This is a genomic window from Lysinibacillus sphaericus OT4b.31 (genome assembly GCF_000392615.1).
GTDB classification, from domain to species: domain Bacteria; phylum Bacillota; class Bacilli; order Bacillales_A; family Planococcaceae; genus Lysinibacillus; species Lysinibacillus sphaericus_B.
The window spans coordinates 2490637-2548307 of record NZ_KB933398.1; the positions used below are offsets into that span (position 1 = coordinate 2490637).

General features: G+C 37.3%; 58 protein-coding genes and 3 pseudogenes (2 of these 61 only partly in view). 52 read left to right on the top strand and 9 right to left on the bottom strand.

The genetic code is table 11. From position 1 onward, the window contains the following. From H131_RS11420 to H131_RS25370, 21 genes and pseudogenes are all read left to right on the top strand, one after another. Nucleotides 1-520 carry the 3' portion of a phage scaffolding protein gene (locus H131_RS11420; protein ID WP_010859291.1) on the top strand. Its footprint begins 77 nt before the window's first position, so the window shows 520 of its 597 coding nt (coding positions 78-597); the start codon falls outside the window, past its left edge; its stop codon occupies nt 518-520. A 13-nt stretch (nt 521-533) separates the two neighbouring features. Beyond that, nucleotides 534-1499, top strand: a complete 966-nt coding sequence (locus H131_RS11425; protein WP_010859292.1) for a major capsid protein — start codon at nt 534-536, stop codon at nt 1497-1499. 47 nt (nt 1500-1546) lie between these two features. Beyond that, a complete protein-coding gene (locus H131_RS25865) occupies nt 1547-1678 on the top strand; it encodes a hypothetical protein (protein WP_268891032.1) in 132 nt (43 codons plus the stop codon). Further along, nucleotides 1659-1991 carry a head-tail connector protein gene (locus H131_RS23135; RefSeq protein ID WP_010859293.1) on the top strand — a complete coding sequence of 111 codons (333 nt, stop codon included), beginning with the start codon at nt 1659-1661 and terminating at the stop codon, nt 1989-1991. Before H131_RS25865 ends, H131_RS23135 begins: the two co-directional genes overlap by 20 nt. A 1-nt stretch (nt 1992) precedes the next feature. Beyond that, nucleotides 1993-2313, top strand: a complete 321-nt coding sequence (locus tag H131_RS11435) for a phage head closure protein (RefSeq protein WP_010859294.1) — start codon at nt 1993-1995, stop codon at nt 2311-2313. Next, complete coding sequence (locus H131_RS11440; RefSeq protein WP_010859295.1) at nt 2313-2729, top strand: HK97-gp10 family putative phage morphogenesis protein; 417 nt, start codon at nt 2313-2315, stop codon at nt 2727-2729. The genes H131_RS11435 and H131_RS11440 overlap by 1 nt, the downstream gene beginning before the upstream one ends. After that, nucleotides 2726-3169 (top strand): DUF3168 domain-containing protein, encoded by a 444-nt coding sequence (locus H131_RS11445; protein WP_010859296.1) that lies wholly within the window; start codon nt 2726-2728, stop codon nt 3167-3169. The genes H131_RS11440 and H131_RS11445 overlap by 4 nt, the downstream gene beginning before the upstream one ends. A 50-nt stretch (nt 3170-3219) precedes the next feature. Further along, the gene (locus H131_RS25365) at nt 3220-3999 is read left to right on the top strand and encodes a phage major tail protein, TP901-1 family (RefSeq protein ID WP_010859297.1); all 780 of its coding nucleotides are present in this window, start codon (nt 3220-3222) and stop codon (nt 3997-3999) included. A 63-nt stretch (nt 4000-4062) separates the two neighbouring features. Next, complete coding sequence (locus H131_RS11460) at nt 4063-4533, top strand: tail assembly chaperone (protein WP_010859298.1); 471 nt, start codon at nt 4063-4065, stop codon at nt 4531-4533. 50 nt (nt 4534-4583) lie between these two features. Continuing rightward, nucleotides 4584-4871: a hypothetical protein gene (locus H131_RS11465; RefSeq protein WP_196228885.1), complete on the top strand. Its 288-nt coding sequence runs from the start codon at nt 4584-4586 to the stop codon at nt 4869-4871. A 13-nt stretch (nt 4872-4884) separates the two neighbouring features. Beyond that, nucleotides 4885-9549, top strand: a complete 4665-nt coding sequence (locus tag H131_RS11470; protein WP_010859300.1) for a phage SPP1 structural protein — start codon at nt 4885-4887, stop codon at nt 9547-9549. 4 nt (nt 9550-9553) lie between these two features. Next, complete coding sequence (locus tag H131_RS11475) at nt 9554-10462, top strand: phage tail domain-containing protein (protein ID WP_010859301.1); 909 nt, start codon at nt 9554-9556, stop codon at nt 10460-10462. Between the two features lie 15 nt (nt 10463-10477). Further along, nucleotides 10478-11788, top strand: a complete 1311-nt coding sequence (locus tag H131_RS11480) for a collagen-like protein (RefSeq protein ID WP_010859302.1) — start codon at nt 10478-10480, stop codon at nt 11786-11788. A 15-nt stretch (nt 11789-11803) separates the two neighbouring features. Further along, nucleotides 11804-12202 carry a hypothetical protein gene (locus H131_RS11485; protein WP_010859303.1) on the top strand — a complete coding sequence of 133 codons (399 nt, stop codon included), beginning with the start codon at nt 11804-11806 and terminating at the stop codon, nt 12200-12202. After that, a complete protein-coding gene (locus H131_RS24410) occupies nt 12202-12369 on the top strand; it encodes a hypothetical protein (protein WP_155242415.1) in 168 nt (55 codons plus the stop codon). Before H131_RS11485 ends, H131_RS24410 begins: the two co-directional genes overlap by 1 nt. Before the next feature lie 120 nt (nt 12370-12489). Beyond that, on the top strand, nt 12490-14304 hold the full coding sequence (locus H131_RS11490) for a phage tail protein (protein WP_196228886.1): 1815 nt from the start codon (nt 12490-12492) through the stop codon (nt 14302-14304). A 19-nt stretch (nt 14305-14323) separates the two neighbouring features. Next, nucleotides 14324-14524, top strand: a complete 201-nt coding sequence (locus H131_RS11495) for a hypothetical protein (RefSeq protein WP_010859305.1) — start codon at nt 14324-14326, stop codon at nt 14522-14524. Between the two features lie 84 nt (nt 14525-14608). Beyond that, complete coding sequence (locus H131_RS11500; protein ID WP_155242416.1) at nt 14609-14839, top strand: hypothetical protein; 231 nt, start codon at nt 14609-14611, stop codon at nt 14837-14839. Between the two features lie 205 nt (nt 14840-15044). Continuing rightward, the gene (locus tag H131_RS11505) at nt 15045-15275 is read left to right on the top strand and encodes a hemolysin XhlA family protein (protein ID WP_010859307.1); all 231 of its coding nucleotides are present in this window, start codon (nt 15045-15047) and stop codon (nt 15273-15275) included. A gap of 14 nt (nt 15276-15289) precedes the next feature. Continuing rightward, the gene (locus tag H131_RS11510; protein ID WP_010859308.1) at nt 15290-15550 is read left to right on the top strand and encodes a phage holin; all 261 of its coding nucleotides are present in this window, start codon (nt 15290-15292) and stop codon (nt 15548-15550) included. Beyond that, nucleotides 15550-15996 (top strand): annotated as a pseudogene (locus H131_RS25370) (peptidoglycan recognition protein family protein); the annotation flags it as partial. The gene H131_RS11510 and the pseudogene H131_RS25370, both read left to right, overlap by 1 nt. A 303-nt stretch (nt 15997-16299) precedes the next feature. Here the strand turns inward: H131_RS25370 and H131_RS11520 are convergent. Continuing rightward, nucleotides 16300-16803 (bottom strand): hypothetical protein, encoded by a 504-nt coding sequence (locus tag H131_RS11520; RefSeq protein ID WP_010859310.1) that lies wholly within the window; start codon nt 16801-16803, stop codon nt 16300-16302. Nucleotides 16804-16928: 125 nt separating this feature from the next. Here H131_RS11520 and H131_RS11525 point away from each other — a divergent pair, with 125 nt between their 5' ends. The 14 genes and pseudogenes from H131_RS11525 (at nt 16929) to recQ (ending at nt 30970) form a co-directional block, all read left to right on the top strand. Then, nucleotides 16929-17663, top strand: coding sequence for a hypothetical protein (locus tag H131_RS11525; RefSeq protein WP_010859311.1), 735 nt, complete (start codon nt 16929-16931; stop codon nt 17661-17663). A 122-nt stretch (nt 17664-17785) separates the two neighbouring features. Beyond that, nucleotides 17786-17983, top strand: coding sequence for an S-layer homology domain-containing protein (locus H131_RS11530; RefSeq protein ID WP_010859312.1), 198 nt, complete (start codon nt 17786-17788; stop codon nt 17981-17983). 320 nt (nt 17984-18303) lie between these two features. Beyond that, the gene (locus H131_RS24415) at nt 18304-18462 is read left to right on the top strand and encodes a hypothetical protein (RefSeq protein WP_196228887.1); all 159 of its coding nucleotides are present in this window, start codon (nt 18304-18306) and stop codon (nt 18460-18462) included. Between the two features lie 2 nt (nt 18463-18464). After that, complete coding sequence (locus H131_RS24420) at nt 18465-18629, top strand: hypothetical protein (protein ID WP_010859313.1); 165 nt, start codon at nt 18465-18467, stop codon at nt 18627-18629. Between the two features lie 152 nt (nt 18630-18781). Continuing rightward, nucleotides 18782-19042, top strand: coding sequence for a hypothetical protein (locus tag H131_RS11535; RefSeq protein ID WP_010859314.1), 261 nt, complete (start codon nt 18782-18784; stop codon nt 19040-19042). Nucleotides 19043-20053: 1011 nt separating this feature from the next. Beyond that, complete coding sequence (locus H131_RS11545) at nt 20054-20635, top strand: hypothetical protein (protein WP_010859317.1); 582 nt, start codon at nt 20054-20056, stop codon at nt 20633-20635. A 105-nt stretch (nt 20636-20740) separates the two neighbouring features. Continuing rightward, nucleotides 20741-20950, top strand: coding sequence for a hypothetical protein (locus H131_RS11550; protein WP_010859318.1), 210 nt, complete (start codon nt 20741-20743; stop codon nt 20948-20950). 507 nt (nt 20951-21457) lie between these two features. Then, nucleotides 21458-21586 carry a hypothetical protein gene (locus H131_RS25870; RefSeq protein WP_010859319.1) on the top strand — a complete coding sequence of 43 codons (129 nt, stop codon included), beginning with the start codon at nt 21458-21460 and terminating at the stop codon, nt 21584-21586. Between the two features lie 140 nt (nt 21587-21726). Continuing rightward, nucleotides 21727-22123, top strand: a pseudogene (locus H131_RS25375) (IS3 family transposase); the annotation flags it as partial. A gap of 1400 nt (nt 22124-23523) precedes the next feature. Then, complete coding sequence (locus tag H131_RS11555) at nt 23524-25062, top strand: DHA2 family efflux MFS transporter permease subunit (protein ID WP_010859321.1); 1539 nt, start codon at nt 23524-23526, stop codon at nt 25060-25062. 462 nt (nt 25063-25524) lie between these two features. After that, the gene (locus H131_RS11560) at nt 25525-26304 is read left to right on the top strand and encodes a GNAT family N-acetyltransferase (RefSeq protein ID WP_010859322.1); all 780 of its coding nucleotides are present in this window, start codon (nt 25525-25527) and stop codon (nt 26302-26304) included. 376 nt (nt 26305-26680) lie between these two features. Next, nucleotides 26681-27862, top strand: a complete 1182-nt coding sequence (locus H131_RS11565) for an MFS transporter (RefSeq protein WP_010859323.1) — start codon at nt 26681-26683, stop codon at nt 27860-27862. Nucleotides 27863-28097: 235 nt separating this feature from the next. Beyond that, a complete protein-coding gene (locus H131_RS11570) occupies nt 28098-29201 on the top strand; it encodes a TcaA NTF2-like domain-containing protein (RefSeq protein ID WP_010859324.1) in 1104 nt (367 codons plus the stop codon). Nucleotides 29202-29209: 8 nt separating this feature from the next. Then, nucleotides 29210-30970: a DNA helicase RecQ gene (recQ, locus tag H131_RS11575; RefSeq protein WP_010859325.1), complete on the top strand. Its 1761-nt coding sequence runs from the start codon at nt 29210-29212 to the stop codon at nt 30968-30970. A 410-nt stretch (nt 30971-31380) separates the two neighbouring features. Here recQ and msrA read toward each other — a convergent pair whose 3' ends face one another. After that, a complete protein-coding gene (gene msrA / locus H131_RS11580) occupies nt 31381-31902 on the bottom strand; it encodes a peptide-methionine (S)-S-oxide reductase MsrA (protein ID WP_010859326.1) in 522 nt (173 codons plus the stop codon). A gap of 172 nt (nt 31903-32074) precedes the next feature. Here msrA and H131_RS11585 point away from each other — a divergent pair, with 172 nt between their 5' ends. Then, complete coding sequence (locus H131_RS11585) at nt 32075-33025, top strand: LCP family protein (RefSeq protein WP_010859327.1); 951 nt, start codon at nt 32075-32077, stop codon at nt 33023-33025. Between the two features lie 64 nt (nt 33026-33089). Next, on the top strand, nt 33090-34289 hold the full coding sequence (locus H131_RS11590) for an AI-2E family transporter (protein WP_036130177.1): 1200 nt from the start codon (nt 33090-33092) through the stop codon (nt 34287-34289). A 147-nt stretch (nt 34290-34436) separates the two neighbouring features. On the opposite strand, the gene H131_RS11595 is transcribed toward H131_RS11590, so the two are convergent. Together H131_RS11595 and H131_RS11600 are read right to left on the bottom strand one after the other, a co-directional pair. Continuing rightward, nucleotides 34437-35153 (bottom strand): MBL fold metallo-hydrolase, encoded by a 717-nt coding sequence (locus H131_RS11595; RefSeq protein ID WP_051112194.1) that lies wholly within the window; start codon nt 35151-35153, stop codon nt 34437-34439. A 189-nt stretch (nt 35154-35342) separates the two neighbouring features. Further along, the gene (locus tag H131_RS11600; RefSeq protein ID WP_010859330.1) at nt 35343-36518 is read right to left on the bottom strand and encodes an aminotransferase class I/II-fold pyridoxal phosphate-dependent enzyme; all 1176 of its coding nucleotides are present in this window, start codon (nt 36516-36518) and stop codon (nt 35343-35345) included. A gap of 216 nt (nt 36519-36734) precedes the next feature. Here H131_RS11600 and H131_RS11605 point away from each other — a divergent pair, with 216 nt between their 5' ends. Further along, nucleotides 36735-37547 (top strand): nucleoside/nucleotide kinase family protein, encoded by an 813-nt coding sequence (locus tag H131_RS11605; RefSeq protein WP_010859331.1) that lies wholly within the window; start codon nt 36735-36737, stop codon nt 37545-37547. Between the two features lie 45 nt (nt 37548-37592). Here H131_RS11605 and H131_RS11610 read toward each other — a convergent pair whose 3' ends face one another. Then, nucleotides 37593-38387 carry an enoyl-CoA hydratase/isomerase family protein gene (locus H131_RS11610; protein ID WP_010859332.1) on the bottom strand — a complete coding sequence of 265 codons (795 nt, stop codon included), beginning with the start codon at nt 38385-38387 and terminating at the stop codon, nt 37593-37595. A gap of 365 nt (nt 38388-38752) precedes the next feature. On the opposite strand from H131_RS11610, the gene H131_RS11615 reads away from it, so the two are divergent. Further along, nucleotides 38753-39628 carry a tyrosine-type recombinase/integrase gene (locus tag H131_RS11615; RefSeq protein ID WP_010859333.1) on the top strand — a complete coding sequence of 292 codons (876 nt, stop codon included), beginning with the start codon at nt 38753-38755 and terminating at the stop codon, nt 39626-39628. 142 nt (nt 39629-39770) lie between these two features. On the opposite strand, the gene H131_RS11620 is transcribed toward H131_RS11615, so the two are convergent. The 3 genes from H131_RS11620 to H131_RS11630 all read right to left on the bottom strand — a co-directional run bounded on the left by H131_RS11620 (nt 39771) and on the right by H131_RS11630 (nt 43093). Next, nucleotides 39771-40625 carry a transglutaminase family protein gene (locus tag H131_RS11620; protein ID WP_010859334.1) on the bottom strand — a complete coding sequence of 285 codons (855 nt, stop codon included), beginning with the start codon at nt 40623-40625 and terminating at the stop codon, nt 39771-39773. Nucleotides 40626-40686: 61 nt separating this feature from the next. After that, nucleotides 40687-41652 (bottom strand): alpha-E domain-containing protein, encoded by a 966-nt coding sequence (locus tag H131_RS11625; protein WP_010859335.1) that lies wholly within the window; start codon nt 41650-41652, stop codon nt 40687-40689. Then, on the bottom strand, nt 41606-43093 hold the full coding sequence (locus H131_RS11630) for a circularly permuted type 2 ATP-grasp protein (RefSeq protein WP_010859336.1): 1488 nt from the start codon (nt 43091-43093) through the stop codon (nt 41606-41608). Before H131_RS11630 ends, H131_RS11625 begins: the two co-directional genes overlap by 47 nt. Before the next feature lie 78 nt (nt 43094-43171). On the opposite strand from H131_RS11630, the gene H131_RS11635 reads away from it, so the two are divergent. The 12 genes from H131_RS11635 (at nt 43172) to H131_RS11690 (ending at nt 56166) form a co-directional block, all read left to right on the top strand. Then, nucleotides 43172-43594: a hypothetical protein gene (locus tag H131_RS11635; RefSeq protein ID WP_010859337.1), complete on the top strand. Its 423-nt coding sequence runs from the start codon at nt 43172-43174 to the stop codon at nt 43592-43594. Nucleotides 43595-43918: 324 nt separating this feature from the next. After that, nucleotides 43919-44893, top strand: coding sequence for a tyrosine recombinase XerC (locus H131_RS11640; protein ID WP_010859338.1), 975 nt, complete (start codon nt 43919-43921; stop codon nt 44891-44893). A 121-nt stretch (nt 44894-45014) separates the two neighbouring features. Next, nucleotides 45015-45164: a hypothetical protein gene (locus H131_RS11645; protein ID WP_010859339.1), complete on the top strand. Its 150-nt coding sequence runs from the start codon at nt 45015-45017 to the stop codon at nt 45162-45164. 322 nt (nt 45165-45486) lie between these two features. Then, nucleotides 45487-45660 carry a hypothetical protein gene (locus tag H131_RS11650; RefSeq protein ID WP_010859340.1) on the top strand — a complete coding sequence of 58 codons (174 nt, stop codon included), beginning with the start codon at nt 45487-45489 and terminating at the stop codon, nt 45658-45660. Nucleotides 45661-45994: 334 nt separating this feature from the next. Beyond that, nucleotides 45995-47701, top strand: a complete 1707-nt coding sequence (locus H131_RS11655) for a putative bifunctional diguanylate cyclase/phosphodiesterase (RefSeq protein ID WP_036130181.1) — start codon at nt 45995-45997, stop codon at nt 47699-47701. Nucleotides 47702-48082: 381 nt separating this feature from the next. After that, nucleotides 48083-48403: an ArsR/SmtB family transcription factor gene (locus H131_RS11660; protein ID WP_010859342.1), complete on the top strand. Its 321-nt coding sequence runs from the start codon at nt 48083-48085 to the stop codon at nt 48401-48403. After that, nucleotides 48403-49452: an ACR3 family arsenite efflux transporter gene (gene arsB, locus H131_RS11665; RefSeq protein WP_036130184.1), complete on the top strand. Its 1050-nt coding sequence runs from the start codon at nt 48403-48405 to the stop codon at nt 49450-49452. Before H131_RS11660 ends, arsB begins: the two co-directional genes overlap by 1 nt. Nucleotides 49453-49464: 12 nt before the next feature. Continuing rightward, entirely contained in the window at nt 49465-49875 is a 411-nt protein-coding gene (gene arsC / locus H131_RS11670; RefSeq protein ID WP_010859344.1) for an arsenate reductase (thioredoxin), read from the top strand. A gap of 234 nt (nt 49876-50109) precedes the next feature. Further along, nucleotides 50110-51456: an FAD-dependent oxidoreductase gene (locus tag H131_RS11675; RefSeq protein WP_010859345.1), complete on the top strand. Its 1347-nt coding sequence runs from the start codon at nt 50110-50112 to the stop codon at nt 51454-51456. Between the two features lie 321 nt (nt 51457-51777). Continuing rightward, nucleotides 51778-52104 (top strand): ArsR/SmtB family transcription factor, encoded by a 327-nt coding sequence (locus H131_RS11680; protein WP_010859346.1) that lies wholly within the window; start codon nt 51778-51780, stop codon nt 52102-52104. After that, nucleotides 52101-52514, top strand: coding sequence for an SRPBCC family protein (locus tag H131_RS11685; protein WP_010859347.1), 414 nt, complete (start codon nt 52101-52103; stop codon nt 52512-52514). The genes H131_RS11680 and H131_RS11685 overlap by 4 nt, the downstream gene beginning before the upstream one ends. Before the next feature lie 481 nt (nt 52515-52995). Then, nucleotides 52996-56166 (top strand): ATP-binding cassette domain-containing protein, encoded by a 3171-nt coding sequence (locus tag H131_RS11690; protein WP_010859348.1) that lies wholly within the window; start codon nt 52996-52998, stop codon nt 56164-56166. A 198-nt stretch (nt 56167-56364) separates the two neighbouring features. Here the strand turns inward: H131_RS11690 and H131_RS24435 are convergent. Continuing rightward, nucleotides 56365-56540, bottom strand: a pseudogene (locus H131_RS24435) (transposase); the annotation flags it as partial. A 324-nt stretch (nt 56541-56864) separates the two neighbouring features. Here H131_RS24435 and H131_RS11695 point away from each other — a divergent pair. After that, a protein-coding gene (locus tag H131_RS11695) for an NtaA/DmoA family FMN-dependent monooxygenase (RefSeq protein ID WP_010859349.1) crosses the window boundary here: on the top strand, nt 56865-57671 show its 5' portion. The gene runs 468 nt beyond the window's last position; 807 of the gene's 1275 nt are visible here — the first part of the coding sequence; the start codon lies at nt 56865-56867; its stop codon lies off the right edge, out of view.

A 57671-nucleotide genomic window follows, 5' to 3' on the forward strand; every position in this document is an offset into this window, starting at 1 on the left:
GGTTCCTAAGAGTCGTTTGGATGACAAAATCACCGAGGTAAATGATTACAAACAACAAATTGCTGATCGTGATACACAACTTGAAAAACTAAAGAAAGTTGATGCTAAAGGGATGCAAGACGAAATCGATCGTTTACAACAAGAAAACCAACAAACTAAAGCCGATTTTGAAAGCCAACTTTCTCAAAAGGATTACGACTTTGCATTAACGGAAGCGCTACGCACTGCAAAAGCTAAGAATCCGATTGCTGTGAAAGCTTTGTTAAACGTTGAAGCTATCAAGTTAGTAAATGGCCAATTAGTTGGGCTTGATGAACAGATTACAGCACTGAAAGCTTCGGACGATTACTTATTTGTTGCTGATGGTCTGAAAGGCAAAACACATCCAAATCCAGAAGGTGGGGGTAAACCGGATAAAAACCCATTCAGTAAAGACAATTGGAATCTTACAGAGCAAGGTCGTTTACTTCGAGAAGAGCCGGAGAAAGCAAAACAATTACAAGCCTCAGCAGGGCAGTAGGAGGAATTAATTTATGACAACACGTATTGCAGATGTTATCGTACCAGAGGTTTTTAACCCGTACACGGTACAACATACAAACGAATTATCAGCGCTATACCAATCAGGCATTGTGGCACCAGTAGCAGAATTGAAGAACAGTTTAGGTAAAGGGAATCGCTACTTCAATATGCCGTTTTGGAATGATTTAGGTGGTGATGATGAATCACTAGAAGATACGTCAGGATGGGCATTAACGCCAGACAAGATTACTTCAAATCAAGATATGGCAACACAATTGTTTCGTGGTAAAGCATGGTCCGCAACTGACCTGTCACGTACATTATCGGGTGACGATCCAATGAAAGCTATTGGTGATTTAGTAGCTGGCTACTGGAATCGTCGTATGCAAGCAGCGTTAATTTCGACGTTAAAAGGTTCATTCACTACTATTACTGATACTCATGTTAATGATATTTCAGGTGGTACAGGTGATGCAGCGAAGATTTCAGGTCCATCTATTGTTGATACGATGTCCAAATTAGGGGATGCACACGAAGTTTTAACAGGTTTAGTAATGCATAGTGTTCCTTACTTCAACCTTGTAAAACAAGGGTTATTAGAAGATGTACGTGATGCAAATGGTAATGTTCTCTATAAAGCTTACTTAGGTAAGCGAATCATCATTGATGATGGCGTACCGACAGAAACAAGTGATGGTGTAACAAAATACACTACTTATTTATTTGGTGCTGGTGCTATTGGGTATGCAGAAGGTTCGCCAGAAGTACCAACAGAAACAGATCGCGACAAATTAGCTGGTGAAGATATTCTTATCAACCGTAAGCATTTTGTATTACACCCTCGTGGTATTAAGTTTACGAATGCTACCGTTGCTAAGACAGCCCCTACAAACGCTGAATTAGAGTTAGCAGCTAACTGGGGTAAAGTTTACGAAGATAAAGATATTCGTATGGTTGCTTTAATTACATTGGGTTAATCAGAGAGGGGAATCCCCTCTTATTTTTATTTAAAAGGGGTGATGGTATGAGTGCTACAGCTTATCAAAGACGTAGACGCGAGCTTGCAAAAGCAAAACAGTTAGAAGAAGAAAAGGCAAAGGCTCAAACAAAACGAGCACCTAAGAGGGTGAAAGACGATGTGGAACCCGACAAGTGATGAAATCAATGGAATCATTGTACTAAACGGTGATAAACCTACGGCAAAACTTGTAGACCATTACACAGCACTAGCACCTGTTTTATACGACGTTGGATGTTCATGGACCAATAACGCGTTTGACATGTCAGAGGGGTCAGACAGGCAAAAACAAAGTGCAATGAAGCTATTTATCGCAAAGGCATGTCAGTACTTTGAATTAAAAATAGGGCTTGTAAGTCGGTCGATGGGTTCAGTCGCTTATTCTTTTTCAGATGAGATACCATCTACAGTTTATAAACCACTAAAGCCTTATCGGAAATTGAGGTGGTAGTATGTACGAAGAATTCCCGCATGAAGTTGAAGTAGTCAAGAAAAAACGCATTTCTGTTGGTGCAGGAGATCATAAAACAGATTGGTTTCCTGTTGATACTATTGAAGCGTTTGTAGACACGCCAACAAGTAAAGAGCAGTATTACGCACAGCAGTTAGGTAATCCATTACAACGCTACATGTACTACCCATATCGAACCGACTTAACATCAAGTATGCGATTGCGCTACGAAGGTGAAATATACGCCTTTGCAGGCAGGTCTGAAGATCAAGGCGGTCAACACGAAATCATGCGTATGGCATTAAAGTTGGTAACTGGATAATGGCTAGGATTACTTACTCAGGTCGCCAACTGATGAGGGCAGCACAAAGGTTTGAAGAGGGTTTACTAGATAAAATATCAGACATCGTTTATGAAACAGCTCGACTTATCCAGACGCAAGCAAAGGCTCTTGCCCCTGTTGATGATGGGAGTTTAAGAGACTCTATCGAAATGCAAATGCTTGGTAAGTACAATGCAGTTGTTTCAGTTGGGGTTCATTACGCAATTTACGTTGAACATGGGACTGGCATTTACGCAGAGAATGGAAATGGTAGAAGGACACCTTGGACGTACTACAGCGCAAAGCTAGGTCGCTATGTAACAACTGATGGTATGAGAGCTCAACCATTTTGGGGGCCTGCTGTAGATGCTGGTCAGGATTATTTTAAATCAGAAATGAGGCGATTAGGCTTATGACAGATTATTATGCCCTGCCTTTCTTTGAACTACAGAAAGTCATTTATCAAAAGTTAACTGCTTGTGAAATACTAACCAACATCACACGTAAGGATGATGAAGATCTTGGTGTATATGATGCAGTAGATGAAAATACACCTTATCCATACGTGACAATCTCAGAGCCTTATTCATCACCTTTTGACACTAAGACAAGTAATATTGAAACACTAACTTTTACGATACATGCATGGTGGAAAGATAATGATGATTACAGTGGTAAACGTAAAACATATGAAATGTTATCAGCTTGTCAGCAGGCTCTAATGGCTCGAAATTACATGATTCAAAATGCTACGGTATTAAGTGTCACAAGACGTGAATCACGCGTTATAGACGATAATAGCCCTGGTGTAAAGCATGGCATTTTAGTTGTGCAATATAAAATACAAAACATTTAAACCGTTTCCCCATATAGGGAGGCGGTTTTTATACTGGAGGGAATACACAAATGCAGAATGGTAAAGACACAGTTTTGCTTGTACAGCTTGCTACAAATGCATTAGGTGAAGATGGTTATTTAATTGGCCATTTAACAGAAAACAGTCACTCTATGGAGAATGAACTAGTTGATGAACAGACGAAATTTGGTCGTATAGTAGCCTATGGTTTATCAAGTGAATCATTTGAAGTAACCATGTTTGGTGACAAAACAGATCCAGGTCAAAAATCAATTTTGGATGCAATTCGAAAAAAAGTGCAGTTAAAAGTTTGGGAAGTTGATTTAAACACAGTGAAAAATGAGGCAGGCGAGGATGTGCATGATGCAATCTTTGCTTACACGTTAGTCGAATCTGTAGAGAAATCGAATCCAGGAGATAACTTCCAAGAAATTTCGGGAACATTACAAGTCATTGGTGAATCTAAAGAAGGTCAATTGCCTAAATTACCTGACTCAGTGATTGAGTTTGCAACATACGGCTTCGAAGCACCAGGAGAAAAAACAGGTGAATTCGGTAAAGGCCAAGATGATTCTGTGCCTGTAACGGGTGTTACAGCAACACCAGCTACTACATCAATCGCTGTTAGTGCAACAAAACAGTTAAGCGTCATTGTCGCTCCTGACAATGCTTCAAATCAAAATGTGACCTTTGCTTCAAGTGATGTTGCAGTGGCTAAAGTATCGCCAACGGGACTTGTGACAGGCTTAGCGGCAGGGACAGCTACAATCACTGTAACTTCACTAAGTGGGGCTAAAACAGCAACAGTTGCCGTAACAGTTACAGTTTAATCTAGAGGGCGCTAATATAGCGCTCTTTTCTTTTTAATTAAATTACTAGGAGGGCTATATAACATGGCTACATTATCAATTGGTAAGGTTCAACAAGATGCGAAATTTGGTTTTGCGTTTAAAAATTTGGCAGATAAAAACTACAACTCAACAGACAAAGAAGGCAATGAAGTGGGTGGTTTTAATGGCATTTATACAAGTCTTTTGCAGTACGATTTAGATGCACTAAAAGCATTTTGGGACTGTGGTTTAGCACATCTGAAAAAACGTCCATCTATGGCGGAAATCGAGGCAGGATTAGAGGCGCGAATTGAAGAAGATGGGGACACTGAAAAGCTGTTTAAAGAAGCATTCCGTGAAATTAACGATTCGGGTTTTTTCAAAAAAGATGCGAAGACATTCTGGAAGAACTTGAACATGTTCATAGAAATGGGCAAAACAGACGAAGAGAAGGCAGAGAACGCGAAGGGCGCTCAGATGATGCTAGAAGCGAAAGCCGAGCTATTGGACGAGGAAATCGAGTCGACGGATTAGAATGGCTAGAAGTCATTTCCAACGCCGCTGAGTACCTCAAGGTGCATGATGTGAGTTTAATTATGTCATGGACACCAAACGAGTATAAAGCACTCTTACAAGGCGCACAGTTGGGCATGGTTAGTGATTATGAAAATTTAGCAATTCAAGCAATGTACATCCGTAAAGCTGATAATGAGAAACGTCTGAAATTGACGGATTTATTTGACGCGGATAAGGCACGTAAACGGATTCTAGAAGGTGATAAGGACTGGAAGGAATCTAAAAAGATGGATACAACACTTTACAAAAAGGCGCAGGCAGATATGAAAGCTTGGGCTTCTAATTTGAGACAGTAAAGAGGTGAAATAGATGAACGGGAATTTTTCGGCACGTATTGGTGCTCGTATAACTGAGTTTATGGCACGTATGCGCCAGGTACAGAACACTATACGTACAACTGCAAATGATGTACGTGTTGATATTGGGGCTGATGTCAGTGAATTCAACCGTCGCATGGCTATGATTCGTGCACGAATTGCCGCGCTTGTTCGTGAACGGGTCGTTATTAAGATTGAAGCGAGAATAAAAGAGTTTCAGAATAGTATTAATCGTATTGCTACAAACATTAGAGCTTTTGGTGAGTTAGCACAACACACGATACAAGGTGCTCTGATTGCGTTACTTCCAGCAGTAGTTCCTCTAATTTCTAATATCGGTGTAGCTATTGCAAATTTAGGACCTATGATTGGTACAGTTGCAGGTTCTACATTTGCATTAGTTGGAGCATTTGCGGCAGCAGGTGCAGCAGCAGTGGCATTTGGTGCTGTTGCAATTCCTACTATCAAAGATCTATTTACTGAAACAGGCCCCCCATTCACAGCATTACAAAAGAAAGCTTGGAACTCTTTTGAAAGTGTAAAGAAAACATATCAATCTCTTGTAAAAGAGACTGAAAAGCCAGTCTTGGAAGCATTTACAAGTGCTATGCAAGCAACAAATACCATACTCAATAAATTACGTCCTTTATTCCTATCTAGTGCACAAGCAGTAGCCAATCTAATGAAGCAACTTAATACAGCAATAGGTACGCCGCCTGTACAGAAGTTTTTAGAATATCTAAACACTACCGGGGCCCCAATGCTAGAGACATTTGGACGATCATTTGGAAACGTATTTAAAGGTTTAGGCTCAATGCTTGTCGCATTTGCACCATTAAGTGCAAGTACAGCAAAAGGTTTCGAAGAAATGACCGCGCGTTTTGCGGAATGGGCGAATGGGTTAAGTGGTAGTGCGAAATTCCAAGCATTCATGGATTATGTGAGTACGAACATGCCGAAAGTTAGGGCTATTTTCCGTGATGCAATAGCAGGGGTCGTTTATTTCTTTAGTGCGTTTGCAAGTTCTTCATCAGGCATGATGGACGGGCTAGTAGATATGATGGCCCGATTCAAGGAGTGGTCAGCTTCTCTAAGCCAAAACCAAGGATTTCAACAATTTTTAAGCTATGTAAGTCAGTCGGCTCCGAGCGTTATGAAGCTAATAGGTAATTTAGTTACGTTTCTTGTTAACTTAGGTATTGGTATGGCTCCTTTAGGAGCAGCTATTGTTAACATTGCAAATAAATTTTTAGAGTTTACGAATAACATGATGGAGAACCATAGAATCATTGGTATTCTAATTGCTGCCTTTATCTCATTTGGTGGTATCATGCTTGCTGTGTTGCCGAACATTATCGCTTTTAGCAAGCTATTCAAAGGATTGGGTCCTTCGATTATAGGTGGAATTGGTAAGGCCTTTAAATTTATTAAGCCTCTGTTTACTAATTTTAGTGTTACAGTTGGGCGCATTGCTACAACTATTTTACCAAAGCTCGGCGCGGCTCTAGGCTTTATTATAAGTCCTGTGGGATTAATAATAGCAGCTATTGTGAGCTTAATTGCTATATTCGTAGGTCTTTATAAAACAAATGAAACTTTCCGTAATCAAGTTCAAATTGTTTGGGAAGCTATCAAAACAGGTATTTCTGTCGCTGTAACAGCAGTTAAAGACTTGATTATGTCAGTCTGGACACAGATAACAACTTTCTGGAATGAAAATCAAGAGAACATTAAGTCAACTGCATCAACTATCTGGAATGTCATTGGAACAGTCGTTACAACAGTGATGTCAGCAATCGGGGCAATCATGCAGTTTGTGTGGCCAGTTGTAAAAGCCTTAATTGTATCCACATGGAATGCAATTAAGAATGTTATTCAAGGTGCTATAGATGTAATTCTAGGGATAATCAAAACGTTCTCATCTTTATTCCAAGGTGACTGGCAAGGTGTATGGGATGGCATTAAACAAATCTTAAGTGGTGCGTTACAACTTGTCTGGGGTGTAGTTAACCTTTACTTTGTTGGAAAGTTACTTGGTCCATTAAAATCATTTGGTAGTTCGGCTAAATCAATACTACAAAGTGTTTGGACAGCCATTAAAGGTATCTTCACTAACACACTAAATGCGATAAAAACTCTTGTGACGAATATTTTTAATGGAATAAAATCAACGATTCAAAGCGTTTCAAATACTATAAAGTCCACAATTTCTAGTGTCTGGAATGGTATCAAATCTGTTATTACGACTGTCTTAAATGCTATCAAGTCAGTTGTCACAACTATTTGGAATGGTATCAAAAGTGTTATAACTTCGGTCCTTAACAAAATTAGAAGTACTGTTTCAACGGTTTGGAATGGTATCAAAAGTGTGATATCTAGCGTGTTAAATGGCATTAAAAGCGTCGTTACTTCTATTTGGAATGCGATTAAATCAGTTATATCATCTGTTTTAAATGGTATTAAAACTATTGTTTCTAACATGTGGAATGGCATTAAAACAACTGTAGAAACAGCTATGAATGGTGTTAAAACAGCGATTGAAACAGGTTGGAATGCTGCTAAATCATTCTTGCAAAATATCAATCTTTTACAGATTGGTAAAGACATCATAAATGGTTTAATCAAGGGTATTACAGACTCATTCGGTGCTGTTGCCTCTGCTCTAAGCTCATTAACAGATAAAATTCCGTCTTGGGTAAAATCAGCTTTGGGTATTCATTCACCATCAAGGGTCATGATTGCTATTGCAAAATGGATCCCGATTGGTGTTGCTAAAGGGATTGAAAGTACGACCAATGTTGTGAAAAATGCTGTTAATGCAATGACTAAAAAAGCTATTCCTGATTTTAGTAAGAATGTTTCTGTCACAAAAGAAATGATGCAGCAGACGCAAAAAGTAGTAAGTAATTCGCTAAAAGAGTCTAATAGTGAAGTATTAGCAATCCAAAAAGATTACGATGCGAAACGTGCAGAGCTTACAAAAAAATCAGATGCTCAGATTAAAGAAATTAAAGCTAAAGCTGCTGATAAAGGTAAGAAGCTTACTGCAGCACAACAACGACAAATCACAAAGATACAAGCAGATGAGAAAGCTAATCGTGAGAAAATAGCAAAAGATGAAGCGAAAGCAATCGAGAAGATTAAATCTAAATCGCAAAAAGAAACGTTTGATGCACTGAAAGACTTCGCAGATAAACAGATTGGTTTAGAAAAGTGGACGACTAAACAACAAGCTGAGTACTGGCAATATGCTGCTACAGCGTTCAAAGAAGGTACAGACGAACGTATTGAAGCGCAAATCAACTACAACAAAGCAATGTCTGATTTGACTAAAGAAAAATTCGATAAAGAGAAAGATTATATTGATCGCAAAAAGAAATATAATCAAATGTCTCTCACTCAAGAGCTTGCAGCTTATAACAAATACATGAAACAATATAAGGTTGGCAGTGAAGAGCGTATTTTCTATGAGGACAAGATTGCTGAAACTAAACAGGCTATTCATGAAAAGTTAACGTCACTTAATGATGAATACATCTCTAAAATGAAAGAGACTCAACAGAAGGAAATTGACGGAATCAAAGAGCTAGAAAAAGCTTATGAAGAGGCTGTTAATAACCGAGCTAGTAGTATTTATTCCTTTAAGAATCTGTTTGATGAAATTGGTGAAAAAGCACAAGTCACTAGCCAGCAAATGATTAAGAACTTACAAGATCAAGTTTCTGTCATGAGTAGTTGGGCGAGTGATATTCATGCACTTGCAGGTAAAGGTATCGAAAAAGGGTTACTCGCTGAATTACAAGCTATGGGACCAAACGCTTATGCTGAAATCGAAGCATTGAATAATATGACTGCCTCTGAACTTGGTCAATTTAATGATCTTTGGAAGACGAAAACAGCTCTTGCACGTAGTCAAGCTGAAGCTGAATTAGTTGGTTTGAGAGAGGATACAAACAAACAGGTTGAAGCTCTTAAAAATGACACGAAGACACAACTAGAGTCTTATAAAAATGAATGGCTTAAACAAATCAAAGCGATTAAAACAGGTACGACAGGCGAATTCAACGCAATGACAGCCTCTATGAAACAGATTGGCGAAAATGTTATACAAGGTCTTCGTAACGGTATGAAATCTGAAATACCTGCAATGTTGTCAGAAGTAAAAGCTATGGCAGCCGAAATAGAAAAAACCACACGAAAAGCATTGGGTGTTAAATCACCATCTCGTGTCATGATGGCTGTAGGTAAATGGATTCCACCAGGTCTTGCTAAAGGTATCGATAGTAGCGCAAAAGTAGTCGCAAAAGCTACAAACGCAATGGCTGCTAGTGCAATACCTGATATAAGTTCCAACCTAGCTGCTACAAAAGCAGAATTAAAATTAGCAGCATCTGATTTAACAAAAATGGCTAGAGCAGACTTGAGCGTCTTAACAGACGGATTGTCAGTAAGAAGTGCATTAAGTAGTGCGCATAATACGAACATTTCAAGTGAATCTGTGCTGGATTCATCTTTGTTCGATACTGTCATTCAGCTACTACAAGTAATCGCAGATAAGGACTTGTCACTTGATCTAGATGGTCGTGCCATAACGAATTATGTAGATGAGTATTCAGCTAAAAAAGCAGACTTGAAACGCTCTATGAAAGGAAGGTGATTGAATGGATGTAAAATTAGTCAAAACAAATGGGTCAGAAACAGTATTATCTGAGGAGCGATTTATTACTAAGGATATTACTGTGTCACCTATTGAGATTAAAAGAGATGTAGCAGATGTCGAAAGAAGAGCAGGTACTGTGAATGAACTAATCAAACACGGTTCAAGACGCATTCAGTTGCATCTTATGTTTGTGGCCAAAGACCATTCAGATTTTACCGTCCTTCGAGATAGAGCTTTCGACTTGTTTACAGATTTAGAGCCGTATTATTTATACGAGGCTATACCAACAAAGCAATCGACTATGTATGATTTTGAGTTGCCCGGCCGTGAGTGGGGTAAAGAACTTGATTTTACGCCTAGTGAGGTTGCTTTTTTACATGGGAAAAGATATTTCGTTATTAACAGTGATATGAGTGATATCGAACAAAAAGGACTCACAGGGCAATTCAGCGTTGAATTAGAGACTGACATGCTCCCTTATGGCGAAAGCTCAGCAACCCTAAAAGAATTGAAACTGTGGGACATAAATAAATGGGAATGGAATCAAGGCTTAACTTGGGATGATGATTTACAGTACAAGTTCATGGCTAACAACTTCTCATTAAAGAATCTAGGCAATGTAAAGATTGATCCGCGTGAAAGTGAGCTCAAAATAACCATAAAGGCTACAACATCTAGTTACTTAGAAATTAGAAATGTAACAACAGGCGAAGTATTTAGATTCAACGGTGCTTTATCTAGCGCAGATACATTAATTCTGAATGGCATTCACACCTACAAAAATGGTGCGAATGCCATTTTGAATACAAACAAAAAGTTATTAACACTGGCACCAGGAATAAACACATTCAGTGTTACTGGCGGAACTATTCAATCTATCGAGTTTGATTTTAGATTCCTTTATAAATAGAAAGGGTGTGAAAGAATGTCATTGGAATTGCATAACACTGAGAATCCGATTAGTAATCAAGAACGAAATAAAATCAATGAAAACTGGCAAAGGATTATATCGGGATACTCTTACTTGCAACAGCAAATTAAAGTGCTAGCAGGCGGTGCAGAGGTAGATGAACTAATTCTGCGGCTAAACGAAGCTGTAGATAATGCAAACATAGCTGTACAACAAGCCATTGATGCCAACAATACCGCAACTCAAGAAGCGATTGAAGCTAATAACACAGCGCTACAAACGGCTCTTAATACAGTCTCACAAACACTTATCGAGGTAAATGGGGCTATCACAGATGCTAATACTGCAACTACAGAAGCCAATATAGCTAAACAAGGAGCTTTGGATGCTACTGCACAAGCGCAGGCGGTCATTAGTACCATGCAGTCGTTTATCAACAACATGGGACATCGTACTGCTTGGTCTGAAACAACGCAGTATTTTAAGAATAATATGGTTCTTTACAACGGATCATCCTTTATTGCATTACAAGACAACGTCGGAAAGACACCACCAACTCTACCTACACAATCAAATGTTAATTGGTCTTTATTTGCTGAAAAAGGAGCTAAGGGTGATAAGGGCGACAAAGGCGAGAGGGGAACAGATGGTACAGGCGTAACAATTATAGGAAGTTTGGCAAGTGAGGCTGAATTACCCCAAACAGGCGGATTAGGTGATGCTTATTTAATAGACGGATTCCTATATGTGTGGAATGGTGCTGGTTGGGAGAACGTTGGGAAAATTCAAGGTCCACAGGGTAATCCTGGTCCACAAGGAGAGCAAGGTCCTCCCGGCAATGATGCAGACGTCACTGAATTAGCGCAGACCGTAACAACTTTACAACAAGAGGTTACTGATAATAAATCAGAAGTTACTGAACACTTGGCCGAAAATAACTTGAAGGCTCATGATATTCATAATATCAACGGATTGCAATCGGAATTAAATGTAAAAGCGAATAAACGACAAGAAGATTGGATTAGTTTACCTCTAATAAATGACTTTGAAAATGTGGTTGGTGTATTGAGTACTTACAAAGACGAATTTGATACCACACACATTTACGGCGTTATTAAAAATCCTAAGGCAACAGGGAATAAAATAGCGTGGAGCATGCCAGTGGGATACAGACCTGCTAGTAATTATTACAACTTATGTATTTTTACAAACAAAAACCAGATTGGCACTTTTTCAATAGCCACTAACGGCGACGTAACAATCGGAGATAGACCTTCAACTGATACTAATATTGTAATAGATATTTCGTATAGGTTGACTACTTAAGGGAGGTGGATACAGATGAAAAAAGTTGTTTATGAGGTGAATAATGATGGATATGTTATCGAAACTTATGTTGCAGAAGTTGGCTTAAATGATGAAATTTCAGATATTGACAAACAACATATGGTATCAATAACGATACCTAATGGATTATTTAAACCAAAATGGAATGGTGTGAAATGGATTGAGGGCGCTACTCAAGAGGAAATTGATGAAATTACTAAAGTTGAACCTTCGCCACCTAATGAAAGAGAACAAACTATTGAGTTATTAAAAAAGCAAAACCAAGCTTTATCTAAAATGAATACTGATCTTTCAAAAACTAATGCGGAGTTAAAGAAATCCATAGCTTTGCACGACGGCATCATCTCAGAACTCGTGTTAAAAATGTTCGATGAAGATACTGAGGTGATGTAATGGAAGATGTAAAATACATTCTAATATTCTTAACAAACAAGGTTGTTGGTGGAAAAATGAAATTCTATGCTATTCCTTCTCAATTGAAACAAGGTGTGTATGAAAATTTAAAAAAAGTAAATAAAGAACACTTAGCAGTAGGCTACGAGACTCCTGCGACAAGTTAATCGTTTCAAAATGTTCAGTAACTCATTGAATTAAATTAATCAAATATTTTATCAAAGCACTCTCGAATGAGGGTGCTTTTTCTGTGGATTGAAAGGATGTGAAATTATGAGATGTTAATTGTGACAAATTTTAAAGGCACACAGACAGAGCCCTTCTTTACAACTTCAGCACCGATTTTTGAGCAGGATACACTTGGCAATTTATCGCTTGAGTTTACCGTTAACAAAACTAACAACGAGGTCGGGTTTAACCTTTTACAAGAGGAGTCGGTGGTTACTGCTGCTGGCTACAATTTTCGAGTAAAACAGATTTACGACGATAAGCCAGGGCGTAAAACAACATTGGCCATATCTACATTTTTTGATCTATCGACGGTATTCAAAAGCTCTACATTAGGGGGCACTCATTCTATTCAGGAGTTTCTAACTTATTTGTTTACTGGAACAGGATGGACCGCAACATTTGATTTTACAGGCACTGAGACAATCGGAAAGTTTGGTATTAAAAATATCATTCAGTGTGTTAATCAAATTTGTGATGCATTCGATTGTGAATTTGAGATTTTACCAAATAATCGCGTTCATTTCAGTAAATCGCTTGGTCCAGATAATGGCGCTCAGTACAGATATGGACATAACATCAAAGCGCTTAGTCGTAAGGTTGATACAACACATTTAAGGACTAAGATTACAGCTACAGGCAAGGAAGGTCTTACCGTCACTTATACTTCTCCTAATCATACTATTTGGGGGATACGTGAAGCTGATCCAATCAGTGATGAACGTTTCACTGATGCTAATAACTTAACCAAAAAGGCTAAAAACTCGCTAATCGATTATCCAGAGGTTAGTTTTGAACTTGATACGATTGAGTTATTAGATAAACAGTTAGGTGAAAAAGTATGGTTGATTTATGAGCCAATAGAAGGCCTTGAATTACAGACACGTATTTTACAACGTACCTGTATTGTTGATGAGTTAACGGATGAATTAAAGACAATTGCTGTTAAGCTGGGTAACTCTTTACCTCGTACATTAACAGATAATGAAATCGATACCGAGGAACTTATCGAGGAAACAAAAGAAGAGTTAAGCGAAGTCATCGAGGACAATAAAAAGGAATTCAGATCAGCCATCACTCAAACGGATAGTCGTATCACGTTAGAAGTAGAGCAATTAAATAAGTCTATAGCTACTATTGATGTGAAGGCCGATAATATTAGCCTTACTGTAAATAATCGTATTACAAATGAAATGGCAGCCATTAATATCCGAGCTGATCAAATCCAATCTACAGTAAGCGCACAAGGCGTACAATTACATGGGGTGGATACAAGGGTAGCAAGTGCTGAATCCAGTATTACGCAGCACGCTCACCAAATTTCTCAGAAAGTAAGCACAACCGATTATAACGGAAACACAATATCTTCATTGATTAACCAGACAGCCTCTGAAGTACTCATTAAAGCTAGTAAAATTAAGTTTGTAGGTGAAATATATGCCCTTTCTGATATTAGTGGCAATTTAGGTACTATTCACGCTGGTAATATCAATATCCAACAACAGGTGAGCATCGGTAATCGCTTGAATATTCAGGGTTCAGGCGGCGCTATTCAATTTACAGAATCAATGGCTTCTATATCATCCATTGTTGGTTCGGGACTTACTATTTGGGATTCTAGTCAAGTACAACTGAATGCTAGTTCAATTAAATTTGGTAGTATTTTCGGCGGTGGGAATATTGATTTCGGGGGATTGTCGTCGTCGAACTATAGTAACATCACAGTAGGTAAGGCTAATACGCTTAATGGTTTTTCGCATTATGAATTTGCTACGGCCCATACAATGGGCATTGGGATTGCGTATAGTCCTGCATCAAGACTTATTTGGTTCCGTATGAACGGAGTAGATGTAGGCTCAGTAAAATTAACATAAGAAATGGAGAATGATAAAAATGGATTATCAAGTACAACTAAACAATGGACAGGCAATAAATTTAGCGAATGCGGAGTTTGATGCTGCGGCATTTACAACAACATTAAATGATCAAAAAATTAACTTTGTAAATATCGGTGGGGCCATCATTAATAAACACATCATTGTGAGTGTATTACCTGTTACGGCCACACAACCTGAAACAGAAACGCAAGCTTAGGCTTAGCGTTATAATTATTGTCTAAATTAGAAGGAAATCATTCCCTTTTGTCGAATTGAGTAGGTGAAAGGGGAAATGATTATTATGAGAGAAAAAGCAGAAAAAATGTTAATTGAATTATATGATTTTACAATCCGCGGAAATAAAAGTTCTGCTCAAATCAACAGAGAAGACGATTATCAATGGAGAGAAGATTTAAGAACTATTGACTACTTAGTTGAAAAAAGGTTAATTGAAAAGAAGGCGGCTACGGGATTTGTAATTATTAAGCTTACCTCTCATGGTATTGACTTTGTGGAAGATGAATTAATTTAAACTTTAAGCACTCTCATATTGATCTGACCCAAAAAAGTTAGACATATTTAGTTAGATTGGTGTCTAACTTTTACGGGGCAGATCATATGAGGGTGCTTTTATTTTGCGCTGTGAGAGCATTCGAAATGGGCAACGGTACATGTTACTGATTCCCGAAGCTTCTCATGGCTTTTTATTTTAACTAAATAGGGCAAAGGGTGATGGTATGGAAGGAACATATGTAAATATCAATGAGCACAATATGTTGAAAGAAAAGGTAAATGCTCATGAAGTGCGAATATCTATCGCAGAAAATAATATCAAGGATATGAAAGATGATTTAACAGCAATTAAATCAAATACAACGTGGATTGTCCGTTTAATAATCGGAGGGATAATCACGGGTGTAATTGGTGGAGCAATCGGATTGATTTTTGCAGCATACAAAATGTTTTAGGAGGAATTCATAATATGAAAATTAACTGGAAAGTACGACTACAACATAAACAATTTTGGGTGTCATTAATCGCATTACTTATCGTGCTCGCTAATCAAATAGCGGGCATTTTTCATGTTGATATTACTATCTACAACGATCAAGTTACAGCTATTTCCGAAACGGTTCTGAGCATTTTAGGACTACTTGGTATTGTTATCGACCCAACAACAAAAGGGACGTCTGATAGTGATCAGGCTTTAAAATACCACAAACCAAAGGATGGTGAGCTGTAATGGCATACACATTCAAGCAAAATTTATTACCGTCCAGCAAGTATGGAATCAAAGCACCATACGGCATAACACCACAATACATCACTGTACACAACACGGCCAATGATGCTTCAGCAGCCAATGAAATTAAATACATGTTAAGCAATAACAACGAGGTATCCTATCACATTGCTGTAGATGACAAAGAAGTTATTCAAGGCATCCCGTATAATCGTAACGCTTGGCATTGTGGAGATGGTAGAGGGTCAGGAAATATGAAGTCAATTGGTATTGAAATTTGCTACAGCAAAAGTGGTGGGGCTCGTTATGCTTTTGCGGAAGAAAATGCAGTACAGTATATTGCTAAGTTGCTCAAGGAGTTTGGTTGGGGAATTGAGCGGGTTAAAAAGCATCAAGATTGGAACGGAAAATACTGCCCACATCGAATTTTAAGTGAAAACCGTTGGAAAAGTTTCTTGAAACTAATTGAACAGGCTACGAAGCCAACAACACAACAAAAGGAGGAAAACAAAGTGGCGCAAAATACTTATTGGAATCCAGGTTCGCCAGCTATGAAAACTGAAACAGAAAACTTTATTGCACACGCCGTTAAGGACGGTATTATACAGGAATCGCATTTGAAGGATTTGCAGAATGGTACAATGACAAGCGACAGATTGTTAGGTTTGTATATTACGATTCAGCAACGGCGTAATAAATAAAAAATGATGGCCAGCAAAGCTAATTTAGCAGAGCTGGCCATTAATAATCTAATAATTTGCTGTTTCAAGTTGATTAACAGTTTTTGTATCAAGTATTTCTTCTCGGGTTTCTTTACCAACTGAGTACTTAATTCTTATATATCGATTATCACTTTTCATAATATTTGAATTGGTATTGATTTTTAATATAAGCTTAAGAGCATTATCTTTATTTACAATAATATTTTCAGCTAATTTTACTTCGCCACCAATACTTTCTAATTCTTCGTGAACACCCCTACGTGAATACTTATCCCCAATATAAAAAGAATAATTAAATTCATCTATTAATTTGTAATCATCAATTACATCATCTGCTTTTACAATTTCAATTTTATCAATCGTTGCAGGATTTTTTCCTAAATACTCTAAATCAGAAACGATGTAATAAACACTATCTTTACTAAAATTGCTTGTGGAAATACTTGTAGCATTAAATAAGCTTTCGTTGAGATCATTAGAACAACCTGTAAGGAATGTAAAAAATAATAGAATAAACAATAATTTTTTCATTTATATCCTCCTGAATACCATGAAATAATATTCCAATTTTAATATAATTTTAAAAAATATTCCAAAATAGAGATTTTAATGGTATGCTGTTATTGTACCATCAAAAAACCAAAGGAGGTAATATTTTGAAAAAAATATTTTTTGCAGTTTTATTAATCTTCGGTACATATTTTAGTGCTAATAGTATTGCGTCTGCAAGTACGTTGGAGGATAGCGATTTAAATGAAATCGCTGAGAAGAATGGTTACTCCATTGAGTCAGTAGATTTAACAGATTATATTCAAGAGAAAGCGCTTGATGAAGGTAGAACTTATGAAGAAGTAGCAAATGAGATATTTGCGGCTGCTGAAGCAGTACACAAAAGAGTTTCTAATGAGGATTTATATAATGATTTAGTAACAACTACTGATACATTAAATGCTGTACCATTATCTTCTGTTATCGAATCATTTGATGTTAGTCAAAATAATTTTTCGGCATTAGCTGCTGATCCACCTGCAAAGTTATTTTCTAATAGACATAATTTAATTAAAGGTGAGAATTTTGGACTTGAATACGGTGTAAAGGCTGTTGTTTATTCATCTGGTTCATTTAGAGAGTTTGTTTCGATAAATAAAAGTACAGCTTATGTTACTACTTATGGCAGTGGTAAGAATTCTTGGGATAACTTGTATACAGACCCATCAATAGTTAATGCTACTACAATGAATTTTGATGCTAAAGGTGCACTAAATTTCCAAGTTACTAAAGCTTATTCAGCAGGATTCGCAGCTGCAGGATTTGATTTATCAAAAACTGTTGGCGAAACTTATTATTATCGTTTAATTCACCGTGTTAATTATAATTTTAGTTTATATTAATATTTATTTTTCTACAAAAATGCCCAGGTACTCAATTAATTTTGAACCTGGGCATTTTTTATTTCCACAAATTTCACTTGATCAAATACAAACGAATGTTCTGTATTGAGGAGTGTGGAAAGGTGAAAGAACAACTGAAAAATAAAGCTAATATTAAGTCAGATAAGGCAGTTGATGCTACTCATAAAGAATCATGGAATTGGGCAATTTCACAAGAAATCATTAAAGGTGACGGTAAATCAATGAATCCTTCTGGAGTTTTAACTCGTCAACAAATGGCTACAATGCTAAAACGTTATTATGAATACATAGTAAAGTAATAGATACATAAGGTGGGATATTTTTGTCTCACCTTTTATTTTTTACTTAATTTTTTTATCTGTTACATTAGTAAATTAGTTGTAAGAATATTACATGAAATCTAGCATATAAGAATAATAGCAGGGAAATTAGATATAAAGAAAGGATGGATGGATGGATGAGTGGTAAAACTATAAAGATAAAGGTTGGAAAATACAATTGCACTGTAATAGGAGTTAATGAGTCTAGTGAAGAAGCAATTATGAACTTTCGTAAAAAACTAACTGAGATTATGAGGAATAAATAAGGAATAGGGTTCAGTAAATAGAAAGGAAAATGTATGGTGGGGAAAGAAACTATTATGAAAATCGGAAAATACACTTTAGTAGGAAGGGCGCTTAATGAACCAAGTGAAGAAGCGATTTTAAAATGTAGAAAAATAGTAAATGAAGTAATGCGAAATTACCTTAGTAAAAAGATGATTGAAAGAGAAGGATAACGATGGGGAAGATTAGGAATGTACCTGTGTTAAAAGAAATTAAACCTCCAGATAGAGAAGCTACTCCTGAAGAAATAGCCGAAGCTAAAGAAAATTTGGAAGAGGTACTAGCAAATATTTTCCTTTACTATTACAAATCGGAAAGAGATAATAAAACAAAGGATTAAGTAACTAGGGTGTACTTTTGGGTACACTCTTTTTTTGTTTGTTGTAGTAATTCAACAGGTTAAATCAAAATTCACAATTCAATAAAAAAGCATTTCCTTGTGTTGTTCATTTTGGTAATATATAGGTAAATACTGTATTGGAGGTTTAGAGCATGAAAATAAATATTATTTGTGAAAAGTGTGAAACAGAAGTTGAATTAACTCCCAAAACTGTAGGTAGACATGCTAGCTTGAATGATTTAGGTAATAGGTTTAGAATTAGTGAAATTAAACTTGATGAAAACTTTGATGAAGATGAGCCGCCAAAAGAGTTTAGCGATTTAGACATTAGAGTAGAGGAATTAAGAATCGATTGTAAAAATTGTGGAGAATATATTGTTTTAACTGATTTTCCTACATATGTTTATAGATAATTGAGGTAACTTAGAGGGGTAATTTCCCTCTTTTTTTATTTGCCTTCCTTTTCGATTCAGTACTTGATGAAAAATAGATGAGTAGTGTATAGTTTTAGTTAAAGAAGGTAATAGAATTTTATTCTTACTTGTTCATATACCTAAAACATTTTAAATATAGATTTAAACCACGATTTATCTACATTTCTTCATAAAATGGTTTAAGTAAACTAAGTTTATTGAATTTTATATTTACGTCTTCAAATAGTTTACGATCGCCATAGCGAAGACCTACATTACTTACTTGAATCATGCAAGTTCCTCCTTTTTTCACAATGGCTCTAGTATATCATGAAATATGTTCCATAGTCTATAAACATTATTAAATCAAGGTTTATAGTCATGTACACTACTTATTAGCCCTAGTTTCTGCCCCAACTACCTGTAAACTGTGACTGAATAAAGAAACAGCTTCCACTTCCATTTCTTTTAAAACATGCCCATACACTTTAAAAATCATATCAGGCGTATTCCCAAGTCTTTCCGAAATTACTTTCACATTCATTCCTTGATTTAATAAGATGGTGCAATGCGCATATGCACGTGAGCGTGTGGATCAGTTAATGACCAGTGAGCAGAACACATGATGAGCCGTGTGTTGGAAAATAGAAAAATGGGGCGTGTGGCAGACTACGGTATTCTGAGGGAGCATGATAAGTAACTGTATGCAGCAGCTAAGAAAGTGATGGACCAAATTCATTCAGAACTGGGGCATGGTAAGAATCGTTGGGTGTTGGCTATGCGTTACACGGGTGATTAAAGGAATGATATAAAAGGATAGTATTTATAATCACTACCCTTTTATGTAAAATTCTGTTATCATATACATAATATATATAAAAACATAAAATTTACTTTAAATGTAAAAATATGTATTTATGTGTGTTCAAAAAGTGATGAGGAGGGATAATAATATTTCTATTGAAATGAAAAGGTTTATTTTTAAATATAATTAGGAGGTATTTTATTGTTATGAAAAGTATTATGAAGAAGTTTTTTGTTATCGCTTCAGTTTTATTGTTTGTGAATTTCACAATTACTACTGGTGTTTCGGCTGCTCAAAGTATCAATTCAACAAATGAATTGCAAATTAATAATTTAACAGCTGAAAAAATAGAAGCTTTAGGATTGAGTGTTTATTTTACTGATGATGGTTTAATGAATATTGATAAAGAACGAGCTCTTGCATATTATGATTTTAGTCAACAAGAGTTAGATAGTATTGAATCACAATTAAAAAATATTTCTAAAGATAGAGTAACTGAATTAAAAGAAATTACTATGAGTACTCAAAATAATGATGAAGCTGTAGTATATGCAATTCCGGTAATAGTATGGGTTGGAGCTGGAGTTATTGGTTTATTAACTGGAGCTGCAATTTATTTCACAGGTAAATATATGAACTGGCAAGAAAAGAAGTATTTAGTTGATTCATGTTACAAGCATGGTGGACGACCTATTCTGGATAGTGGAGATACCGCTGGTCTTACTGGAGAACCGAAAAAAGCTTGGTGGAAGATTGGAAATACGTATAGCTTTGAATGTGCTAAATAACAAAAAAAGGCCTTTTAGGGTCTTTTTTGTTATTTGTATGTTATTCAATAATTTTTATCATATCTTATAATATTTTCTGAATTAATGTGAATGGGAGATGAAATTATGGAGTTACTTTTATTTTTAACATCACTAATTGTAATTGTTTGTTTGATTATGGGTATTTCTTCAACTAAAAAATATTATAAATTTAAAGAAGAAAAATTAAATTTCGAAAAAGAAAAGTTCAATTTAGATAAAGAAAAGTTTAATTTAGAGAAAGAAAAATTAAATTTAGAGAAAAAGAGATTAGAATTAGAAGAGCTAAAAATATAATTAATTATATTTTTATAACCAAAAAGCAAAAAAACATCAAGGTAATTCACACTCATCGCTATTACTCCTTTAAATATAAATGTTATCTAAAATGATACTTCATAAGTAGTGACATCTTTTTTATATGCAAGTCCTTGACCATCTATAGTTGCATCATAAGCTTTTGTCCCATAAACATAAAAAGCACTATTCAAGCTCCAGCACTCAGCCTTCGACTAGGAGCTGAGCGCTGGAGCTTTTTTTTCTTTTGATTTTATAATTACTAAGCTAACGACACTCATAATCGCAATTCCATACATAATTGTTTTATTGGTTTCACCCCAAGTGTCCACCATTGCTGTAAGAATTATTATTAGTAATAAAAAGTAAAGTATGTAACTTCGCGTTTGTTAAACTCCTGTTCTTCTTAAGTATCGGAAAAAAAGTAGAATTAATAAATTCCCACCACAAAGATTAGAGTAACGACTGGAAAGCTGGATGGCACATAAATCTCCTGGAGAGCGAATAGTGAATGTGTCTTATTCTACGGTGAGGGATGGTGTCCATGTTGCGTGCAAACAAGGGGGTGAGCAAGCTGAGCGTGGTTGTCGTGGTTTTAGGCACGCATATGCACGTGAGCGTATGGATCACAGTTAATGACCAGTGAGCAGAATCACATGATGAGTCGTGTGTTGGAAAATAGAAAAATGGGGCGTGTGGGAGACTACGGTATTCTGCGGGAGCATGATACATGTTTTAAATCTGACTTGAGGATTGGCTTCACTGGCCGTTTTTTTGTTTTCAACGGAGAGATAGTGGCTTAAGCCATTGGCGATTGTCAGGACACGGCGTTCGTCTTGGACACTTTGTCTCAAATTAATTCATTTCTAGAAGGGTGTATATTATAGCGATCAAAGTTAAGTTTACACATCGGCAGCATATCAAGAAGTTGTAAAAGGAAAAGGCAATACCATGAGCATGTCCCGCAAAGAAACGCCCGCTGATAATGCCCCCATTGAATCGTTTCATGCCTCACTTAAGTCAGAAACGTTCTACATCGACGGATTAACTCACACTACAACGGTAATTGTAGAGCAAACCGTACGAGATTATCTCATCTATTATAACAATACTCGAATTCACACAAAACTAAACAACCAGTCGCCGATACAATATCGACAACCGGTTGGATGATGCTTTTTTAGACTGTCTCATTTAGAGGGTTCAGTTCCTATTCTTTTTTCAAAACATGTTCTTTTCTTTGGTTCATATATCAAGGTTCGTAAGATTATTTCACCTATATATTATTTCAAAGTTACATTATATAGTCCCATTTATACGCTGCCAAGCAATATTTTTCAGCTCCAATTCAGTCCCAAAATTAAGCAATAATAAGCATTATCTTGCACAGTTCAAAAATACGATAAAACCTGTAAAGTGTTGATATTATGGGATTTCTATTCTAACTGTTGTTGTACTTTGCATCGTTTTCACAGTATATCATGAGATATGTTCCATAGTCGATAAACATTATTAAATCGACGTTTATCGTTATTTGAGCTATTGCTTGGCCTCAGTTCCTGCTCCAGCTACCTATAAACTGTTACTGAATAAAGAGACAAATGTCGTTTCTACTAAAACATGTCCAGACACTTTAAAAGTCATATTAAAGCTGTAATCCTAGTCTCTCGGAAATTATTTTCACATACAATGATAGGCCGTTAGCTTTACAAAGTAATTTATAGGAAGAGGAGTGCTCTTTGTGAGTCTAATGAGCATGCTTTTTGTTTAGTTCACAGGTGTTGTCCGAGAGGAAGACAAAAGAAAAAAGTAGTATTGACGTTGAGAACATTCAATACTACTCATTTTTATATTAAATGTAAGGACCGTTTAATTGAAGAAGCTTTCTTGTCTCAAAAGACGATTGACATAAAACGATATACTATTGGTAAAGTATGAATGGGTCATTATGAAGAGAAATCCTTGAAATGGTATCAAAACGGAGGAGAAACTTTATCATGCAGATTCTTTAGAAGAAATAGCAAAATTACTCATAAATGAATCGACAATTACATTGAAAAAAATGAGGTCTTGTGGTAAATTTATATGGATAGACATTTTATAATTATTTTTTGTATATTATCCCTATTTTAATTATACTATACAATTAATTCTTTAGTCAACCCTTATATTTATTTTTTAAGGAGTGTTTGCTATGAATTCAGTATTGCAAGAGCAAAAACGAGTGAAAAGTGAAATGGAAATAATGAAGGAGTGAATCAGCAGATTAGAGGAAGAAACGTGCCAGCGCAAGAACGAAGTGATTACTATCCGCAAATATATTGAGGATGAAATCAAGGGGCCTATTGATACCTTCGACGATTTTCTTAAGACCATCATTGGCTTAAGAAAAGAGGTTCAAGCGTCGCTATAAACCAAAGCACCAAAAGACATGTATACAAGAAATTGTCAGCGCTGCACAGTTGGCAGGAGGTTCCTTATAATCGAGGGAAGTGGGCGCAGCCGGCAGCGGCAAGAGTGGCCGCCTTACAACAATGCACTTTATTTAACGTAGAAAGTAGGACTGATTCTATTTGTCAAAGGAAACCAATTCTGTTCAAAAAAAACCGCCATACGGCATGATTGCCATTTTATTTATCGGGGCCTTTGTTGCTATATTAAATGAAACATTACTTAACGTTGCCCTTCCATCTATTATGGAAGAATTCGATGTGAATGCAACTACAGTACAATGGCTCTCTACAGGTTACATGCTTATTAACGGTATTTTAATACCAGCGAGTGCGTTCTTCATTCAGCGCTTTTCTGATAAAAAGTTATTTATTACAGCAATGTTATTGTTTACTTTGGGCACACTCCTAGCTAGTATTGCACCTGCATTTGGTGTGTTATTAGGGGCACGAATGATTCAAGCTTCAGGCTCCGCGATTATGATGCCGTTATTAATGAATGTCATGCTTACCGCATTTCCAGTTGAAAAAAGAGGGACAGCAATGGGCATGTTTGGTCTTGTGATGATTACAGCTCCAGCGATTGGACCGACTCTTTCTGGATGGTTGATTGAGCATTACAGCTGGAGAATGTTATTCGATCTTGTTCTGCCAATTGCCGTTTTAACCTTAATTTTTGCAGTCTTTAAATTAAAAGATGTCACACCACAACGCGCTATTAAGCTTGATTTCATGTCTCTCGTTTTATCAAGCATAGGATTCGGTGGTTTGCTGTATGGCTTTAGTTCTGCAGGGGAAAAAGGATGGGATAGTCCACTCGTGTACGGTACGATTATAATTGGTGCACTTGCTTTAATTACCTTTATAGTACGTCAACTTCGGATGGATGATCCAATGCTTGAGTTTCGTATCTACAAATATCCAATGTTCGCCTTGTCATCGGCCATTTCAATCGTGATTGCGGTCGCCATGTTTTCAGCAATGATCTTGATGCCAATCTATGTACAAACCATTCGTGGAATTTCACCTATGGACTCTGGCCTATTAATGCTTCCTGGAGCAATTGTTATGGGGATTATGTCGCCCATTACAGGGAAACTCTTTGATAAGTATGGAGCAAGAATTTTGGCCGTGAGTGGGTTGACCATTACCGTTGTGACATCTTATTACTTTAGCAAAATTGGTATGGATACGGCTTATTCTACCCTTGTGCTGCTGTATACCTTCCGTATGTTTGGGATGTCAATGGTCATGATGCCGGTCATGACAAATGGTTTGAATCAGCTACCAGCGATAAATAATCCACACGGAACAGCTATGAACAATACACTACAACAGGTATCAGGTGCCATTGGTTCCGCGTTGTTGATTACTGTAATGAACAATCAAACGACAGTAAAAGCAGAGGAATTAGCTGCTGACGCAATGGCAAATATGGGTGCAAGTGCAGCTCAACCATCTGCACAGGCTACAACTGAAATACAACAACAAATCATGAATGAAGCAATGTTACATGGTATTAATTTTACCTTTTTCATTTCTACATTGATTGCGGTTATAGCACTCATTCTAGCTTTCTTTATTAAAAGAGTAAAACCAAATCAAGAAGATAAGACGGATGAAGAAGTTGTTGTTCAACATGTAGATACTGGTAAAGTGTGATAAATATACTGAAAATCGGGTGATGCCTAGCTCTGGCACCACCCGGTTTTTTTATTTCACAATCACCAATTCTTCAAAGCTCGATTACTATAAGCAATTGCTTTAACATCCGCATGCTATATTCTATAAAACAAAAGGAGAGTATGCATATTTCACCACTTTCTTCTATTCCACTAATCCACTGTTAGTAGATATGTAGTTAAAGATACTGCTGTCATCTCTTTTCAGACGCGGCCATAGCTTTACAATGTTACATTTAACCAGCTCATTGATTTAAAGGGACCTTTTCATGAACCATTCAATATAAGAAGTATACTGTTGGAATTACAGGAATTATTTGTTTTTTAGTGTGGGTATAGTAACATAGTTATTGTGTTCGCAATGTGTGATTGTTCATTCGGTATTTAAACGAATGGTTTGAGCTATTAAACAGACTTCAACGATGAAGGACGGGGGTTAGACATGGAAAAAGAAGCGCTTATTTCAAAATTTCATAAAGAGCTAAGACAATATGCAGAGGTAGAGGGTTTCAAAAGAGAAGCAACAGCAGATGTTGTGCGTCACCTATCCCAGTTTGGTGAGAAGAGTTTTATTATTGCGTCTAACTTAACCGATGTTAATGTAGAAAAAGTTATTGAACAAGAAGTTAACTATTTTCGAAAGCTGAATCAGCCTTTTGAATGGAAAGTATATAGTTATGATAAGCCGTCAAATTTAAAGGAGCGGCTTGCTCAGCAAGGCTTTACAATCGAAGATCCGGAAGCGGTGATGGTTTTAAAATTGGAAGAACAGCATGTGCTACTATCGGAGACAACACCGCTCCATTTGCAGGAAATAAAGGATGAACAAGGTATTCAAGATATTGTCAAACTAGAAGATACTATTTGGCATGTGTCACATCTAGAAATGGGCAACAGACTATGGCGGGCCAAACAAGCTATACCGGAAGCACTGCACCTTTATGGTGTTTATGAAGATGACCAGCTTGTTAGTGCGGCATGGATGTATACTGAAAACAAGTCATCCTTTGTCAGTTTATGGGGCGGTTCAACATTGCCTGACTACCGAGGAAGAGGCTATTATTCGGCACTTCTAGCAGCAAGGGCACAAAAAGCATTTGAACAAGGTTATCGTTATCTTACAGTCGATGCTAGTCCGATGAGTAGACCGATTCTCGAAAAATTTGGTTTTTGTTGTCTTGCTTATGCGTATCCTTGCGATTCACCATCGAATAACAGCTAAGTATGCGTGTATGGTGTACCACAAGGACATTTTATTAAAGCTTTCTACGACTTTATCAGAAATAGCTCATATAGTGCTTACTATTGATAAAAATACAGTGCAAGTCACATCCAATTGGGTGTGGCTCTTTGGTGCCTTTATGGAGTCGTAAATGGAATTGGGAGTAATCAAATGGTTATTGCTAGGCAATTCGTGACACCAAAACGTTTTAACGCGACTGGACAATTCAAGATTACGACATACGTTTAGAAAAGTAGTCGACTTTGTGTACAGGGCTGACTTTTGCAGTAAAAGGAATCAGAGGTTTGAAATTGTTTTCATTCCTAGAATATGCTTTACTAGTAGTGAATTGGATGAGGAAAGGTTTTAATAAAGTATGAAAAACAAGCAATGGACAATTTCGATGGTTTTGGTAGTTGTCAGTATTTTTCTAGTGGCACTGAATATGCGTCCTGCTGTGACCGCTATTGGACCACTGTTTACGATAATGATGGAATCGCTTCATGTTTCGAATACTCAGATGAGTCTATTAACATCAATTCCGGTGTTTTGTATGGGGCTCTTTGCACCAGTTGCAGTGCCATTGCAAAAAAAGCTTGGAACAAAGACGGCCATCATGCTGCTGGTAGTAATCGTCGCCCTAGCAAATGGCTTGCGGTTTGTAGAGGAAAGTTATTTACTGCTTGTCGTCACAAGCTTCACAGCAGGTTTTGCCATTGCGATAATCGGCCCGATTCTTAATGCTTATATTAAGAGGAAATTCCCGAATCGCTTTGCTACAGTCGTTGGCGTTTATTCTTTTGGCATTGGAACGGGCGCGACTTTGAGTGCATCATTGAGCGTGTCATTTTATAATCGTTTTAATCAAAACTGGACGGTAGCGCTTGGCAGTTGGGCAGCGCTTGCAGTTATTGCACTCGTTGTTTGGTCGGTTGTTGTGCGAAACGAGCAGGGTCCTTCACAGATTCAAGGAGAAAAAATACAAGGAGCGGCACGCAATCCATGGACAAGCCGTCGTGCATGGACAATCCTAGTTTATTTTGGTTTACAAACATCATTGTTTTTTTCGATGATGTCATGGCTATCGCCAATGTTACAGGATAAAGGCTTTTCACTTGTTGCAGCCAGCTCTATGTTGACATGTATGTCCATCGTTCAAATGATTGGCAACATTTTGATTCCGATGCTGATGGAGAAGTGGTCAAACCGTATAACATGGCTACTTACATTAGGGTCACTGGGGATTATAGGTTTTATATTATTATGGATAGGCTTTGGCGCTATGTTATGGATAGCCGTATTCATCATTGGTATTGTCTTAAGTGGCTTATTTCCGATTGGTTTATTATTACCACTTGATGAAGCACGCAATCATGAAGAAGCAAACAGTTGGTCATCAATGGTGTTATCTGGTGGCTTTATGATGAGTTCAATCATTCCTATTTTAATCGGCTATTGCTATGATTTGACTGGTAATCATGCCTTTACGTATGTCATTTTTATCGTTTTGATGCTTGGCATTATTGGTTCAACATATAGATTAAAGAAAAATAATTAAGAGACATGCTGCAAAAAAGTAGCATGTCTTTTCATGCCAATAAAGCACATTCTCTAGGTACATGTACATGAAAGACTATAGCTATATAGAAATTCAATAGGTGTATAGATATAGTAGCTTGGACTGGTTTCACAAGATGAATAAATAATAATATTATGTAAACTTGAAACGTTTGAAAACCTTGTTTATGATAGGAAAGAGGAAAGATGCTTAAATAGAAAGTTTTGGTGAACGTATGCGAAAAAAGATGCTCATAATCGGCGCGGCAAGTCTGCTATTAACAGGCTGTGGCGATCAATCGGTTGCTGAAATGTTTAAATCGGAAAAGGCACAAGTAAAAACGGAAAAGTCTGTGAGTAATTCAGAACAAAAGATTGTACCAGAGGTAAAAGTCGTTGGGGAGAACGGTATCGGTGCAGGTATTATTGTGAAACAGGAGCCGAATATGCTCTATATTGTGACGAATGGTGCACTTGTTGCTTCGAAGCCTACTGCACTCGTACAACTTAGTAACGATAAAACAGTTGCTGCTGATGTTTACTATATGTCTACTGCTTATAATATCGCGATTTTACAAGTTAAGTACAAAGCTTCAGTAAATGTGCCAGTTGTCTATAGTGGTGAATTAAATAAGCTGGCTGTTTATGTGGACGGCTTACCACACACCATCAATAAATATAGCGATAGAGTAGCTGCCTATTATGTAGATGCGGATGAAGAATTGCCACTCGGAAGCCCAGTAATGGCAGCAGAGAATGGTGAAATCGTGGGCATTTATTTTAATCGACGGCACAACGGCGCTTCACAACCATACATACTGCCATTTAAAGATATTGCACAGTTATTAGATGAATGGATTGCAGAGGGGATGAAAACAAAGGATCGCTTATCACAATCCAAAAACTTGTACCCTTATATTGAAGAAGGGGATAAAGAGGGCGTCAAACAAGCGGTAGAAAAGTACGGTAAAAATGTTTTTGCTTACAATGCCGATGAAGTGAAAATTTTTATTGATACTTTTCATGAACATTTAAAAGCTGCCGTCACAATCAATGATGCCAGTGTGATGAAAAAAGTAACGGGTGCAGATGATTTACAAAGTACTATGGATAGCATGGTAGCTTACTACGCATCAAAAAATGCAAAAATCCACTTTTCAAATACAAATATTAAAAGTATTGACATGGTAGGACAAAATATTGTGGTACGAGCAAAAACAGAGTACGTGCTGACAAATTCAGCGGGGCAGGAGGCACTTGCCAACTCCCTGATGAAATATGAAATTTTCAAAAATGAACAGGGCGAATATAAGCTTATTCGTCTTACTGCTGAGGAGTGAGGTATAGAATGGAGCAAGCAAGACAAATGTTACAACACCACTTTGGCTACGATTCATTTCGCATAGGACAGGCACAAATTATAGAGCAGGCCTTAAGTGGGCAGTCAAGTCTTTGCGTGATGCCAACGGGCGGTGGGAAATCCATTTGCTATCAAATTCCTGCACTGATGTCAGAGGGGATTACAATTGTCATTTCACCGCTAATTTCACTTATGCAAGATCAGGTAGAATCGTTACGTGCAGCAAATATACCTGCTGCTTACATCAATAGTACGTTAACAGCTCAGGAAGTAGATGAAACGATGCAGTTAGCGAGTGCAGGTTATTTAAAGTTGCTCTATATTGCCCCAGAGCGACTAGAAAGTACATCGTTTTTACAAGCACTATCTCATTTTAATGTCCCTTTAGTTGCCGTTGATGAGGCGCATTGTATATCCCAGTGGGGCCATGATTTCCGACCAAGCTATCGTGCCATTCAAAAGTTATTTACATTGTGGTCTCACAAGCCGACTGTTTTAGCACTTACTGCGACTGCAACACCCGCTGTGTGCGAAGATATTCGACAATTATTAGATATTGACGAGCAAGCGACAGTCATTACCGGCTTTGCACGTGAAAATCTGTCTTTTTCAGTGTTAATTGGTGAAAACAAAGAACGTTTTATAAAAAATTATATTGAAAAAAACAATAATGAAGTGGGCATTATTTATGCGGCGACTAGGAAAGCGGTAGACGGGTTGTATGAGGTGTTATCTCGCTCTGGTGTATCTGTTGCTAAATATCATGCAGGGTTATCTGAGGACATGCGTATGTCTGAGCAAGAACGCTTTTTGAAGGATGAAGCCCGCATCATGGTGGCAACCAATGCATTTGGTATGGGAATTGATAAGAGTAATGTCCGTTTTGTTATTCATTATCAAATGCCACGTAATATGGAGAGTTATTATCAGGAAGCGGGTCGTGCAGGTCGTGACGGTTTGCCAAGTGCTTGTATTCTGCTTTATGCATCTGGAGATGTCCAGACACAACGTTTTTTAATCGAGCAAACACAAGATGAAACTCGAATTGCCCAAGAGTTAGCAAAGCTTCAAACCATGGTGGATTATTGTCACACAGAAGGTTGTTTGCAAAATGCCATTTTAACTTATTTTGGTGAGGTAGCAGGTGAGCCGTGTGAACGGTGCAGTAATTGTAATGATGGACGTGAAGTGAAGGATGTAACGCTAGAGGCGCAAAAGGTATTAGCCTGTGTTGTGCGCATGGGACAGAAATTTGGTAAAACGATGGTGGCGCAAGTTTTAATTGGCTCAAAAAACCAAAAAGTCTTGGAATTTGGTTTTACCAGACTGTCGACATATGGCATCTTAAAAGGTCATTCTTCCAAGGAAGTATCGAACTTTATTGAGTTTTTAATTGCGGAGGGGTTACTTGCCGTCAAGCATGGCACGTTTCCGACGATTTATGTTTCTGAAGAAGGCAAAGCAGTGCTGCTTGGCGAACACCAAGTAATGCGAAAAGAAGCCGTCACTGTACGTAAGCTTGCAGAGAATGATCCATTGTTTGAGCATTTACGACTGTTGAGAAAAGAAATTGCTGATGAGGAAAGTGTGCCACCGTTTGTTGTATTCTCTGATAAGACATTGCGTGAGTTATGTGATAAAAAACCTACAGCGCTAGAAGGACTTCGAAACGTCAGTGGTATTGGGGAAGTGAAATTTGAGAAATATGGCAAACGTTTCTTCGATGCATTACAAGCTTTTACGGAGTAAAGGGATGAATGCGCTTATTTACAAGCCAAGCAACTTCAAGAATATCCAAATGGTTTGACATTATAAATATAAACATGAAACAGACTAGAAGCTGGTGTCTCAATTTTTTTTGGAGACAGCCAGCTTCTTTCTGTATAGATGAAAATTTTCACTTAAATTTATTTTTCAACTGGAACGTCGACTACGAGCTGTGGAGCTGTTTTTTACCTGTTGATGACACAAGCCGCCTTGATAACAAATCATAGAATCGATATCAAAGTTCAAGAATTTTTGCAACTTTTTGTGTTTTCTAAAGCTAGGTGAGTGGGTCTTAGGACAAATAAAAAGAATCCATTGTGAAAAATGGATTCTCATTCAGTAGATGGCAGGCTGGGTTTTATCAATGATGGGAATGTACGGCACACTTGGCTTTATTTCTCCCAATGTTGCGCGATAAATGTATCACGTCCTGAGACAGTACGATCTTGCTGATAATGTTCGGGTTCTTTTTTATAGTAATCCTGATGGTAATCTTCCGCTGGATAGAAGTGTTGGGCATCACGAATAATGGTTACAATAGGCTTATCAAAGCGACCACTTGTAGCAAGCTTTTCCTTCGATGCTTCCGCCATATGCTTTTGTTCTTCCGTATAGGTAAAAATGGCTGTTGCATAAGAAGCACCACGGTCATGGAATTGACCATATGCATCGGTTGGATCAATTTGCATCCAGTAGATATCCAACAGTTGTTCATAGCTAAAAATGGCTGAATCGAATTCAATTTCAACCACTTCTAAATGGCCAGATGTGCCTTTTTTTACATCTTCATAGGTTGGGTTTTCTACATGACCACCCATATAGCCAGAAGTGACTTTATGTATACCATCCCACTCAACGAACGGCTTTACCATACACCAAAAACAACCACCTGCAAATGTAGCTTTTTCAATCATTACACTCATCCTCTCTTTCGTGAAAATAGTATAGCATTATTTTGCTCATTACTGGTAAATTAGGTGTAGAATAACGGGTAGATAGGTTTTACGAGGTTAGAAGTATAAAAAATGAAACTTTACGTACTTTCAATCGTTACATTACTATAAAAAATAGAGGAGTCATGGAGTTATGGAAGAAGAAGAATATACAAGACGCTCGCAACGTCCAAAAAAACGCCGGTTACGGAAAGGGCGAGCAATTTTTACTTGCTTAGTGCTTTGTGTCATTGTAATAGCTGTTTATTCGGTCATGCAATATCGAAGCGGTTTACAATTAGCATCGGATACCAAAGTGCTGCAGGAGGATTTTACCGGTGATCAAGTGCAGGGCGATATTGAAAACTATTTGTTATTAGGTGTGGATACACGCGGTGAAGAAAAATCACGCACGGATACAATGATGGTATTGTCTTGGAATAAATCATCTAATGATGTGAAGCTTGTGTCGTTTATGCGTGATATTTATGCAGATATACCTGGCTATCAGTCCTATAAATTAAACACAGCCTACTATTTAGATGGTGTCCAACTGTTAAAGGACACCATTAGCAATATGTTTGGATTACCCATTCATCATTATGCACTGGTGGATTTTAAAAATTTTGAATCACTCGTTGATATTTTAGCACCAGATGGTATTGAAATGGATGTAGAAAAGGATATGTCTGAAAAAATTGGCGTTACGCTTACGCAGGGTGTGCACCAATTAAATGGCAAGGAATTACTCGGTTATGCGCGATTCCGCCAAGATGCCGAAGGAGACTTCGGACGAGTAGCACGTCAGCAGAAAGTAATTGAAGCATTGAAAAATGAAATATTAGCACCTCAAAACCTCCTGCACTTGCCGAAATTCGTTGGTGCTGCACAGGGCTATATAACAACAGATTATTCATCAGCTGGTGAAATTCAGCAAGTACTAAAGATGGTATCGAAAGGGAAAGTATCGATTGAGAAAGCAACAGTGCCGATTGAAGGTAGCTATGATTTCCAAAACTTTAGCCACGCTGGCTCTGCGATTGTAATAGATGAAGAAAAAAACAAAGAATTTTTACGTGAATTTTTAGGCATTTCTTTAGAGTGATTTTTCGCAAAAGCCAACATTATCCTGTAATATAAAGGGAGAGCAATTGGATTGGGGTGAGTATATGGAAAAAGAAAGACCAAAAGAGCGGTCAAATTTGTTTTCGACGAAATTTATTCGCTTTCTAGGTGGTAAAAACTTATTATTTACGCTGTTTATTTTATTATTACTCGCATGTGTTATTTTCATGTTTGATAAAGTTTCCTTTATATTTACCCCGCTTCAAGTATTATTTGAAGTAGTTATCTTACCAGGGGTACTAGCAGTCATCGCATACTATTTATTGCGTCCATTACTCGCCATTTTAGAAAACTGGCGGATTCCAAGAATTTGGGGCATCTTAATTTTATATATTGGTGTTCTAGGCGTGCTTACTTTACTTGTCGTGCTTGTCTATCCATTTTTGCGTGAACAATTCACCAATTTAGCCCAGGAATTCCCCGTGTATTTTATGGCACTAACGCAAAAAATTGTGGATTATCTGAATAATTCACGTATTAATGAGTACCTAGATAACATTAACTTTAACTATGAACAAGTTGTTACGAATTTTACAACAGATATAGTCGAAACAGTGAAAGACACTGCGGCCAATTTAGCACAAGGTGTCGCTACAGGCATTACCGGCTTTTTATCTACATTAACAGGGATTATTCTATCACTTGTAACGGTACCATTTATTTTATTCTACCTATTAAAGGATGGCGAAAACTTACCGAAGTTTGTCATTAAGATTTGCCCTCCACGTATGCGTAAAGGTTTACATGAGGTTTTGCACGATATGGACAAACAAATTAGTTCGTACATACAGGGTCAAATTTTAGTATCCATGTGCATCGGAGCAATGGTAACGATTGGTTTCTTGATCATCGGTATGAAGTACGCGTTGTTACTTGGCTTCCTTGCGATGATTACGAGTGTAGTGCCATACCTAGGGCCCGTTATTGCGATCACGCCCGCAGCGATCATTGCGCTTGTGACATCACCATTCATGCTTATCAAACTCGCGATAGTATGGACAGTTGTTCAGCTAATTGAAGGTAAATTTATTTCTCCGCAAATTATGGGGAAATCGCTGAGTATCCATCCTATTTCCATTATTTTTGTCTTGTTAACAGCAGGTTCCTTATTCGGCGTGCCGGGTGTCATCTTAGGGATTCCAGGCTACGCAATCTTAAAAGTATTTGTCAGTCATATGTTTAGACTATTTAAACAGCGTTACAACCGCTATGAGGACGAGACACATAAAAAATACGATGTGTGAGTTAAAACAGCTGCTACGGCTTGTAGCAGCTGTTTTTATTGGATAAAGAAAAATAGCAATCATCACATTATTTCCTGTTGACCGTCAACAGTAAAACCCTTCCAATACGCAGCATGTTGGAAGGGTTTTACTGTTTTTAAAGGATGCTTAATGAGCGGGTTTATTGTTAGCAATCATTGCACTTTCTAATGTACCGCCATGATAACAATAGTAGGTCTCTACATCCATCTCTTTAAGCAGTTTTAGCGATTGTTGTGCTGTTGCTATATCTAAACAAAAATGTGGATTTGCTACTGCCAACTCATTATTTTCTACGATGGCTGCATCACCAGTAATGATAGATTTTAATGCAGGAATATAGAGAGAGATATGTCCAGATGTATGCCCGGGCGTTGAAATAACTACACATTCATTGTTCACAATAAAATCACCATTGTTTACTACCTGGTCCACTTGCACATGTTTTAAATGTGTTAGTTGTTTGATAAATTCTTTTCCAAATGCCTGTTGACTAACTGGTAATTCTTCTAACATTTGCTCGGCTTGTATTAATCTTTCGGATTTAGTCGTTCCTTCAAGGGCATCTTTTTCAATTGCACTTGTAATAATGTGAAGGTGAGGATACTTCACTTTGAAATCAAATAACGAACCGATGTGATCATCATCATAATGTGTAACGATAATGTTTTTAAGCGTATTCAGGCTATAGCCTAGTTGAATGATTTGTTGTTCAATCATTGGCATAAACTGTGGATATCCAGTATCAACTAATGTTAAATCATTATCACATACAATCAACGTAGGATATATGTAATGCGTCTCGTTATTGTATGGATAGGCTATTTTTAATTCTTCTATTTTCAACATATTTTTTCCTCCATCCTGACCGATTGATGATGATATGCAAGTTGAATAGCATCGTGCCAAATGATACGTTGAGTATAGACGTACCTAGTAATATTTCCTAGTTACCGATGATACTATAAAAAAGGGTCTGTTCAACAGTCGACAAATCGACAATTGGACAGACCCGATGTTTTAGTAGTATTAACGTTATCGTTGAAGCTGTAATTGTACTTGTGCTAAACGATCTATTGCTTCTTGAAGTACTTCTTTCGGTTGTACCAAAGCTAAACGTAAATAGCCTTGTCCAGCAGTTCCGAATACCGTCCCAGGCACTGTGACAACGCCTACTTGCTCAATTAGTTTGAATGCAAGGTCTGTACAATCAACATCGTATGGATATTTTGCCCAGACAAACATTCCGCCATTCGAAGGGGCCGCATCCCAACCCAGGTCACGTAAGCCGTTCATCAAAGTTTTATGACGCTCAGAGAATGTTGCGCGCAGGCTTGCTGTGATGTCCTCTGCATGATCTAACGCGACTACTGCAGCGTCTTGAATCGGTTCAAAGATACCGAAATCTAAATTTGATTTAAGTTGCTTTAAAATTGCAATCATCTCAGCGTTCCCTGCGATATAGGCAATACGTGTCCCTGCTAAACTAAAGCTTTTTGATAGTGAGTTAATTTCCATGCCGACCTCTTTTGCTCCAGGGGCTGAAAGGAAACTAATTGGTCCTTCGCCTGTAAAGTAAAATTCTGAATAAGCAGCATCATGTAATACAATGACGTTATATTTTTTCGCAAAGGCAATCACTTTTGCAAAATAATCTAAAGAGGGCATTGCAGGGACTGGATTACCAGGTAAATTTAAAATAAGTAGCTTGGCCTTTTGCGCAATTTCTTCAGGCACAGCATCTAAATCTGGTAAAAAGTCATTGTCAGCTGTTTGTGGCATGTAATAAGGTGTAGCGCCTGCTAGATGGATTCCGGCATCGTAGGCAACGTAAGCTGGATTTGTGGATAGCACGATGTCTCCAGGGTCACAAAAAGCAATCGGTAAATGGACCAAGCCTTCTTGTGAGCCAACCGTTTGGATGATTTCACAAGTCGGATCTAAATCCACATTGTTACGTCTTTTGTAATACCGGCTAACAGCTTCATAAAAACGTTGTGTGCCAGTTAATGTGTAACCATATGATTCAGCTAGATTCGCTCTAAATGATAAATGTTCGCGAATTCTTTCATGTGGTGGAAGGTCAGGGCTCCCTAAACTTAAATCAATCATAGTCATGCCTTTTGCTTGTTGTTGTTTTGCGAAGTTTTTTAAGTCTCCAAAAATAGCCGGAGTAAATAATGTCATTTTTTTAGATGGTACGATTTTCAAACTAGTACACTCCTTATAGTTGTATAACAGAATAGTAGTACACATTTTATCATACTAAAGCGTATAAAGGGAAAGATATTCTGAAAAAAGAATATATTTTTGTAATGGAGAAGATGAGCGCTTAGGCTAGCGGAAATATTTTAGAACTCTTGGACCAAACTAAAGGAAATGAAGAAATTCTGTTATCATATTGCTAAGAGAAGGGGGAGTGGTTACATGAAAGTTTGTTCGTTAAGTGGACCTAGTGGAACAGGAAAAAGTACAAGCGCCCTTGTTTTTGCTCATAAAATAGGGAGTAAGGCCATTATTGATGATGGTTTACTTATCGTAAATGGTCTCAAAGTAGCGGGCATATCCGCAAAATTTGAGAAAAATACAATAACAGCGGTCCGACGTGCCATTTTTTCCGATGACGCACATTGTGAGGAAGTGAAAAAAGCACTCGGTACATATAACGTTCAATCGATTTTGCTAATTGGTACGTCCGATAAAATGACGAAAAGTATTGCCAAACGATTAGCGCTTGGGCCAATTACCATGTATTACTATGTAGAGGATGTCCGTTCACAAAAAGAAATCCAAAAAGCACGCTTTATTCGAGAAACACAGGGGAAACATGTAATGCCCATACCATATCGTCAAGTGGAGCAAAATTTCTTTAAACGATTGGTTCAAAAAGGGAAAGAGATTTTCTCCCCAAAACGCGAAAAGATTGGTGAAACAACAATCGTTCGACCAGATTTTCAACAACAATATATCGCCATAGAAAAACAAGTGTATGTGCAACTAATCGATTATTGCTGTACACAACAAGAAATTGTGCATAAAGTGGAACAAGTGCAATTTTTGCTGGGAGAGCAGGCTAAAGCTAACATTACGTTGCAACTAAAGCTGCCAATTAATTATGCATTACCAGAGCGTCTGTATCATATGCAAGAAGCGGTGCAAGCATCTTTTTATCAGCATTTTGGCTATGAACTCGATGCCATTCATCTTCATATTAAGTCAGTGATGTTAATGAGAAAGTAAAAACAGGTACTCTATTTGCCAAAAGGCGAGAAGAGTACCTGTTTTTTAGTTAGATTGACGCTTGAATTGTGGTTGGCGCTTTTCAACGAACGCAGCACAGCCTTCTGAAAAATCAGCTCCTACAAATGGTGTAGTACCTTGCCATAGTTGTGGCACACTATCTACACATTCTTGTACAGATTGCTTTACAGCAAGTAATGCTTGTGGAGACATGCCAGCGACTAGCTTCCCCATACGAATCATGTATTTATTCAAGTCTTTTTCAGCGACTAAATAATTTAACATGCCCAGCTTAAAGGCTTCTTCCGCTTTAAACATACGACCTGTGAATACGAGATCTTTCGTTGTAGAAGGGCCAACAAGTTGCACTAAGCGCTGAGCAAATTTGTTATTGAGGGTAATCCCCAATTTGCCCACTGGAATGCCTAATTTTGTTTTTTCAGAGCCAATGCGAATATCACAGGCTAAAGCTAGTTCCAAACCAGCACCCATCGCAGGTCCATTGATGACCCCGATTGTTGGAATGGGCAATCGTTCAATTGTTGAGATTGTTTTTTCCATATGTACAAACGCTTCTTCCGCTTGTTCAAGGGAAATGGAGTTGAATTCTTTAATATCAGAACCTGCTGTGAAGTTTTCTCCAGAACCCCGTAGGATAAGCACTTTATTTTTGGCATTATCTAATACTTGTAATGCAATCTTTGCTAATTGATCCCACATATTTGCCGTTAATGCATTTTTTGCCTGAGGACGATGGATTGTGATGATGGCAAGTCCAGCAGTTTCCTGATAGATAATTTTTGCATCTTCTGCTTCAAGTCGTGTCGTTCTTACTTGCATAATTGAATAGCCCCCTACATTAAGATAATACATTTATTATATAACACAAACGGCGATAAACACTAAATTATACGAATTTTCATGTAAATCCAGCTTGTTATACAAGAATAGAGTGATACTGATGAAAATGTATTACAATAGCACAAGTATAATTTACTATTGTAATAAAGCAAAAGATATGAGAAACTCTTGTGGGAACGTTTGTTTCTTTATTGCGAAAGGGGCATTTCCTAGTAGAAGAGTCGACGACTACAATATTACAGATTATCCGACGCTATAGTTATAATTATATACATTACACACACCTCAAGTTACTATGAAATAGAAAGAAAAATACCTGCACCAGCAAATAAGGAGGTATCTAGATGATCACATTAAGGGATGCTTGGGAAAGTTACTTATTATTATTAAGTTCTTTGAAGAAAAGTGCAGCAACGAAAAAGCAGTATAATTTAGATGGACAGCAATTTTTAGCATTTGCTAATGAGGAAAGCATCTTATATTTGGACAAACAATTCAAAGAATTATTATTTAAGTATAGTAGTTATCTAAAGGAAACATATCCAAATGTTAATACATACAATCATAAAATGGCTACACTTCGAAGTTTTGTAGAATTTGTATTTTTACGAGAGTGGGTTGAACCATTTGATTATGAAATGATTTTGCAACCTAAAAAGAGAGGGAAAGAGGCATTAAAGATACTGTCCAAAGAACAGTTAATCAAAATTATGGATGTATGGCCAACGTATTTTCAATATGCAAAAACAACGGAGCATGCATGGTTAGCAAGACGAAACGGCTGTATTGTCCAAATGTTACTGGAGACAGGGTGCAAACCAGCAGAGCTTGTACGCATGAAATGGACACAATTACATGCAGATGCGTCGCTAATCTATGTGTCGAACCAAAATGGCCGCAGAGAAATTCAACTTTCAACTATTCTAATTGAGATGTTAAAGCAATACAAAGAAGCAACTGCAGAAATTCATCAGGAGGAGGTTGGGGAATGGCTATGGGTAAGTGAAGCGAGCCAAACAAAATCCATTACAACAAAGACCGTGGAACGCATTTTTCAAACGATTTCAAAGGACATCGGGACAGCTGTTCGAGCAACCGATTTACGCTATACAGTTATGCAAAAGGCCTTGCAAAGTGAAAAAACAATCGAAAATATTCAACAAACAATGGGCTATGTCCGAAAGTGGGTATTAACTGAACGAGGTGGACGTTTTCAATAAAGCCTAGAAGGAAAAGTACGATCTGATGTGGTGGACTGTCAAAAGTCCGATTAGTTCAACTAAAAATCAGTGGGGATGAAGAAAACAATCCCTACTGATTGAAGTTTCACTTTTCGCTTTACACTAATTGCTGCATGCTATGTTACAAGTGATTTAAAGCTTTAACACTTACCTTGACTGATAAATCGTGTTTACCGCCAGTATAAACCCCTTCGACAGGGCTGATATCTGAGTAATCACGCCCGATGCATAAAATGATGTGATTTTCTAGTACTTCCACGTTGTTTGTTGGGTCTAAGCCAATCCACCCAATACCAGGAATCATCACTTCTACCCAAGCATGTGTAGCTATATCACCGATTAGACCAGAGTTTTCGTCAACGTATAAATAACCACTTACATAACGTGCGGGAATGCCTTTTGCACGTAAAACGGCAAGCATTACATGTGTGAAATCCTGACACACGCCTCGTTTTAAAATGAAAGCCTGACTTGCTGTGGTGGTTACGTTCGTTGCTTGTGGGTCATACTCAAATGTTGAATATATATATTGCATTAAATTAAGAGAAAATAATACCGGGTTTTCCGCATGACCAATTGCATGATAAACTTCCTCTAATTGTGCTTCAGTCATATAAGTAAAGCTAGTGGACTTTAAATAGGGTAAATAATGCTCATAAAAAAGTTGAGAATGGAATATTGTCTGCATCTCTGGTGAATATTGAATACGGTGAATAAATGGCGCTCTTTGAATACTAACTATAGATGTCGTCTGAATTTCTAGCTCCTGATGTTGCTCTGGGATATAAAAAGTTCCAACAGTATTGCCCCAAATATCTAAATGCTCGCGCGTGAGTGAAGAAGGTGTAATTGTAATACGATAGGTTAGTAATCGCTGCCGTTCATCGCTCCGAGGCTTTAAGCGGATTGTATTCAAACTTTGATCGACTTCAGACTCATATTGAAAAACATTTGTATGCTGAATTTCAAATTTCATAGTGTCCGCTTCCTTTTGATTACTGACTTGCATGTTGAAAGGGAGCTTTAAATTGTTTCTTTCAAGATTGTAGCCTGGGCTCATATAAATGATAAATTGTTGCAAATGTTTGACTAAAATCAGTACATTGCCACAATCTTTCCTCCATTGAAAAAATAGCTTCTTCTAATGTAATTGTCCATAAGTCTATATTTAGCATTGCCATTAATAAAGCTTTTAACGGATTATGGACTGCTAAAAATCGAGCGCTTTGATGGTCTTTTTCGATTTGCATAAAGGCATCTTCCAATTTTTTTAAACAAAACATGACGGAGCGCGGAAAATGTTCATCATGCAATAAATATTGAATGACACTAGCCAAGTTGGTTTGCCTGTGCTTTCGGAAGTAAGATTCTGTCGCTTTCGATAAATCCAGTAAAAATTCTCCGTCTGCTTCTTGTATGGAAGTAGTAAGTTGTTTTTGTTGCTCCAACATAATTAATACCATCCGAATCGTTTTTTCCGCCCGTTCAAGCCATTTTCCAACTTGAATAAAATAAAACGGTAATTCCCGTTCCATGGAACCTTCAATTAACCCTGTAACAGTCAAGGACGTCTTCCGAACATTTTGTAAAAAATAATTAAGTGATATTAGCGGAAAAGGCTTTTCCCGTTCGATGATTTCTTGCTGCAAGTACAAATAAAAAGAATTTTGCAATTCCCAAAGCTCAATGGGGATACTATCTCGTGTTATGCGAGCATTTTCTCGAACTGCACGCAAGGTTACAAGAAGGGCATTGCTATTTTTTTCGGAAAAAAGCAGATATTCAATAAGTGGATTGACGCGTCTAGATTCATAATACGACATAAATTCTTCCTTTGATGCACAAATTTCTAAAATGGCTTCCCAGTGATCGATATATTCATTTTCATTACCAGATTGCTCCAACATATTCAACAGCTGTACTTGTAATATATGTGCGTTCGTTTCTGTGCGTTCGCTATATCTTGCCATCCAATATAGTGCATCTGCTACTCGACTTAGCATGCTGCCATTCCTCCTTTAATATCCACGTATCCTTTGCGCCTCCACCTTGTGAAGAATTGACAACTAATGAACCTTCTTTTAGGGCAACGCGTGATAGACCACCCGGTAGTACATAAATGTCATCACCCTTCATGACATACACACGTAAATCAACATGGCAAGGATAGAATCGACCATCCTGATAAGCTGGGGCGCGTGACAATTGAATGGTTGGTTGAGCAATATATTGAGATGGATTTTCTAAAATTTTTTGCCGGAAAATAGCTAAATCCTCGTCACTAGCATGTGGACCGATCAGCATATCATAACCACCTGAGGCACTGACATTTTTAATAACAAGTTCGTGTAAATGATCGAGGACCCATGCTCGTTGCATATCATCATGTAGCAGATACGTTGTTACATTTTCTAATATTGGTTCCTCCTTTAAATAGTAACGGATCATATCAGGTACATATGTGTACATTGCCTTATCATCCGCTACACCATTACCTACAGCATTTAATATAGCAATATTACCGGCTTTATAGGCATCCATGATATGTGCTACACCTAATAACGAATCCTCACGGAATATTGCAGGGTCTAAAAAATCATCATCAATGCGGCGATAAATAATATCGATTTGTTCCAGCCCATGGATTGTCTTCATGTACACCTTGTCACCCTGTACAATTAAATCTCGCCCTTCTACAAGCGGAATATTCAGCTGTTGAGCTAAAAAGACGTGATCATAATAAGCCGAATTATACATGCCTGCTGTTAATAAGACAGCTTTAGGTTCAGCACTTGCCGCTAAATGACGGGGGCGATGCGCAAGGAGTGCTTTTTTCATAAACGCCATTTGTTTTTCAAGTGAAAGAATTGTATGCTTTGAGAAAAATTCAGGATACACTTCCTTCATGACATAGCGATTTTGAAATACATACGACATGCCAGAGGGATTACGCAAATTATCTTCTAATACTCTGTACACGCCATTTTCGTCGCGTATTAAATCGATGCCCGCTAAAAAAATGTGATTATCAATGGGTACTCGTACACCAAGCATTTCTTTAAAATAGTATGGATTGCTTTCTACGAGCCATTTCGGAATGACACCATCTTGTAGAATGAACTGTTCGTGATAGACATCATGTAAAAAACAATTCAAGGCTTCAACACGTTGTTGCATTCCCGCTTCGATTACTGTCCATTGCTGATGAGGAATAATGATCGGTACAAAATCGAAAGGCATTGTACGCTCCGTTCCACCTTGTGCACCATATACAGTAAAAGTAATACCTTGTCTAAGGAAGCTTGATTGGGCTTGTTGATTTTTCTCTTGTAGCTGTTCTTTTGAAAATGCACTTAACTTACGATGGAAGGACCGGTAATGTGGTTTAGGTTGATCTCCATCTAGCATTTCATCAAAAAACAAACCGGATTCGTACAATTTCATATAAGAATCGCCTCCAAATTTAAGTAGTAAGGAAAACGTGCTACACTTAGTAAGAAATACATAAAAGGAGCTAGTAAAATGACAATCATTAATCTAATGCAAGCATACGAGCTAGACAAACTTTCGAAGCTAGGTTTAACGGATGAGGAGATAGTACGCACTTTGCAATCTGGAGATGTAACAGTTTGGCAGGAAAAGGTACCTCAATTTGAATTTCATGAAACGCAAACTCTTTTTCAAGAGGGGGAACATTCGTTCCTTGATGCGTTGCATGGCAATTATCGTGTGAAGTATGTAACATTGCCAGGTATTCAACGTTTACTACAACTTCGCTTTCAACTAGAAGAAGGCGATGATTATCAATTATTAGAAACAGGCATTCAATATTTGTCCTGTAACGAGGAAATCGTGACAAAGCTACAACATATGCTATCAGCTAATTGGCATCTTTCGAAACATGTCGATGGAACCTATAGTATTTTTGTTAAATCATTAGGTTGAGCCAAATAATTCCACCTGCGTTATGAGACGATTCGACACGTATAGTTATCCAACTAGTTATTTTTCAAAGCGCCTCACAGCGTTTTTCCATCCTAGAGTTTAATATTCATATAGTTGGCTGTTTATGCTTAAAATCGATTTAATTTAATAAAAAACGTTAAAAAGATGATTATCTAGGGACTTAGTAAATCATCTTTTTTCTTCGTAAAAAAAATAGAACATTTGTTCCTTGTGGTTAAAAAGGGCACTTTTTTGCAATAAAGTTCCCAAATTTATATTTGGGAGCGTTTTTCGTGGTAAAATGGATCGTATAGAGGTGATTTTATGCAAAATACACAGCTCCCAAAAATAATGAAGGATTTCCTGGTGTACTTAACAACCATCAAAGGGAAATCCCAGCGAACGAGAAAGGAATATGAATACGATCTGACATTGTTTTTTCGTTTCCATATAGCCGTACAAAACGACATTGACACAACACAAATAGCTAAAATAAATATTGCTACCATTACAATAGAAGAAATCCGTGAAATCACACTGGAGGATCTCTATTTATTTATGGAGTATTGTGAAGTGCATCGTCAAAATTCCGCTGCTGCTAGAGCGCGAAAAGTGGCGACATTAAAATCGTTTTTTAAATACATTAAAGGAAAACGTCGTCTCATTGAGGAAAATCCAGCAGATGAATTAGAAACACCAAAAATAGCGCGCAGGAAACCAGTTTATATGAATATGGATGAGGCAAGTCAATTTATAGACGGCATTCAGCTGAATCGCGCTTCACCCCGAAACTATTGCATGATGATGTTTTTCTTGAATCTAGGTATTCGAGTAACGGAGCTTTGTCAGCTAAATCAATCATCGCTGCAAGGTAGATACCTAACAGTTACCGGCAAAGGTAATAAAGAGCGTACCGTGTATTTAAACGATAGTTGCATGCAGGCGCTTGTAGATTATGAGCAAAGTGGCAAGACAGCTTATAAGGGACAAGGTGATGAGCCTCTGTTTATATCTCAAAAGGGTACACGCTTTACACGACAAACAGTTGCAAAAATTGTGAAGCAAATTAACAAACAATCTGGGCTACAAAAAGAGAGGCTGACACCTCATAAGTTACGCCATACATCCGCTACTATGATGTATAAGGCAGGGGCAGATATACGAAGCCTGCAGCATATTCTGGGCCATTCAAGCGTTGCGACGACGCAAATATATACACATATTGAAGATGAAGAGTTGCAACAGGTACTTGAAAATAATCCGTTTAATATTGTGCGTGAAAGCGATAGTCGAATGTGACTATCGCTTTCATTTTTGAAAATTCCTATAAAATAATTGACGAACGAAACATTCTGTTATATATTAAATAGAAATAAAAACGACTGTTATAAAACAGTTTTAACCTAAGGAGGATTTTATTATGACAAAGTATCGTGATGGATATGAATTTTACTGTGAAATGTGTGAACGTTATGGTTTGGAGCCAATCTCATTCCGTTATTATGTAATCCAACTATCTCAAGAACAGTTATCTGCATATAACATGCAAGCAAAGCAATTAGGCATCTAATTATTATTGCACTAAAGGATGTGGTTACTACGGAAGTCGACGCGAATATTTTATAAAAAGCCCAGCCATACTAATAGATATGGACTGGGCTTTTATATTTTTTATGAGAAATATCTGAAAATTTATTATTGACTTAGTAATAATGCTGTTATATATTATTTTTACAATAATAATTTTGTTATAGTACAACATGACGTGAAATTGAAATGTCACATCATGAAGTGCCAGCAGTGTGATTTACCAATCAATTTCTACTATTATGTGCAACGGTGATTAGAAGTCTACTACAGCGCAACGTTATTTATGAAAGGAAGTTATTAGGATGACAGACTATCGAAAAGGCTATGAATTTTACCGACAAATGAGTGAAAAACATGGCTTGGAGCCAATTAATTTTCACTATTATATTTTAAACTTATCGCAAGAACAATTAGATGCATATAATGATGAACAGGCAAAAGCTTTGGGAGGTGAAATTGAATATGATGTGTCTTAACTTGTGAAATGCCTTACTGCCAAACTGTGACAGTAAGGCATTTTCAAATGATAGGCTGTTTATGATAAATAGCCTGATTTTTACATTACAGTTAGTACTAAGGTAATTGTTTTTTTGGAATAATAGTATTTGTAAAGTCACTATTTTTTGTCTAATTTATAGAAATCTATGAAATGCTGAAGATACAGATTTTAGATTTGGGTTGAATTAACTGCTTTTCTAAGACTATAATATAATTACATAAAAAAGGGCGATATACCACAACTTTATACCTCACTATATACATATAGCAAAAGTACCAAACCCATCTTATTTCAATGAACGGAGAATGAAAATGATGAATATCACGCCTGGTAGTATAAATCAAGTGAACTACAGCCTGAAGGAATTACAAGACATTTTTTCAGCAATGAACAGTTCAATCATTGTAGCGATTACAGACCGAACAGGGAGAATCACATTTGTTAATGATCATTTTTGTAAAATTTCTAAATATACGCGTGAAGAATTAATGGGCCAAGATCACCGGTTACTCAATTCAGGCTTCCATCCAAAGTCTTTCTTTAGAGAGATGTGGAAAACAATAGGAAAAGGGGATATGTGGAATGGTGAGGTATGCAACCGTGCTAAAGATGGTAGCCTATACTGGGTTAAAACGACGATTATCCCTTTCCTAGATGATAATGGTAAACCCTATCAATATATCGCTATCCGAGTTGATATTACCGCACAAAAAGACATAAAAAAAATAACCCACATTGCTTATCACGATGAATTAACAGGACTGCCAAACCGTCGTAAGTTAGAACAGCGTTTAGAAAATGAATTCCATCAATCCCGACGTACGAGTGAGAAGTTTGCGTTATTTTTCATTGATGTGAATCGTTTTAAAAACATTAATGACGGTCTGGGTCACATCATCGGGGATATGTTCCTTGTGGAAATGGCAAACCGTTTACGAAATATCGATCACACTGCCAATTCCTTTTATCGTCACAATAGTGATGAATTTGTCATGATATTAAATGATGTCAATCGAATAGAAGAGAAGGCAAAGGAAATTATTAGTGTTTTCGATGAGAGCTTTATCGTGGATACGTATGAATTTTATGCCAGCATTAGTATTGGGATTAGTGTCTTTCCAGACCATGCAAACTCCATTGAAGAGCTGCTAAAAAATGCTGATATAGCGATGTATGCTGCAAAAACCACACGTGGTAATCAGTATCGCTTGTATCGCCCGAATATGGATGAGTCGAATGATAAATGGCTATTACTAGAAACAAAACTACACCAGGCGCTAAAAAAGGATATTTTAGAATTACATTATCAACCGAAAATTGATTTAAAGACTGATAAAGTAGTTGGTATGGAGGCATTGCTTCGCTGGTATGACCCTGAACTAGGACAAATGCCACCAGATCGTTTTATTCCGTTTGCTGAAGAATGTGGACTTATTAATGATATTGGCGTATGGGTATTAGAGAAAGCTTGTGCTCAAGCTTATACCTGGAATCAAAGCCACCGCTTAAACTTACGAGTAGCAGTGAATATTTCACCGATTCATATTAGTACGTTTGGCTTTGTTGATATGGTACGTGGCGTACTTGCAGAAACAAAAATAGATCCGCATACACTAGAAATCGAAATTACGGAAATGAGCATGCTGGATTACACCGAAGATCTAATTAACACGATAGAGCAGTTACGATCACTCGGAATCACCATTTCTTTGGATGATTTTGGGACAGGCTATTCATCGCTCAATTACTTAAAGAAATTCCCGGTTGATGTGCTAAAGATCGATCGTGCTTTTGTACGTGACATCGTACCTGAAAAATCAGGGATTGCAATGATTTCCGCTATGATTTCATTAGCACATGCGTTAAACCTAAAAGTTGTAGCTGAAGGTGTCGAGGAAGAAGCTGAATTAAAGGTGCTGCGTGAACATGGCTGTGATTTTGTTCAAGGCTATTACTTTAGCAAACCGTTGTCAGTGGAGGACTTCATGAATTCAATTTTAAATAGTGCATCAGTATAAATTAACTTAACCATGTGCGTTTTACAAAAGAAGCCTTCACTTTTTTTATCCCATTATGTGGACATAAAAGTAAAGGCTTTTTGTTGAGGGCACAAAAATAAGGCTAAATAGATGGGTGCATTTTCCAAAAAAATGTTGCCGAAGAGCATTCAGGTTTTCTAAAGCCTCCAAAAACGGTAGGAGGCTTTTTTAGCATAGATTGAGGCCAATTAAGACCTTAAGAAAAGTATTTTTTTGCATAGGTACATGCCTATTGCAATTTAAAATGAGAAAATATAATATAAGTATATAGTTATATACGAATGTAATTACCTGTCTTTGGTTGGGGGATTTTATTTCAAACAATATATAAGTAAATGATTATATAAGGAGAGCAGATAAATGGAAAACACACGACTAGAAAAACAATTAAAAGCGACTGCAGATTTGAATCGTATTAAATTACTTGCATGCATGAAAAATGGGGAGGTTTGCGTATGTGATTTTGTGGATGTGCTAGGGATTTCACAACCAGCAGTTAGTCAGCATCTTCGAAAATTAAAGGAGGCAGGCATTATTACAGAACGCAAGGTTGGAACATGGAAACATTATCGTTTAGTGGAGGATCAAACGCCGCTGATGAAAGGTATTTTAGAACAAATTGAGCCGTTAACAGGATGCAATTGTGGCTCTGACTGTACACACATAGGGGAGGAAAATTAATGGGTAATGAATCTTTAACAAAACAGCTTTCGTTTTTAGATCGCTACTTAACGCTTTGGATTTTTGTTGCTATGGGTATTGGCGTTTTATTAAGTATTACCATGCCCACAATTGGCGAAGCATTAGAATCCATGTCTGTGGGTACAACATCCATACCGATTGCCATAGGGTTAATTGTTATGATGTATCCACCACTGGCAAAGGTTAAATATGAGGAAATGTGGCGTGTGTTTAAAGATTGGAAAGTACTTTTACTGTCACTTTTGCAAAACTGGCTACTTGGTCCGTTCTTAATGTTCTTTTTAGCGATACTCTTCTTGCATGATTATCCAGAGTATATGGCAGGACTCATTATGATTGGATTAGCTCGATGTATTGCCATGGTCATCGTGTGGAATGACCTAGCTCGTGGAGATCGAGAATATGTAGCTGGTCTAGTTGCCTTTAACTCCATTTTTCAGATTGTAACGTATTCGATTTTTGCCTACTTTTTCTTAAATGTTTTACCTGGTTGGTTTGGCTTAAAGAATTTCAATGTGTCCATTTCCATGTGGGAAATTACAAAGAGTGTCCTGATATACTTAGGGATACCATTTGCAGCCGGATTCTTAACCCGCTGGATAGGCATCAAAACAACAGGGAAACAGTGGTATGAGGAAAAACTTTTACCAAAGATTTCGCCACTAACTTTAATCGCACTGCTTTTCACCATTGTGATGATGTTTGCCTTAAAGGGTGAGCAACTAGTCGAATTACCACTTGATGTTGTACGTATAGCGATTCCATTATTTATTTACTTTGTGGTGATGTTTGCAGTATCATTCTTCTCTTCTCGTAAAGCTGGAGCATCTTATCCTGTCACTGCAGCCCTTTCTTTTACAGCTGCTAGTAATAACTTTGAGTTAGCCATTGCTGTAACTGTTGGTGTTTTTGGACTTCATAGTGGGGTGGCGTTTGCCGCTGTAATTGGTCCACTTGTCGAAGTACCCGTTCTTATTGGACTTGTATGGGTTGCCTTACGCTGGCAGAAAAAATATTTTAAAAACTAAGGAGCACTCAATATGACATGCACACTTTATTTCTTATGTACTGGGAACTCTTGTCGTAGTCAAATGGCTGACGGGTGGGCCAGAAAATTACTACCGAAAGATTGGACCGTAAAAAGCGCAAGCATTGAAGCACACGGCGTGAATTCGAATGCTATCAAAGCTATGTCAGAAGTAGGAATTGATATTTCGGATCATACATCTAATTTAACTGATTTTGAGACATTAAATAACGCAACACTTGTTGTTACGCTATGTAGTGATGCGACTGCTCAATGTCCGATGACGCCACCGCACGTTCGTCGTGAGCACTGGGGGTTTGAAGATCCTGCGAAAGCACCTGGGACAGATGAAGAAAAGTGGGCGGTTTTCCAAAATGTACGCGATGCAATAGGAAAACGCATTGAACAATTCGTAGCTGAGTAGCTGACATAAATTGAAGGAAATTCATGTTCATGAGCCAGCAATGAGCCGCTCTACAGGCTTATGTGGACCATCTACTGACACAGAACGAACGATTGTCTACTGTGAAATTCAGATATGTTCATCCATTCATAAAGCTTTTTCAATATTACGTCTAGCTTCATGCTAGACGAAAAAAATACTTTATATATAAGAGAATGGTTATATTGAAACTTTAAAGAAAAGAAGGGTATATTTATGAAAACACTTAACGTAATCAAACAAAATGATTCTTGTTGTACCACGGCTAAAGGCATTGAGGTGCAAGAGGCTATGAATGATTTAAATAAGAATTTCCCTATTGTAATAATTGGTGCTGGTCCAATCGGGTTAGCAGCAGCTGCTCATTTAGTGGAAAGAAATCAGTCGTTTATTTTACTAGAGGCAGGAAATGAAATTGCTCATAATATTCGTACGTGGGGCCATGTCACACTATTTTCTCCATGGCGATACAACATCAATAAAGCTGCTAAAGCTTTACTTGAGGACACGGATTGGCAAGAGCCTGACTTAGAAACAATACCTACTGGGCATGAGTTAATTGATCTCTATTTAAAGCCTTTAGCAGCGTTAGCACAAATAAAACCTTGTATTCAACTAAACTCAAAAGTAGTAGGGATTTCACGTCAATTGAATGATAAGATGAAATCAAAAAATCGAGTAAATCAGTCCTTTAAGATTTATGTGGAACAGGGGGACGACATCAATGTCATTGAGGCGAAAGCTGTTATTGATGCGACAGGTACGTGGGGGAATCCAAATCCAGCAAATTGTACAGGTGTTTGGCTCCAAAATGAAAAAATATTAGCAGATCATATTGAGTATGGCATTCCTGAAATAAAAATGAATTCTACAAGATATGCTAAGAAGAAGATTGCTGTCATTGGAGGCGGTCATTCAGCTATCATAGCTCTTGCTGAATTACAACAAGAGGATCCTTCAACGAAACTTGTTTGGATTATGCGTAAAAAATCTGTAGAAGAAGCCTATGGTGGCGAAGAAAAAGATGCGCTGACTGCACGGGGTGCTCTCGGTATACGTATGCATGAATTAGTAGATACAGGTAAGATCGAGGTAGTTACACCCTTCTATATTTCACAGGTGAAAAAAGGTGAGAACATCAATATTGTTGGTACTATTAACGGAGAACAGAAAGTATTAACAGGATTCTATGAACTTATTGTCAATGCAGGAAATCGACCAGATTTTACTATTAATAGCGAACTACGTCTTTCCATTGATACAGCAACAGAAAGTGTGCACGCATTAGCGCCACTAATTGATCCTAATGAGCATAGTTGTGGAACAGTTCGAGCGCATGGAGAAGAAATACTACGACAGCCAGAAAAAGGTTTCTATATTGTGGGCGCAAAGAGCTATGGACGCGCACCAACATTTTTAATGGCAACAGGCTATGAACAAGTCCGTTCAATAACAGCCTATTTATCAGGTGATGAAGAAGCTTCGCAACGTGTGGAATTGGTGTTACCAGAAACAGGCGTATGCAGTATTAATCTTGTCAATAAATCAAATACATGTTGTTAATAATTCGACTGTTAGCGAAAGCTAGCAGTCCTTTTTGACTCAACAAAGTTAGGGGGAAAAGGTGAGCACATTCTAGTGACTTGACCACTACCTTCTGGAGAGGGCCAAGTATGACAAAGCTATCTCGAGATTCATTATCTAAAAAACGATCATAATCAAATTATTTTTACCTCATTAAAGTGCCAGATAATGGTATGGCAAGGGAACTTGACATGTCACCTTTTGGTGTCCTATAATCATTAAGACAACAAAAGGTGTCATATTATTAAGAAGTTTAATTGCTGGCATTACAGGGAATAATAATGAAAAGGTGGGGGGATTTTGAACGAAAAAAGTCAAGTGAGGGATGTTTTTGCCGCTGTTGCCGATCCAACAAGGCGAGAATTGCTTCAAATGTTGGCAGATGTTGAAGAATTACCCCTACATCAGATAACGGTTCATTTTCGAATGGGTCGTACAGCAGTTTCTAAGCATTTGGCTGTCCTTCAAGATGCAAATCTCGTAATTACTAGAAGGGTTGGTAGAGAAACGAGGTATCGGTTGAATGCTACACCGTTGAAAGAAATTCAAGATTGGGTATCTTATTACGAAGGATTCTGGAAAGAAAGAATTGATAAATTAAAACTTTTATTGGAGGAAAAACAATGAAATCAGATGTATCATTAGATTTTAAATTTACAAGTTCAATTGAGCAGGTGTGGAACGCATTAACAGATTCGGATACTCTCGCAAAATGGATATGGAAAAATGACTTTAAACCACTCGTAGGTCATCAATTTCAATTCCGAGCTGAGCCAAATGAATGGTGGGATGGAATTGTAGATTGTAAGGTGCTCGAAGTGAACGAACCTCATCTATTATCTTACACTTGGGCAAGTGCTGGAGAAAGCACTACTGTTACTTGGACTTTGACAAAAGATTCAGATGGCACTGTCCTTCTACATCTCGATCAAACTGGATTTAGTGAAGAAACAAAAGCTCGCGAGGGAGCCATCGAGGGAGCTAAATATGCTTGGATGAATATGAGTGAACAGCTCGAAAAAGTGTTAGCACTGTAAAAGAGATTTCTTCATCCTCGTTAACGAGACATTAACAATAAAGGGCGCTTTTCTAAAGCAAGAAAGAAAGGCGCCCTTCTTATGCAATTATCTGTCATATAATTGCAGTCAGTATTTTTCAAACGATTTTCTACAATCGGACGCTTTTCAGGAACACGGAAAGCGTCATTTTTAATGGGACAAAGGATTGAGTCCAATAACAATTTTGGTTATTTAGCAAATGAGCAGGATGGTTGGTTGTAGAAACTTTTGTAATTTGAGTAAATACTTTGTGGGTTTGAGACTGAAAAAAGGATCACTAATTGCTGGATGTGAGCCATGAAATTATTTCTTCAAAACCGGATAAGTGCATAGATAACAAGAAATATAGAAATCTTCGTCTACAATTCGTATGCATTTGTCGATTCGAAAAATACACAACTTATGCTGCAGTTTTACTAACATGGTAATACTTAATTTAGACAACAGAAAGGATATCACTATGAACATAAATCAATTAATTGCCAACAATATTAACCAATTAGATGCAGTACTACCAGTAAATAAATCGTTAGGAATTGCTGGATTGTCTGGATCTGGTAAAACGACTTTTTGCCAAACAATTGGTGAAGAATCCAAGAAGCGTCTTGTTTCCTTATTGCCAAAGGCAGAATATCAGTATTTATTTCCTAATATTATGGAAACAAATTTCAGTGCCATCAAGATGGAAGACATACCTCTCGTACTTTTTCTCGGGAAATCATCCATTTCTTCCAATCCTCGTTCAACAATTGGCACACATACGGGTGTTTTTAAAGAGATTCGCGAACAGCTTGCTGAACAATTTAATCTTTCGCCAGAAGTTTTTTCATTTAATAATGCATTAGGCTGGTGTCCAGATTGTAAAGGGCGCGGTACTACCAAAAATGTTGAATGTAAGAAGTGTCAGGGCAGGCGCTATAATCCAGAAGTTGAGCAATATAAAATTGAATTACTTGATAAAGCACAGAATATTTCCGATATCAACGACTTAAGCATTGAAACCATTTTTTCACTAGCAGGAGTTTTAAATATTAGTGAAGCAAAACAACATATTCTAAAAAATATTATCAATATGAATATTGGTTACTTAACATTAAATCGTATTATGGGTACTTTGTCAGGTGGAGAATTGACACGCCTTTACTTGGCCGAATTCATGGCAACAAGTGAAAATACCGTTATTATTATTGATGAAATTTCCGTGGGTCTTGATCACCAAACACTATTGAAAATTTTACAAGAGATTAAACAATTGGGCTATAAAAATCAAATTTGGCTTATTGACCATTCTGACACGGTGCTTAACACAGCGGAAGAGCAATTGTTCTTCGGACCTGGTAGTGGTAAATATGGTGGGAAAATTGTCGATGAATCCCCTCGTCCAAAACCAATCATTTGTGAACAAAATCAGGCAATACCAACGCAATACTATCAATTTCATGATCTTTACTGTCGTAATATTCAAATGGCTGAAATTCACATTCCTAAAAATAGAATTGTCACATTTACGGGAGAGTCTGGATGTGGTAAATCTACACTTGTCAATGAATGTATGGCCAAAGATTTTGTGAAGCGCTATCCAAAAGATAAACTCGTTATGGTAGGGCAAGATCGTAACCAATCGATTACGAGTCGGTCAACCGTTGCGACGTTTCTTGATATTAAGAAGAAACTCACAAAATATAGTAACGATATTGATGATATTTTTCAGCGCTCGATTGAAGATATTATTGATGAATTACCAAATGAAGACATCGCTCATAAACGTTTGAGCTTATTAATCAAACTGGGACTTGGTTATTTGACATTGGAAAGAAAAACACAATCTTTATCGACTGGTGAATTTCAATGTGTCCATTTAGTTTCTGAACTGTTTGCCAACTCAAGAAACCCACATACGCTTTTTATTTTTGACGAACCTTCAAAAGGTTTATCACAAAATATTTTAAATCAATTCATTGATAGTGTTAGGGTCATTCTACAAGATGAATCCGTGTCAATGATAATGATTGAACATAATGCCTATATGCTAGAAAACTCTGATTTTATCGTTGATTTTGGTAAAAGACAGCCTGCACCTATAGCGCATCTTGCTGTTGTCAGTCATGCTGATTATTATCGTCAACCAAACAGTGCGAATAGAGTTGCTCCATTGCAAATTTCTTCAACTATCCATCAACAAAATGGCATTAACTATTTAAAAGAACATCATATTGCCTATTTTAAAAATGCAGAAAACGTCTATAAGGGCGGCATCTTGAAAAGCCTATCATCAATGGCTCGTTTGATTTATGGTGAGTTCGAATCTGAAACCATTGCACCCGTCATCGCCATTGATCTGGAACGTCACTTGTATAGTCAATATAGTTTTCTCTATGAAATCGGTGGATTAATTAACCATATAGTCGCGGCTCATCCAACCAATAAAGATACGAATAGCTTTGACTTCTATTATCAAGACAATCATTGTCCAAGCTGCTCAGGCCGTGGGGTGATTGAAAAATTTGACTTTGATGTAGTTGTCCAGGACAAAACCGTGCCATTTTGGGATGGCCTATTACATCCTGACGTCATGGAAGTATTAAAATACTATCAATACCCGAAATTACAATTCCTCTTTGATGAGATTAAAAATGAGCTTGGTCAAGATATAAGCAAAAGTTATCATGATATGACGGAAGCAGAAAAACATACCTTCTTATATGGCTATTGGGAAAAGTCATTTTATGATAAAGCAGGCAAGGCATCGAGGACATGGGAAGGCTTTAATTTAATCATTGGGCGCTATATATTTGTATCGAAATCGATTATTAAAGAGCACATAAAAGCATCCAAAGAGATGATTACCTGTCCAATCTGTCAAGGGACTGTGCTAAACCATCATAAAAAGCTTACATTTGGCGACACGGATATACGTGACATTATTCAGCAACCAATAAATCAAGTGATGAAAACAGTTGGTAAGTTACACATACTAGAAAAACTAAAGTCTATCGTCGGCGGTGATATGACTTTGACTGAAGATGTCTCCCTATTGCCTAGGGAAACACAGGTCGCACTGAAAATGTTTGAACTGGAGCAGGGAAGCTTTGCCCATTATGAAATGGTTTTACAAAATGTCCTACCATTTTGGGGCAGTATTAGCGATAATATCGAAACCATCAGCATGAATAATCGCATCACCATCTGTGATTTTGACAATATTACCGAAACGAGAGAAACCATCATTGATAAATATTTCACCAATGGAAAATACAAAAAATTGACGTATGTCTACGAAGCGCTCGGTTACAAAAAAATTGTCACCCTCATTAATAAAGTTAAAGCAAGTCATCCATGTCCATTCTGCAAAGGGAAGAAAGTCATATCGGAGGATGGGCTCCATGATGGCGTTTATAAATTATCGGTACCATGTGTGAGTTGTTATGCAAGTGGTATCAATGATGAAGGGCGAAAGGAAATCGTCGAGGGCATAGACGTGCAAACATGGCTAACTGGTAAAGTAAGTGACGTTGTTACGGAATGCTTAAATCTTGAGGCTGTTGCAGAGCTTCTAATTTTCAAACGTATCCGTGAATTGAATAAACAAGAAATGATGGCAATTTACCAATTCCTTGAGCAAAATAATTAAATTAGAATGATTCACACAAGCGATAATTAAATACTGAGCTAGCTGTCAATCAGTGAAGAAAACTCATGTGCAATGATAAATTGCATATGAGTTTTTATGCTTTTCAGAAGAGGAACAATTGGATGACTAAAGGACAGCGTAGGTTGTTTTTCTGAAATAATAAAGATTAGTTAGAGAGACCTTGTGAATTACAAAATGGCCAAAGACAGACTGAATAAACGTCATCTTAATTAAGACAACGGGATCGATACTAGGACGACCATCTGGTGAATAGAGCGTTTCAACCATTGGATAAATTAAATGAATGAAAAATCAATCGCAGCTTCTAATTTGCGTACTAAGTGTTGTTGTGGAACCACTTGAGCAATCGTCATCGTTTCAAGTGGATGTTGCTTGTAGCTGAGCGTTTAGCTAAATTCTGCACGAAACGTAAACAAGGAGAAGGCTAGCTAGTTCATCCGCGGAAAGCGAGTGGCTTTTTCCGAACCTGATTATTGTTACTTTCTATAGTCTGAGATGGCATAAATGTCATTGATGTTAAAGCTGTTATTGCTGTGACAGGTACTTGAAGGAATCCAAATCCAGCAAATTCTACAAGTGGCTGGTTACAAACTGGAAAAGTATTTATTGCATTCTTAGAAAATACATTATAAGATGATAATGATAATCATTTTCAATTAAAAAGGAGAGAGAGTTAATTGACAACCAAAAGACATCTTATAATTGGCATGCATTTAGCAGTTAATGGTGAACAAGGCCAGAAAGGGACGTTTATTGATGAGCATATTGCATTTGCCCAACGTGCAGAGGCAGCAAAATTAGATTTTGTATTTAAGGCAGATTATTTAATAGCCCATCCGGAGTTAATGGCTAAAACGAAAGGAACAGCAGGGCTAGATCCTAGTTTTTTATTTGCGACAGTAGCAAGAGAAACTAAACAAATAGGTTTAGTCACAACGGTTTCAACATCATTTATTCCACCTTATATTATAGCAAGGCAATTACAATCCTTGAATTGGATTAGTGAGGGACGTTTAGGTTGGAACCTCGTAACATCCATTGATGGGGCGTATAATTTCAGCAACGAGCCAATGCCCTCATCAGAAGAGCGTTATGCAAAGGCAGCTGAATGTAAGGAAGTTGTACAGCAGCTTTGGCATAGTAACCCTTATGAAATATTAGAGGCAGACGGTAATTTAGAGATAATTAATGAGCTTGTCAAGCCAATTAACCACGAGGGAGAGTATTTTCATGTAAAAGGCCCATTAAATATTCCGATGCATCCAGCAGGTGATATTCCGCTATTTCAAGCAGGAGCATCGGAAACAGGGCGTCAATTTGCAGCGACAGTATCGAACGCGATTTTTGCTGCCACGCCAGCGATGGAAGTAGGTATTGAATTACGTAATGATTTGCGTAAACGTGCTATTACAGCAGGTCGTTCGGCAGATGACATTCGTTTATTACCTGGATTGTATTTCTTTATTGGTGATACATATGAAGAA

Excerpts from the sequence above, each read along its gene's own strand:
- H131_RS11425 (WP_010859292.1), top strand. The coding sequence starts at position 534 with ATGACAACACGTATTGCAGATGTTATCGTACCAGAGGTTTTTAACCCG.
- H131_RS25865 (WP_268891032.1), top strand. The coding sequence starts at position 1,547 with ATGAGTGCTACAGCTTATCAAAGACGTAGACGCGAGCTTGCAAAAGCA.
- H131_RS23135 (WP_010859293.1), top strand. The coding sequence starts at position 1,659 with ATGTGGAACCCGACAAGTGATGAAATCAATGGAATCATTGTACTAAAC.
- H131_RS11435 (WP_010859294.1), top strand. The coding sequence starts at position 1,993 with ATGTACGAAGAATTCCCGCATGAAGTTGAAGTAGTCAAGAAAAAACGC.
- H131_RS11440 (WP_010859295.1), top strand. The coding sequence starts at position 2,313 with ATGGCTAGGATTACTTACTCAGGTCGCCAACTGATGAGGGCAGCACAA.
- H131_RS11445 (WP_010859296.1), top strand. The coding sequence starts at position 2,726 with ATGACAGATTATTATGCCCTGCCTTTCTTTGAACTACAGAAAGTCATT.
- H131_RS25365 (WP_010859297.1), top strand. The coding sequence starts at position 3,220 with ATGCAGAATGGTAAAGACACAGTTTTGCTTGTACAGCTTGCTACAAAT.
- H131_RS11460 (WP_010859298.1), top strand. The coding sequence starts at position 4,063 with ATGGCTACATTATCAATTGGTAAGGTTCAACAAGATGCGAAATTTGGT.
- H131_RS11470 (WP_010859300.1), top strand. The coding sequence starts at position 4,885 with ATGAACGGGAATTTTTCGGCACGTATTGGTGCTCGTATAACTGAGTTT.
- H131_RS11475 (WP_010859301.1), top strand. The coding sequence starts at position 9,554 with ATGGATGTAAAATTAGTCAAAACAAATGGGTCAGAAACAGTATTATCT.
- H131_RS11480 (WP_010859302.1), top strand. The coding sequence starts at position 10,478 with ATGTCATTGGAATTGCATAACACTGAGAATCCGATTAGTAATCAAGAA.
- H131_RS11485 (WP_010859303.1), top strand. The coding sequence starts at position 11,804 with ATGAAAAAAGTTGTTTATGAGGTGAATAATGATGGATATGTTATCGAA.
- H131_RS24410 (WP_155242415.1), top strand. The coding sequence starts at position 12,202 with ATGGAAGATGTAAAATACATTCTAATATTCTTAACAAACAAGGTTGTT.
- H131_RS11495 (WP_010859305.1), top strand. The coding sequence starts at position 14,324 with ATGGATTATCAAGTACAACTAAACAATGGACAGGCAATAAATTTAGCG.
- H131_RS11500 (WP_155242416.1), top strand. The coding sequence starts at position 14,609 with ATGAGAGAAAAAGCAGAAAAAATGTTAATTGAATTATATGATTTTACA.
- H131_RS11505 (WP_010859307.1), top strand. The coding sequence starts at position 15,045 with ATGGAAGGAACATATGTAAATATCAATGAGCACAATATGTTGAAAGAA.
- H131_RS11510 (WP_010859308.1), top strand. The coding sequence starts at position 15,290 with ATGAAAATTAACTGGAAAGTACGACTACAACATAAACAATTTTGGGTG.
- H131_RS11520 (WP_010859310.1), bottom strand. The coding sequence starts at position 16,803 with ATGAAAAAATTATTGTTTATTCTATTATTTTTTACATTCCTTACAGGT.
- H131_RS24415 (WP_196228887.1), top strand. The coding sequence starts at position 18,304 with ATGGTGGGGAAAGAAACTATTATGAAAATCGGAAAATACACTTTAGTA.
- H131_RS24420 (WP_010859313.1), top strand. The coding sequence starts at position 18,465 with ATGGGGAAGATTAGGAATGTACCTGTGTTAAAAGAAATTAAACCTCCA.
- H131_RS11535 (WP_010859314.1), top strand. The coding sequence starts at position 18,782 with ATGAAAATAAATATTATTTGTGAAAAGTGTGAAACAGAAGTTGAATTA.
- H131_RS11545 (WP_010859317.1), top strand. The coding sequence starts at position 20,054 with ATGAAAAGTATTATGAAGAAGTTTTTTGTTATCGCTTCAGTTTTATTG.
- H131_RS11550 (WP_010859318.1), top strand. The coding sequence starts at position 20,741 with ATGGAGTTACTTTTATTTTTAACATCACTAATTGTAATTGTTTGTTTG.
- H131_RS11560 (WP_010859322.1), top strand. The coding sequence starts at position 25,525 with ATGGAAAAAGAAGCGCTTATTTCAAAATTTCATAAAGAGCTAAGACAA.
- H131_RS11565 (WP_010859323.1), top strand. The coding sequence starts at position 26,681 with ATGAAAAACAAGCAATGGACAATTTCGATGGTTTTGGTAGTTGTCAGT.
- H131_RS11570 (WP_010859324.1), top strand. The coding sequence starts at position 28,098 with ATGCGAAAAAAGATGCTCATAATCGGCGCGGCAAGTCTGCTATTAACA.
- recQ (WP_010859325.1), top strand. The coding sequence starts at position 29,210 with ATGGAGCAAGCAAGACAAATGTTACAACACCACTTTGGCTACGATTCA.
- msrA (WP_010859326.1), bottom strand. The coding sequence starts at position 31,902 with ATGATTGAAAAAGCTACATTTGCAGGTGGTTGTTTTTGGTGTATGGTA.
- H131_RS11585 (WP_010859327.1), top strand. The coding sequence starts at position 32,075 with ATGGAAGAAGAAGAATATACAAGACGCTCGCAACGTCCAAAAAAACGC.
- H131_RS11590 (WP_036130177.1), top strand. The coding sequence starts at position 33,090 with ATGGAAAAAGAAAGACCAAAAGAGCGGTCAAATTTGTTTTCGACGAAA.
- H131_RS11605 (WP_010859331.1), top strand. The coding sequence starts at position 36,735 with ATGAAAGTTTGTTCGTTAAGTGGACCTAGTGGAACAGGAAAAAGTACA.
- H131_RS11610 (WP_010859332.1), bottom strand. The coding sequence starts at position 38,387 with ATGCAAGTAAGAACGACACGACTTGAAGCAGAAGATGCAAAAATTATC.
- H131_RS11615 (WP_010859333.1), top strand. The coding sequence starts at position 38,753 with ATGATCACATTAAGGGATGCTTGGGAAAGTTACTTATTATTATTAAGT.
- H131_RS11620 (WP_010859334.1), bottom strand. The coding sequence starts at position 40,625 with ATGAAATTTGAAATTCAGCATACAAATGTTTTTCAATATGAGTCTGAA.
- H131_RS11625 (WP_010859335.1), bottom strand. The coding sequence starts at position 41,652 with ATGCTAAGTCGAGTAGCAGATGCACTATATTGGATGGCAAGATATAGC.
- H131_RS11630 (WP_010859336.1), bottom strand. The coding sequence starts at position 43,093 with ATGAAATTGTACGAATCCGGTTTGTTTTTTGATGAAATGCTAGATGGA.
- H131_RS11635 (WP_010859337.1), top strand. The coding sequence starts at position 43,172 with ATGACAATCATTAATCTAATGCAAGCATACGAGCTAGACAAACTTTCG.
- H131_RS11640 (WP_010859338.1), top strand. The coding sequence starts at position 43,919 with ATGCAAAATACACAGCTCCCAAAAATAATGAAGGATTTCCTGGTGTAC.
- H131_RS11645 (WP_010859339.1), top strand. The coding sequence starts at position 45,015 with ATGACAAAGTATCGTGATGGATATGAATTTTACTGTGAAATGTGTGAA.
- H131_RS11650 (WP_010859340.1), top strand. The coding sequence starts at position 45,487 with ATGACAGACTATCGAAAAGGCTATGAATTTTACCGACAAATGAGTGAA.
- H131_RS11655 (WP_036130181.1), top strand. The coding sequence starts at position 45,995 with ATGATGAATATCACGCCTGGTAGTATAAATCAAGTGAACTACAGCCTG.
- H131_RS11660 (WP_010859342.1), top strand. The coding sequence starts at position 48,083 with ATGGAAAACACACGACTAGAAAAACAATTAAAAGCGACTGCAGATTTG.
- arsB (WP_036130184.1), top strand. The coding sequence starts at position 48,403 with ATGGGTAATGAATCTTTAACAAAACAGCTTTCGTTTTTAGATCGCTAC.
- arsC (WP_010859344.1), top strand. The coding sequence starts at position 49,465 with ATGACATGCACACTTTATTTCTTATGTACTGGGAACTCTTGTCGTAGT.
- H131_RS11675 (WP_010859345.1), top strand. The coding sequence starts at position 50,110 with ATGAAAACACTTAACGTAATCAAACAAAATGATTCTTGTTGTACCACG.
- H131_RS11685 (WP_010859347.1), top strand. The coding sequence starts at position 52,101 with ATGAAATCAGATGTATCATTAGATTTTAAATTTACAAGTTCAATTGAG.
- H131_RS11690 (WP_010859348.1), top strand. The coding sequence starts at position 52,996 with ATGAACATAAATCAATTAATTGCCAACAATATTAACCAATTAGATGCA.